This is a genomic window from Streptomyces sp. NPDC001137 (assembly GCF_040298885.1).
In the GTDB taxonomy this organism is placed as follows: Bacteria; Actinomycetota; Actinomycetes; order Streptomycetales; family Streptomycetaceae; genus Streptomyces.
The window spans coordinates 282,952-339,262 of the sequence record NZ_JBEPBA010000007.1; the positions used below are offsets into that span (position 1 = coordinate 282,952).

General features: G+C 70.0%; 56 protein-coding genes and 2 riboswitches (1 of these 58 cut by a window edge). Of the genes, 19 read left to right on the plus strand and 37 right to left on the minus strand.

The genetic code is table 11. The annotated features are described in order from the left end of the window. Window positions 1–1,130 carry the 3' portion of a phytoene desaturase family protein gene (locus tag ABT254_RS16785; protein ID WP_351469860.1) on the plus strand. 379 nt of this gene lie to the left of the window's left edge, so only the last 1,130 of its 1,509 coding nucleotides appear in the window; its start codon lies off the left edge, out of view; the stop codon is at window positions 1,128–1,130. Between the two features lie 60 nt (window positions 1,131–1,190). Here the strand turns inward: ABT254_RS16785 and ABT254_RS16790 are convergent, their stop codons facing one another. The 6 genes from ABT254_RS16790 to ABT254_RS16815 form a co-directional block, all read right to left on the minus strand. Continuing rightward, window positions 1,191–2,150, minus strand: a complete 960-nt coding sequence (locus tag ABT254_RS16790; protein WP_351469863.1) for an SCO2102 family sporulation regulator — start codon at window positions 2,148–2,150, stop codon at window positions 1,191–1,193. Window positions 2,151–2,206: 56 nt separating this feature from the next. Then, entirely contained in the window at window positions 2,207–3,130 is a 924-nt protein-coding gene (gene metF, locus ABT254_RS16795; protein WP_351469866.1) for a methylenetetrahydrofolate reductase [NAD(P)H], read from the minus strand. 265 nt (window positions 3,131–3,395) lie between these two features. Continuing rightward, window positions 3,396–4,052: a thiamine phosphate synthase gene (thiE, locus tag ABT254_RS16800; RefSeq protein ID WP_351469868.1), complete on the minus strand. Its 657-nt coding sequence runs from the start codon at window positions 4,050–4,052 to the stop codon at window positions 3,396–3,398. A 137-nt stretch (window positions 4,053–4,189) separates the two neighbouring features. Continuing rightward, complete coding sequence (locus ABT254_RS16805; protein WP_351469871.1) at window positions 4,190–4,561, minus strand: Rv2175c family DNA-binding protein; 372 nt, start codon at window positions 4,559–4,561, stop codon at window positions 4,190–4,192. 91 nt (window positions 4,562–4,652) lie between these two features. Beyond that, complete coding sequence (locus ABT254_RS16810; protein WP_351469874.1) at window positions 4,653–5,894, minus strand: NAD(P)/FAD-dependent oxidoreductase; 1,242 nt, start codon at window positions 5,892–5,894, stop codon at window positions 4,653–4,655. 32 nt (window positions 5,895–5,926) lie between these two features. Continuing rightward, window positions 5,927–6,277 carry an avidin-fold protein gene (locus ABT254_RS16815; RefSeq protein ID WP_351469877.1) on the minus strand — a complete coding sequence of 117 codons (351 nt, stop codon included), beginning with the start codon at window positions 6,275–6,277 and terminating at the stop codon, window positions 5,927–5,929. A gap of 53 nt (window positions 6,278–6,330) precedes the next feature. Beyond that, window positions 6,331–6,442, plus strand: a riboswitch (TPP riboswitch). On the opposite strand from ABT254_RS16815, the gene thiO reads away from it, so the two are divergent. From thiO to ABT254_RS16845, 6 genes are all read left to right on the plus strand, one after another. Then, window positions 6,440–7,594 (plus strand): glycine oxidase ThiO, encoded by a 1,155-nt coding sequence (thiO, locus tag ABT254_RS16820; protein WP_351469880.1) that lies wholly within the window; start codon window positions 6,440–6,442, stop codon window positions 7,592–7,594. Its footprint overlaps the riboswitch before it by 3 nt. Beyond that, window positions 7,591–7,791 (plus strand): sulfur carrier protein ThiS, encoded by a 201-nt coding sequence (gene thiS, locus ABT254_RS16825; protein ID WP_351469883.1) that lies wholly within the window; start codon window positions 7,591–7,593, stop codon window positions 7,789–7,791. The genes thiO and thiS overlap by 4 nt, the downstream gene beginning before the upstream one ends. A gap of 3 nt (window positions 7,792–7,794) precedes the next feature. Further along, window positions 7,795–8,589 carry a thiazole synthase gene (locus ABT254_RS16830; RefSeq protein WP_351469886.1) on the plus strand — a complete coding sequence of 265 codons (795 nt, stop codon included), beginning with the start codon at window positions 7,795–7,797 and terminating at the stop codon, window positions 8,587–8,589. A gap of 118 nt (window positions 8,590–8,707) precedes the next feature. Beyond that, complete coding sequence (gene pknB, locus ABT254_RS16835) at window positions 8,708–10,633, plus strand: Stk1 family PASTA domain-containing Ser/Thr kinase (RefSeq protein ID WP_351469889.1); 1,926 nt, start codon at window positions 8,708–8,710, stop codon at window positions 10,631–10,633. Window positions 10,634–10,667: 34 nt separating this feature from the next. Then, complete coding sequence (locus ABT254_RS16840; RefSeq protein WP_351469892.1) at window positions 10,668–11,537, plus strand: deoxyribonuclease IV; 870 nt, start codon at window positions 10,668–10,670, stop codon at window positions 11,535–11,537. Between the two features lie 76 nt (window positions 11,538–11,613). Next, window positions 11,614–12,111, plus strand: coding sequence for a DUF4396 domain-containing protein (locus ABT254_RS16845; protein WP_351469895.1), 498 nt, complete (start codon window positions 11,614–11,616; stop codon window positions 12,109–12,111). Between the two features lie 15 nt (window positions 12,112–12,126). Here ABT254_RS16845 and ABT254_RS16850 read toward each other — a convergent pair whose 3' ends face one another. After that, entirely contained in the window at window positions 12,127–12,774 is a 648-nt protein-coding gene (locus tag ABT254_RS16850) for a sulfite oxidase-like oxidoreductase (RefSeq protein WP_351469898.1), read from the minus strand. A gap of 174 nt (window positions 12,775–12,948) precedes the next feature. Between ABT254_RS16850 and bfr the strand changes: the two genes are divergently transcribed. Beyond that, window positions 12,949–13,428 (plus strand): bacterioferritin, encoded by a 480-nt coding sequence (gene bfr, locus ABT254_RS16855; protein ID WP_351469901.1) that lies wholly within the window; start codon window positions 12,949–12,951, stop codon window positions 13,426–13,428. Here the strand turns inward: bfr and ABT254_RS16860 are convergent. Continuing rightward, entirely contained in the window at window positions 13,425–13,658 is a 234-nt protein-coding gene (locus ABT254_RS16860) for a (2Fe-2S)-binding protein (RefSeq protein ID WP_351469904.1), read from the minus strand. The genes bfr and ABT254_RS16860 overlap by 4 nt on opposite strands. A gap of 136 nt (window positions 13,659–13,794) precedes the next feature. Continuing rightward, on the minus strand, window positions 13,795–15,147 hold the full coding sequence (locus ABT254_RS16865) for a class II 3-deoxy-7-phosphoheptulonate synthase (protein ID WP_351469907.1): 1,353 nt from the start codon (window positions 15,145–15,147) through the stop codon (window positions 13,795–13,797). Window positions 15,148–15,252: 105 nt separating this feature from the next. Here ABT254_RS16865 and ABT254_RS16870 point away from each other — a divergent pair, with 105 nt between their 5' ends. Next, a complete protein-coding gene (locus ABT254_RS16870) occupies window positions 15,253–15,309 on the plus strand; it encodes a trp operon leader peptide (RefSeq protein ID WP_078912442.1) in 57 nt (18 codons plus the stop codon). Window positions 15,310–15,428: 119 nt separating this feature from the next. Further along, entirely contained in the window at window positions 15,429–17,285 is a 1,857-nt protein-coding gene (locus tag ABT254_RS16875; RefSeq protein ID WP_351469910.1) for an anthranilate synthase family protein, read from the plus strand. Between the two features lie 17 nt (window positions 17,286–17,302). Here the strand turns inward: ABT254_RS16875 and ABT254_RS16880 are convergent, their stop codons facing one another. The 4 genes from ABT254_RS16880 to ABT254_RS16895 all read right to left on the minus strand — a co-directional run bounded on the left by ABT254_RS16880 (window position 17,303) and on the right by ABT254_RS16895 (window position 21,152). After that, on the minus strand, window positions 17,303–18,331 hold the full coding sequence (locus ABT254_RS16880) for a 6-phosphofructokinase (RefSeq protein WP_351469913.1): 1,029 nt from the start codon (window positions 18,329–18,331) through the stop codon (window positions 17,303–17,305). Between the two features lie 138 nt (window positions 18,332–18,469). Then, on the minus strand, window positions 18,470–19,159 hold the full coding sequence (locus ABT254_RS16885) for a response regulator (protein ID WP_351469916.1): 690 nt from the start codon (window positions 19,157–19,159) through the stop codon (window positions 18,470–18,472). Continuing rightward, complete coding sequence (gene macS / locus ABT254_RS16890; protein ID WP_351469919.1) at window positions 19,156–20,385, minus strand: MacS family sensor histidine kinase; 1,230 nt, start codon at window positions 20,383–20,385, stop codon at window positions 19,156–19,158. The genes ABT254_RS16885 and macS overlap by 4 nt, the downstream gene beginning before the upstream one ends. 26 nt (window positions 20,386–20,411) lie before the next feature. Next, complete coding sequence (locus tag ABT254_RS16895; RefSeq protein ID WP_351470173.1) at window positions 20,412–21,152, minus strand: lysophospholipid acyltransferase family protein; 741 nt, start codon at window positions 21,150–21,152, stop codon at window positions 20,412–20,414. Window positions 21,153–21,294: 142 nt separating this feature from the next. On the opposite strand from ABT254_RS16895, the gene ABT254_RS16900 reads away from it, so the two are divergent. Next, window positions 21,295–22,074, plus strand: a complete 780-nt coding sequence (locus ABT254_RS16900; RefSeq protein WP_351469922.1) for an alpha/beta hydrolase — start codon at window positions 21,295–21,297, stop codon at window positions 22,072–22,074. Then, window positions 22,067–22,633, plus strand: coding sequence for a hypothetical protein (locus ABT254_RS16905; protein WP_351469924.1), 567 nt, complete (start codon window positions 22,067–22,069; stop codon window positions 22,631–22,633). Before ABT254_RS16900 ends, ABT254_RS16905 begins: the two co-directional genes overlap by 8 nt. A 181-nt stretch (window positions 22,634–22,814) precedes the next feature. Here ABT254_RS16905 and ABT254_RS16910 read toward each other — a convergent pair whose 3' ends face one another. From ABT254_RS16910 to ABT254_RS16935, 6 genes are all read right to left on the minus strand, one after another. Continuing rightward, the gene (locus ABT254_RS16910; protein ID WP_351469927.1) at window positions 22,815–23,561 is read right to left on the minus strand and encodes an endonuclease/exonuclease/phosphatase family protein; all 747 of its coding nucleotides are present in this window, start codon (window positions 23,559–23,561) and stop codon (window positions 22,815–22,817) included. A 127-nt stretch (window positions 23,562–23,688) separates the two neighbouring features. Continuing rightward, complete coding sequence (locus ABT254_RS16915) at window positions 23,689–24,642, minus strand: ROK family glucokinase (RefSeq protein WP_099928218.1); 954 nt, start codon at window positions 24,640–24,642, stop codon at window positions 23,689–23,691. A gap of 132 nt (window positions 24,643–24,774) precedes the next feature. After that, window positions 24,775–25,272, minus strand: a complete 498-nt coding sequence (locus tag ABT254_RS16920; protein WP_351469931.1) for a DUF5304 domain-containing protein — start codon at window positions 25,270–25,272, stop codon at window positions 24,775–24,777. Window positions 25,273–25,329: 57 nt separating this feature from the next. Then, window positions 25,330–26,502: an ArsA family ATPase gene (locus ABT254_RS16925; protein WP_351469934.1), complete on the minus strand. Its 1,173-nt coding sequence runs from the start codon at window positions 26,500–26,502 to the stop codon at window positions 25,330–25,332. A gap of 56 nt (window positions 26,503–26,558) precedes the next feature. Beyond that, window positions 26,559–27,002: an SRPBCC family protein gene (locus ABT254_RS16930; protein ID WP_351469937.1), complete on the minus strand. Its 444-nt coding sequence runs from the start codon at window positions 27,000–27,002 to the stop codon at window positions 26,559–26,561. Between the two features lie 113 nt (window positions 27,003–27,115). Next, window positions 27,116–27,871 carry a metallophosphoesterase family protein gene (locus ABT254_RS16935; RefSeq protein ID WP_351470176.1) on the minus strand — a complete coding sequence of 252 codons (756 nt, stop codon included), beginning with the start codon at window positions 27,869–27,871 and terminating at the stop codon, window positions 27,116–27,118. 337 nt (window positions 27,872–28,208) lie between these two features. On the opposite strand from ABT254_RS16935, the gene ABT254_RS16940 reads away from it, so the two are divergent. Then, window positions 28,209–30,005, plus strand: coding sequence for an AMP-dependent synthetase/ligase (locus ABT254_RS16940; RefSeq protein WP_351469940.1), 1,797 nt, complete (start codon window positions 28,209–28,211; stop codon window positions 30,003–30,005). Between the two features lie 22 nt (window positions 30,006–30,027). Here ABT254_RS16940 and ABT254_RS16945 read toward each other — a convergent pair whose 3' ends face one another. Both ABT254_RS16945 and ABT254_RS16950 read right to left on the minus strand, forming a co-directional pair. Continuing rightward, on the minus strand, window positions 30,028–31,665 hold the full coding sequence (locus tag ABT254_RS16945) for a GMC oxidoreductase (RefSeq protein WP_450750569.1): 1,638 nt from the start codon (window positions 31,663–31,665) through the stop codon (window positions 30,028–30,030). Between the two features lie 145 nt (window positions 31,666–31,810). Continuing rightward, window positions 31,811–32,953, minus strand: a complete 1,143-nt coding sequence (locus ABT254_RS16950) for a glycosyltransferase family 4 protein (protein WP_351469945.1) — start codon at window positions 32,951–32,953, stop codon at window positions 31,811–31,813. Window positions 32,954–33,081: 128 nt separating this feature from the next. Between ABT254_RS16950 and ABT254_RS16955 the strand changes: the two genes are divergently transcribed. Next, window positions 33,082–34,317 carry a glycosyltransferase 87 family protein gene (locus ABT254_RS16955; RefSeq protein ID WP_351469948.1) on the plus strand — a complete coding sequence of 412 codons (1,236 nt, stop codon included), beginning with the start codon at window positions 33,082–33,084 and terminating at the stop codon, window positions 34,315–34,317. Between the two features lie 9 nt (window positions 34,318–34,326). On the opposite strand, the gene ABT254_RS16960 is transcribed toward ABT254_RS16955, so the two are convergent. From ABT254_RS16960 to ABT254_RS16980, 5 genes are all read right to left on the minus strand, one after another. Then, on the minus strand, window positions 34,327–35,517 hold the full coding sequence (locus tag ABT254_RS16960; protein WP_351469950.1) for a hypothetical protein: 1,191 nt from the start codon (window positions 35,515–35,517) through the stop codon (window positions 34,327–34,329). 32 nt (window positions 35,518–35,549) lie between these two features. Further along, window positions 35,550–36,566 carry a C40 family peptidase gene (locus ABT254_RS16965; RefSeq protein ID WP_351469953.1) on the minus strand — a complete coding sequence of 339 codons (1,017 nt, stop codon included), beginning with the start codon at window positions 36,564–36,566 and terminating at the stop codon, window positions 35,550–35,552. A 425-nt stretch (window positions 36,567–36,991) separates the two neighbouring features. After that, window positions 36,992–38,026 carry a C40 family peptidase gene (locus ABT254_RS16970; RefSeq protein WP_351469956.1) on the minus strand — a complete coding sequence of 345 codons (1,035 nt, stop codon included), beginning with the start codon at window positions 38,024–38,026 and terminating at the stop codon, window positions 36,992–36,994. 236 nt (window positions 38,027–38,262) lie between these two features. After that, entirely contained in the window at window positions 38,263–39,606 is a 1,344-nt protein-coding gene (locus ABT254_RS16975) for an NYN domain-containing protein (RefSeq protein ID WP_351469959.1), read from the minus strand. Between the two features lie 34 nt (window positions 39,607–39,640). After that, entirely contained in the window at window positions 39,641–39,880 is a 240-nt protein-coding gene (locus ABT254_RS16980) for a hypothetical protein (protein ID WP_009309707.1), read from the minus strand. A 164-nt stretch (window positions 39,881–40,044) separates the two neighbouring features. On the opposite strand from ABT254_RS16980, the gene ABT254_RS16985 reads away from it, so the two are divergent. Together ABT254_RS16985 and ABT254_RS16990 are read left to right on the plus strand one after the other, a co-directional pair. Next, on the plus strand, window positions 40,045–40,779 hold the full coding sequence (locus tag ABT254_RS16985; RefSeq protein ID WP_351469962.1) for a rhomboid family intramembrane serine protease: 735 nt from the start codon (window positions 40,045–40,047) through the stop codon (window positions 40,777–40,779). Further along, the gene (locus tag ABT254_RS16990) at window positions 40,776–41,057 is read left to right on the plus strand and encodes an Lrp/AsnC family transcriptional regulator (RefSeq protein WP_099928230.1); all 282 of its coding nucleotides are present in this window, start codon (window positions 40,776–40,778) and stop codon (window positions 41,055–41,057) included. Before ABT254_RS16985 ends, ABT254_RS16990 begins: the two co-directional genes overlap by 4 nt. 117 nt (window positions 41,058–41,174) lie before the next feature. Here the strand turns inward: ABT254_RS16990 and ABT254_RS16995 are convergent, their stop codons facing one another. From ABT254_RS16995 to ctaE, 6 genes are all read right to left on the minus strand, one after another. Then, window positions 41,175–42,536: an aminotransferase class V-fold PLP-dependent enzyme gene (locus ABT254_RS16995; RefSeq protein WP_351469965.1), complete on the minus strand. Its 1,362-nt coding sequence runs from the start codon at window positions 42,534–42,536 to the stop codon at window positions 41,175–41,177. A 163-nt stretch (window positions 42,537–42,699) separates the two neighbouring features. Further along, window positions 42,700–42,816: riboswitch (SAM riboswitch) on the minus strand. A 71-nt stretch (window positions 42,817–42,887) separates the two neighbouring features. Then, complete coding sequence (gene trpD / locus ABT254_RS17000) at window positions 42,888–43,952, minus strand: anthranilate phosphoribosyltransferase (protein ID WP_351469968.1); 1,065 nt, start codon at window positions 43,950–43,952, stop codon at window positions 42,888–42,890. Window positions 43,953–44,085: 133 nt separating this feature from the next. Continuing rightward, window positions 44,086–45,720, minus strand: coding sequence for a cytochrome bc1 complex cytochrome b subunit (qcrB, locus tag ABT254_RS17005; protein WP_351469971.1), 1,635 nt, complete (start codon window positions 45,718–45,720; stop codon window positions 44,086–44,088). Next, a complete protein-coding gene (gene qcrA / locus ABT254_RS17010; protein ID WP_351469974.1) occupies window positions 45,717–46,772 on the minus strand; it encodes a cytochrome bc1 complex Rieske iron-sulfur subunit in 1,056 nt (351 codons plus the stop codon). The genes qcrB and qcrA overlap by 4 nt, the downstream gene beginning before the upstream one ends. Further along, window positions 46,769–47,578: a cytochrome bc1 complex diheme cytochrome c subunit gene (gene qcrC, locus ABT254_RS17015; protein ID WP_351469977.1), complete on the minus strand. Its 810-nt coding sequence runs from the start codon at window positions 47,576–47,578 to the stop codon at window positions 46,769–46,771. The genes qcrA and qcrC overlap by 4 nt, the downstream gene beginning before the upstream one ends. Before the next feature lie 80 nt (window positions 47,579–47,658). Further along, complete coding sequence (gene ctaE, locus ABT254_RS17020) at window positions 47,659–48,279, minus strand: aa3-type cytochrome oxidase subunit III (RefSeq protein WP_019067823.1); 621 nt, start codon at window positions 48,277–48,279, stop codon at window positions 47,659–47,661. A 145-nt stretch (window positions 48,280–48,424) separates the two neighbouring features. Here ctaE and ABT254_RS17025 point away from each other — a divergent pair, with 145 nt between their 5' ends. Then, the gene (locus tag ABT254_RS17025) at window positions 48,425–48,829 is read left to right on the plus strand and encodes a response regulator (protein ID WP_099928237.1); all 405 of its coding nucleotides are present in this window, start codon (window positions 48,425–48,427) and stop codon (window positions 48,827–48,829) included. A 32-nt stretch (window positions 48,830–48,861) separates the two neighbouring features. On the opposite strand, the gene ABT254_RS17030 is transcribed toward ABT254_RS17025, so the two are convergent. From ABT254_RS17030 to ctaC, 4 genes are all read right to left on the minus strand, one after another. After that, entirely contained in the window at window positions 48,862–50,121 is a 1,260-nt protein-coding gene (locus ABT254_RS17030; protein ID WP_351469982.1) for a L,D-transpeptidase, read from the minus strand. Window positions 50,122–50,253: 132 nt separating this feature from the next. Beyond that, entirely contained in the window at window positions 50,254–50,652 is a 399-nt protein-coding gene (locus ABT254_RS17035) for an aa3-type cytochrome oxidase subunit IV (protein ID WP_115908610.1), read from the minus strand. Further along, on the minus strand, window positions 50,649–52,382 hold the full coding sequence (ctaD, locus tag ABT254_RS17040) for an aa3-type cytochrome oxidase subunit I (protein WP_351469986.1): 1,734 nt from the start codon (window positions 52,380–52,382) through the stop codon (window positions 50,649–50,651). The genes ABT254_RS17035 and ctaD overlap by 4 nt, the downstream gene beginning before the upstream one ends. After that, the gene (gene ctaC / locus ABT254_RS17045) at window positions 52,379–53,341 is read right to left on the minus strand and encodes an aa3-type cytochrome oxidase subunit II (RefSeq protein ID WP_351469989.1); all 963 of its coding nucleotides are present in this window, start codon (window positions 53,339–53,341) and stop codon (window positions 52,379–52,381) included. Before ctaC ends, ctaD begins: the two co-directional genes overlap by 4 nt. 264 nt (window positions 53,342–53,605) lie before the next feature. On the opposite strand from ctaC, the gene ABT254_RS17050 reads away from it, so the two are divergent. Beyond that, window positions 53,606–54,985 (plus strand): cysteine desulfurase/sulfurtransferase TusA family protein, encoded by a 1,380-nt coding sequence (locus tag ABT254_RS17050; protein WP_351469991.1) that lies wholly within the window; start codon window positions 53,606–53,608, stop codon window positions 54,983–54,985. Between the two features lies 1 nt (window position 54,986). Here ABT254_RS17050 and ABT254_RS17055 read toward each other — a convergent pair whose 3' ends face one another. Next, a complete protein-coding gene (locus tag ABT254_RS17055) occupies window positions 54,987–55,961 on the minus strand; it encodes a carbohydrate kinase family protein (RefSeq protein ID WP_351469994.1) in 975 nt (324 codons plus the stop codon). Between the two features lie 137 nt (window positions 55,962–56,098). Between ABT254_RS17055 and ABT254_RS17060 the strand changes: the two genes are divergently transcribed. Beyond that, window positions 56,099–56,308, plus strand: coding sequence for a hypothetical protein (locus ABT254_RS17060; RefSeq protein ID WP_351469997.1), 210 nt, complete (start codon window positions 56,099–56,101; stop codon window positions 56,306–56,308). Window positions 56,309–56,311: the final 3 nt, after the last annotated feature.

Genomic DNA, 56,311 nt, shown 5'->3' on the forward strand with positions numbered 1-56,311 from the left:
TCCTGGTGCGGGCCCGCGAGGCCTGGGACCGCACCCGCCGGCCGCTGCTGGAGGAGCCCCTGTGGCCCAACTGGCGGGTGCTGACCGACCGCGAGCCATACCCGGCGGTCCCGCACAAGCGGCTGCTGCGCACCCGCCGCGCCACCACCCTCGCCGAGGTCGGCGCCTGGGAGCTGCGCGACCCGCGCCTCGCGGCGCTGCTGGACGGCCACGCCCTCGCACACGGCGTCGCCCCCGGCACGGCTCCGGCCGCCGCGGCCGTGTTGCCGTACATGGAGCATGCCTTCGGCACTTGGTATGTGCGGGGCGGCATCCGGGAGTTGGCGCGGGCGGTGTACGAGCGGTGCCTGGCGCGGAAGGTCGAGTTCGTCTTCGGCGCGGAGGTCACCGGGGTCCTGGAGAAGGACGGTCGCGCGGCGGGCGTGGAACTGTCCGACGGCACGGTGGTGGAGGCGGACACGGTCGTCGGTGGTGGCCCCTGGCGGCTGGCCGCCCTCGTGCCGGGCCGGAAGCTCTACGGGGCTGAAGATGTCGAGCCCCGCGCCGAAGGCCCGCACCCGGGCAGGGTGGTGGTGTGCCTCGCGCTGCGCGGCGGGCGGGAGCCGGATGCCGTGCACCGCACGGTCGTGCACTCACCGGATGCGGCCGACGAGCTGTCCTTGTTCAGGCCGGGGACGACGCCCGAGCGGCCCACGGTGCGGGTCGACCGCCCGGACGACCCGGCCCTGCGTCCCACCGAGGAGCACGAGGCTGTGGTGCTGACGGCGACGGTGCCGTCCGGGACGGGGTACGACTGGTCCGCGCCGGGAGCCGCCGACGCCTTCGCGGACCGGATGGTCGCCGCCGCCGAGCGTGCCGTACCGGGGCTGCGTGAGCGGACGCTGTGGCGCGAGGTCCGCACACCCGTGCACACCGAGCGGGAGACGGGGGCCGAGGGCGGCGCCGTACCGCCGCCGTCCCTGGCGTCCGCACAGGGCACCCTGCACCCGTCCAACAGCACGGCGATACCGGGCCTGTTCACCGCCGGAGGCTGGTCGCACCCCGGTGGGGGGCTGCCGCACGCCGGCATGTCGGGGGCGCTGGTGGCGGGTCTGATCGTGGAGGGTCCGCAGTTCCGGGGCTCTCAGTGAGCGCCCCGGACTGAGGGGTCCTCAGAAGCGATACCGAGCTTCAGAAACGGTACTGCGCGGTCAGAAGCGGTACTGCTCGTCGTATCCGTTGCCCTGAGCCTGAGCCTGTCCCTGCCCCTGGCCGTTGTCCTGGTAGGGGTAGGGCTGCTCCTGCGGGAGCTCGCCGCCGTAGGCCTCGTCGGTGCGCTGCTGCGGGACCCACGCCCCGCCGGAGGGGGTCTGGCCCTCGTAGCCGCCGGTGGCGTACTGGTCCTGGCCGTAGCCCTGCTGGCCGTACTGACCGTAGGCGTCGTAGCCGCCGCCGTAGGTCTGGGTGCCGATGTACGGGTCGGAGTAGGCGGCGTACTGCTGCTGGCCGGTGGTGTCGTAGCCGTACTGCTGCTGGTTGTAGCCGGAGTAGTCGTACCCGTAGGACTGGTCGGCGCCCTGGGCGGCCGTCGCGTACTGGTCCTGGGACTGCCCCATGTTCGCGTAGGACGCGTCAGCGGCGGCGTACGCGGAGTCGCTGTATATGCCGTAGGAGCCGGTGTCCTCGGGCAGGGGCTGCGGCTCGTAGACCGCGGTGGTCTCGGCGGGGGCGGGGCGGGCGGGCGTGAAGACGTCGTCGCGGTCGTAGTCGTCCTCGTTGCCGTAGGACACGCCGTCGCGGTGGTAGACGTCCTGGTCGTCGTGGCCGCCGTCGCCCGGCTCGAGGTCGGAGACCTCCAGGGTCGGGTCCTGGTGGTCCGGTTCGCCGTGGCCGCGCTTGCCGACGCCCGGGATGCCGGTCCGGCTGACCGCCCAGCCCGACGCGAAGCCGCGGCGGAACGACAGCGTGACGTAGGTCTGGCCGACCGCGAACGCGGCAGCGCCCAGACCGATGACGATCACCGAGGGGATCAGCACCCCGAGCACCACGCCGAGGAACCCGGCGAAGGCGAGCAACCGCCAGCGCAGCCGCGCCTTGTACTGCAGCAGCACCTCGCCCAGCAGCCACAGCGCGACGATGCCGAACGCGATGTAGAGGACCGTCCAGCCCATGTACGCCCCTCTCCGAGTCGCCGCTACGCAGTGTGTCGTATACCCGTGCGGCCGGTCTAGGCCTGCGGGGGGTGGTGCAGGCCCAGGTTTTCGTAGATTTCCAGAGTCGCCGTGGAGTTGTTGAGCGTGATGAAGTGCAGTCCGGGCACTCCCTCGGCCAGCAGCCGTGCGCAGAACTCCGTGGCGAATTCGATGCCAATGGAGCGTACAGCGGTCGGATCGTCTTTTGCTGTGAGGATCCGCTCTTTCAGGGCGGAGGGGATGTGCGCGTTGCTGAGTTGAGGCAGCCGCTCCAGCATCTTCACGCTGGTCACGGGCATGACCTCGGGGATGACGGGGGTGTCGCAGCCGGCCTCGGCGACCCGGTCACGCAGCCGCAGATAGGACTCCGGCTGGAAGAACATCTGTGTGATGGCGTAGTCGGCGCCGGCCCGGCACTTGTCGACGAAGTGGGCGACGTCCGTGTCCCAGTCCTCGGAACGCGGGTGCATCTCCGGGAAGGCCGCGACGCCGACGCAGAAGTCGCCCGACTCCTTGATGAGCTGGACGAGTTCGGCGGCGTAGGTCAGTCCCGTCGGGTGCGGCACCCAGTCGCCCATGGGGTCGCCGGGCGGGTCGCCGCGCACGGCGAGCATGTTGCGGATCCCGGCGTCGGCGTACTGGCCGATGATGTTGCGCAGCTCGGCGATGGAATGGTTGACCGCGGTGAGGTGGGCGACCGGGGTGAGCGTGGTGTCGGCGGCGATCTGCTCGGTCGCCTTCACCGTGCCCGCGCGCGTGGAGCCGCCCGCCCCGTACGTGACGGAGACGAAGCTGGGGGCCACGGCCTCGACCCTGCGCAGTGCGTTCCAGAGGTTGCGTTCGCCCTTCTCCGTCTTGGGAGCCCAGAACTCGAACGAGAACGTCGTCTTGCCGGTCGCGAGCATGTCACGCACCGTGCGCGCGTGGTCAGTCCTGGTGGATGCGGTTCCGAGGGCCATACCCGCAGGTTAGTCAGGGGGCGGCGGCTCCCCAACCGGATGGGGGACATTTGCCGGATTTGTCTATTTGTTGTCCACCTATCGGACAACCTGGCGGACATTCTTCGGACAAGCAGCCGGACATTCCGTCCGACAAGCTGCCACGCATCCCGTCGGACAATCTGCCGGACTCCCATCCGACAATCCGCCTGACGCCCATCGGACAATACGTCGGACGGCGGGCCCCGGTCGGAGCTGCGCCACGACAGTCCCGGCCCGCGCCGCGCTACGCGCTCCGCAGCCGCTTGGCGAACTCCCGCGCCGCCGCTCCCGGATCGTCGGCCTCCGTGATCGCGCGGACGACCACGACGCGGCGGGCGCCTGCTTCCAGCACCTCGTCGAGGTTGCCGAGGTCGATGCCGCCGATGGCGAACCAGGGGCGCTCGGTGCCCAGGGAGGCGGTGTATCGGACCAGGTCGAGGCCGGGGGCGTGGCGGCCGGGCTTGGTGGGGGTCGGCCAGCAGGGCCCGGTGCAGAAGTAGTCGACACCCTCCTGGACGGCGGCCGCGGCGGCCTCGGACTCGGCATGGGTGGAGCGGCCGATGAGCACGCCCTCGCCGAGGATCGCTCGGGCCGCGGGGACCGGGAGGTCGCCCTGGCCGAGGTGGAGCACGTCGGCGCCGGCGGCATGCGCGACGTCCGCGCGGTCGTTGACGGCGAGGAGCCTGCCGTGGCGGGCGCAGGCCTCGGCGAAGACCTTCAGGTGCTCCAGCTCCTCGGCTGCCTCCATGCCCTTGTCGCGCAACTGCACGATGTCGACCCCGCCCGCCAGGACGGCGTCCAGGAACTCCGGCAGGTCGCCCTGGCGCCTGCGGGCGTCCGTGCAGAGGTAGACGCGGGCGTCGGCGAGCTCGGCGCGTGCGGCGGTGGCGGTGTCGGGCATACGAGGGTCCCCCGTGGGTGTCGTTCCAGGTCGGCGGCGTACGGGCGGCGGCCGGGCCGCGACGGACCGCGGCCGCGGCCTTGCCTGTGCGGACCTCGGCCCGTACGCCGGACGGTGTTCGGTTCAGTCTGTTCGGATCAGACGGCGAGCGCCTGGGCCCGGCGCTTCACCTCCGTACCGCGATTCTCGCTCAGCGCCTGCGCGGGGGTGCCGGGCAGGCTGTCGTCGGGGGTGAAGAGCCACTCGATCATCTCTTCGTCGGTGAAGCCGTCGTCCCTCAGGAGCGTCAGGGTGCCGGTCAGGCCCTTGACGACCTTCTGCTCGGCCTCGTCGATGAATGCGGCGGGGACGTGCAGTGCGCGGTTCTCACCTCGGCGTACGGCGATGAGCTGGCCCTCCTTGACCAGCTGCCGCACACGCGTCACCTCGACATCGAGCATCTCTGCGATGTCGGGCAGGGTGAGCCAGGCGGGGACGAGAGCATCGATCTTTGCGTCAATCTCGGTCACGCACTCAAGCCTGCCATCCCGCACTGACAGTCGGAAGCCAGAACCGCCCGACCTGGGGTTTCGCGTCCCTTCGTGGCGGCCGTCCTGCGTACTACGCCGTGGCCGTCTTCATGGGCCGCGCCGGGTCCGCGAGCAGCTCCGGGTCCATCGGGGTGCCCGCCTCGATCAGCCGTCTGCCCTGCGCGAGATCCCTCGGCCTGCCGACCGCCAGCAGGGCGATCAGGCGGCTCTCGCGCAGCCAGCAGACGGACCAGGCGGGGCCCGAGGGGTCGCCGCGCCACAGGGTCGTGTCGGCGGCGGTGTGGTGGCCGGCGTACTGGACGAAGCGGCCGAACTGCTCGGACCAGAAGTAGGGGACCGGATCGTAGACGGCGGGCGGCTCTCCGGTGGCCTCGCCGATGATGTTCGCGGCCACCGTGCGCGGGCCCTGGAGGGCGTTGTCCCAGTGGTGGACCAGCAGCCGTTCGCCGTACCGCCCCGAAGGGAAGGAGGCGCAGTCGCCGACCGCGTAGACGTCGGGTGCCGAGGTGCGCAGATGGGCGTCGGCCACGACCTCGCGGTGTGCGCCGAGCTCGATGCCGGCGCCGGCCAGCCAGGCCGTTGCCGGGCGCGCGCCGATGCCGACCACGACCGCGCCCGCGGGCAGCCGGGAGCCGTCGTCGAGGACGACCGCGCCGGGCTCGATGTGCTCCACGCGCGCGTGCGTACGCAGTTCGGCGCCCGCGTCGGCGTACCAGGCGGCCATCGGTGCGGCCACCTCGGCCGGCAGCGCGCCGGCGAGCGGCCGGTCCGCGGCCTCGACGACGGTCACCGAACAGCCCGTCTCGCGCGCGGCCGTGGCGAACTCCGCGCCGATCCAGCCCGCCCCGACGACCACGATGTCGTGCTGCCTGGCCAGCACGGGCCGCAGCCGCTCGGCGTCGTCCAGGGTGCGCAGCAGATGCACGCCGGGCACGCCCTCGGTGCCGGGCAGCGTGATCGGTTCGGCGCCGGTCGCAAGGACCAGGACGTCGTACGGCACGGTCCCGGTCTCGGTGTCCAGCTCGTGCTCGCCGGCGCGCAGGCCGAGCACCTCGCACCCCAGCCGCAGTTCGATGCCGAGCGCCTCGAAGTCGACGTCGAAGGCGGAGCCCTCGGACTTGCCGAGCAGGACGGCCTTGGACAGCGGCGGCCGGTCGTAGGGCTGATGGGGCTCGGCGCCAATCACCGTCACGGTCCCGGTGAAGCCCTGTTCCCGCAGGGCGACCGCGGTCTGGACACCGGCCATGCCCGCGCCGACGACGACCACGCGCCGCGCCGGTGACGTGCTCACTTTCCGCGTCTGCTCGCTCACCTGATCACCATAGACAACTGACTATTCGTCAGTCAGGAGTCGTGCTCAGTGACCTGCTCCACAACACTGCTCCCGCTGCCCGACTGCGACTCCCACTCCCAGGTCTCCTCCAGCCGTACCCGCCCGTCCGGCAGCTCCACGACAGCCGAGACGCAGTGCCCCGAGGAGGTCGTCCCGTCGCGCTTCAGCTGGACGTACCGGAAGTCCAGCCGGTCACCTGACCGAGTACCCACCAGATGCCCGCGCACGACGTCCCCGCCCGCGTACTCGGCCCAGATCTCGCCGCCCTGCTCGTGGTACCTGAACCGGGTCCGCGTACCCACCTGACCTGGGGCCTGGTCGGCGACGGGGGCGAGGACGAGGCCGTCCAGCGAACGCGGCATGACGGAAGGCTCCCTTACAGAGGCGCGGCGGGTCGGGCTAGGGTGGCCAACGTACAAGCACTCGCGGGAGCCCGGACGCACCGGGCTGAGAGGGAGGCTGGCGGCCTCCGACCGTACGAACCTGATCCGGGTCATGCCGGCGAAGGGAGGGGCTGGACGCCCATGTCGTCACGTACGTCAGACGTCCTCGTCATCGGGGGCGGAATCATCGGCCTGGTCACGGCCTGGCGGGCCGCGCAGCGCGGTTTCGCCACGGCTGTGGTGGACCCCGAGCCGGGTGGCGGGGCCGCCCAGGTGGCCGCCGGGATGCTGGCCGCGGTCACGGAGCTGCACTACGGCGAGCAGACCCTGCTCGGCCTCAATCTGGAGTCGGCCCGCCGCTACCCGGACTTCGCTGCCGAGCTCACCGACCTCACCGGCCAGGACCTCGGCTACCGCCAGTGCGGCACGCTCGCCGTCGCCCTCGACGCCGACGACCGCGCCCATCTGCGTGAACTGCACGCCCTGCAGCGGGAGTCGGGCCTGGAGTCGGAGTGGCTGTCGGGGCGCGAGTGCCGGCGCCTGGAGCCGATGCTCGCCCCGGGCGTGCGCGGCGGCCTCCGGGTGGACGGCGATCACCAGATCGACCCGCGGCGACTGGCACGCGCACTGGTCGTCGCGTGCGAGCGGGCCGGAGTGGTGTTCCACCGGGCGTGGGCCGAGCGGTTCCATGTCGTACGGGACCGGGCCGCCGGCATCACCACGACCGACGGCACCGAGCTGGGCGCGGGCCAGGTGGTGCTGGCCGCGGGCAGCCTCAGCGGGCGGCTGCCGGGCGTCCCGGACGACGTCCTGCCGCCCGTGCGGCCGGTGAAGGGGCAGGTGCTGCGGCTGACCGTGCCGAAGCGGTACGCGCCGTTCCTGAGCCGCACCGTGCGCGCCGTCGTCCGCGGCAGTCACGTCTACCTGGTGCCGCGCGAGAACGGCGAGCTGGTGATCGGCGCGACCAGCGAGGAGCTGGGCTGGGACACGACGGTGACCGCGGGCGGCGTGTACGAGCTGCTGCGCGACGCGCACGAGCTGGTCCCCGGGATCACCGAGCTGCCGCTGACGGAGACACGGGCCGGTCTGCGCCCCGGCTCCCCGGACAACGCGCCCTTGCTCGGTCCGACCGGGCTGCCCGGTCTGCTGCTGGCCACCGGCCACTACCGCAACGGCGTGCTGCTCACCCCGGTCACCGGCGACGCGATGGCGCACGCCCTGGCCACCGGTGAACTCCCCGACGAGGCACGCCCGTTCACCCCCAAGCGTTTCGCGCTCCTGGAGCAGCCCGCATGATCATCTCCGTCAACGGGGAGCCCAGGGAGTTCGCTTCCGGCACGGCTCTCGACACCGTCGTCCGCGCGCTCACCCCGGCTCCCTCCGGAGTGGCCGCCGCCCTGAACGAAACCGTCGTCCCGCGCGCGCAGTGGCCGTCGACGTCCCTGTCCGAAGGGGACCGCGTCGAGGTCCTCACCGCCGTCCAAGGAGGCTGACCCATGGCCGACGACCCCTTTGTCATCGGCGGTACGTCCTTCACGTCCCGCCTGATCATGGGCACTGGCGGTGCCCCCAGCCTCGATGTGCTGGAGCGGGCGCTGGTGGCGTCCGGCACGGAGCTGACGACGGTCGCGATGCGGCGCGTGAACCCCTCGGTGCACGGCTCGGTGCTGTCCGTCCTGGAGAAGCTCGGCATCCGGGTGCTGCCGAACACGGCGGGCTGCTTCACCGCCGGGGAGGCCGTGCTGACCGCCCGCCTCGCGCGCGAGGCGCTCGGCACCGAACTGATCAAACTTGAAGTGATCGCCGACGAGCGCACCCTGCTGCCGGACCCGATCGAGTTGCTGGACGCGGCCGAGACCCTGGTCGACGACGGCTTCACCGTGCTGCCGTACACCAACGACGACCCGGTCCTCGCCCGCAGGCTGGAGGACGTCGGCTGCGCGGCGATCATGCCGCTCGGCTCTCCCATCGGCTCCGGGCTCGGCATCCGCAACCCGCACAACTTCCAGCTGATCACCGAGCACGCGCGCGTGCCGGTGATCCTGGACGCGGGCGCCGGTACGGCCTCGGACGCGGCGCTCGCGATGGAGCTGGGGTGCGCCGGTGTGATGCTCGCCTCGGCGGTGACGCGGGCGCAGGAGCCGCAGCTGATGGCCGAGGCCATGAAGCACGCGGTGGAGGCGGGCCGCCTTGCGCACCGGGCGGGCCGTATCCCGCGCCGCCACTTCGCGGAGGCGTCCTCGCCCCAGGAGGGGCGTGCGCACCTGGATCCCGAGCGCCCGGCGTTCTGAACGCGCGTTCGACAGGATCCGGAAGCCGGTGCGACCTCCGTCACAGCTCGGCTGCAGTCCCGCTCCGATCTCACCCGAACCGGCAGCCCTGTCAGTCGCGGCTCGTACACTCACCTGCGTGGATACGACCCTTCAGGACCCTCTGGTCGGGCAGGTGCTCGACGGGCGCTATCGCGTGGACGCGCGGATCGCGGTCGGCGGGATGGCCACGGTCTACCGGGCCCTGGACACCCGCCTCGACCGCGTGCTCGCGCTCAAGGTGATGCACCCGACGCTCGCGGCCGACGGCACCTTCGTCGACCGGTTCATCCGCGAGGCGAAGTCGGTCGCAAGGCTCGCGCACCCGAACGTGGTGCAGGTCTTCGACCAGGGCACCGACGGGTCGTACGTCTACCTCGCCATGGAGTACGTCGCCGGGTGCACCCTGCGTGACGTGCTGCGCGAGCGCGGGGCGCTGCAGCCGCGCGCCGCCCTGGACATCCTGGAGCCGGTGCTCGCCGCGCTCGGCGCCGCGCACCGCGCCGGGTTCGTGCACCGGGACATGAAGCCGGAGAACGTGCTGATAGGGGACGACGGCCGGGTCAAGGTCGCCGACTTCGGGCTGGTGCGGTCCGTGGACACGGTCACCAACACCACAGGGACCGTCCTCGGCACGGTCTCCTACCTCGCTCCCGAGCAGATAGAACACGGCACGGCCGACCCCCGGGTCGACGTGTACGCGTGCGGTGTCGTCCTGTACGAGATGCTGACCGGCGACCGGCCGCACGGCGGGGACTCCCCGGCCACCGTCCTCTACAAGCACATCCACGAGGACGTCCCGCCGCCCTCGGCCGCCGTGCCGGGACTGGCGCACCGGCTGGACGAGCTGGTCGCCTCGGCGACCGCCCGCGCCCGTGACCTGCGCCCGCAGGACGCGGTGGCGCTGCTCGCGCAGGCCCGTGAGGTGCGCGCCGCGCTCAGCGCGGACCAGCTGGACGCGCTGCCGCCGCAGGCCTTCGCCTCGGACCACCGGAGCATCTCCGAGGACCGTACGAGCGTGATCCCGCGCGCGCTGACGGTGCCGCGCCCGCTGCCGGTGAACGAGGACGACGGCGGGATCCACCGCACCAGCCTGCTGGAGACTCCCCCGCCGCTGCCGCCGCGGCGCCGCGGCGCGCGCTCCCGGCGCGGTCCGCTCGCGGTCCTCGTCGCCGTACTGCTGATACTCGGGGTCGGCACGGGCGTGTGGTACATCAACTCCGGCCAGTTCACCAAGGTCCCGCCGGTGCTGGCGAAGACCCAGACCGAGGCGACCCGGCAACTGCAGAACGCGGGCCTCGACCTCGGCGCGGTCAGGCACGCGTACAGCGACACGGTGCAGCGGGGCACGGTCATCAGCTCGGACCCCGCGCCCGGCACCCGCATCCGCGACAACAGGTCGGTGGCGCTCACCATCTCCGACGGCCCGCAGACCGTGCGGGTGCCCGACGTGTCGGCGCGGACGCTGGCCGAGGCGAGGGCCCGGCTGAAGAAGAGCGGGCTCGAGCCGGGCATGGTCACCCGGGAGTTCAGCGAGGACGTCCCCAAGGGCTCGGTGATCTCCACGACTCCCGAGGCGGGCACCAAGCGGCACGCGGGTTCGGCGATCGCCCTGGTCGTCAGCAAGGGCAGCCCGGTGGACGTCCCGGACGTCACGGGTGAGGACCTTCAGGACGCGAAGGCCGATCTGGAGAGCGCGGGCCTGACGGTGAAGGTCGCCTCCGCACAGATCAACTCCGAGTACGACCAGGGTCAGGTCGCGGCGCAGACGCCCGCGGGCGACAGCCAGGCCGTCGAGGGCGACACGGTGACGCTGACGCTGTCCAAGGGCCCCGAGATGGTCGAGGTCCCGGACGTCACCGGCGACAGCGTGGACGACGCGCACAAGGCCCTGGAGGACGCCGGCTTCAAGGTCGACGAGGACCGCGGTCTGCTCGGCCTGTTCGGCGACACCGTCAAGAACCAGTCCGTGAAGGGCGGGGACACGGCACCCAAGGGGTCGACGATCACCATCAAGATCCGGTGACGGAGCAGGTCGCGGCGCATGACACCCTGAACGGGTGAAGAGTCAGCAGTCCCGCAACCCCGTCGGCGGCCACATCCCCGTGGCCGGTGGCCTCCACTCCGTCGGTCTGTCCTACGCCCACGACCTGAAGGCCGAGACCGTGCAGGTCTTCGTCGCCAACCCGCGCGGCTGGGCCACGCCCGCCGGCAATCCGCGGCAGGACGAGGAGTTCCGCGAGGTGTGCGCGGCCGAGTCGATCCCGGCGTACGTCCACGCCCCCTACCTGATCAACTTCGGCTCGCACACCGAGGCGACCGTGGAGAAGTCGGTGGAGTCGCTTCGGCACTCGCTGCGGCGCGGACGGGAGATCGGGGCGCTCGGCGTGGTCGTGCACACGGGCAGCGCGACGGGCGGCCGGGACCGGGCCGTGGCCCTGAAGCAGGTACGGGAGCATCTGCTGCCGCTGCTGGACGAGCTCACCCACGACGACGATCCGTTCCTGCTGCTGGAGTCGACGGCCGGGCAGGGCGCCTCGCTCTGCTCGCGGACCTGGGACTTCGGGCCGTACTTCGAGGCCCTGGACGCGCATCCGAAGCTGGGCGTCTGCCTGGACACCTGTCACATCTTCGCGGCCGGCCATGACCTGACCGGCCCGAGCGGTATGCACCAGACCCTCGATCTGCTGGTGGACACGGTCGGCGAGGGCCGACTGAAGCTGATCCACGCGAACGACTCCAAGGACGTGGTCGGCGCGCACAAGGATCGGCACGAGAACATCGGCGCAGGTCACATCGGCGAGGACCCGTTCCGGGCGCTGATGACCCACCCCGCCACCGAGGGCGTACCGCTGATCATCGAGACGCCCGGTGGCAAGGAGGGGCATGCGGCCGATGTGGAGCGGCTGAAGAAACTGCGCGATTCCTGACCCGTTCCGGAATACCCCTGGGGGGTATACGGTTCCTGCTCGGTACAGGAACCGTCACCTGATATTGGGGGCAGCCATGCAGCACGAGGCACACGCGCACACACCCGCCCACACGGAAGCGCACCATCACCCGGCGGCCGCCACCTGGAGCATGGCCGCGCAGGCCACCCTTCACTGCCTCACGGGCTGCGCCATCGGTGAGGTGCTGGGCATGGTGATCGGCACGGCCTTCGGCTGGGGCAACGTGGCGACGACGGTGCTGGCGATCGTGCTCGCGTTCCTCTTCGGCTACTCGCTCACGCTGCGCGGGGTGCTGCGGGCGGGCGTCGACTTCCGTACGGCCTTCCGGGTGGCGCTGGCCGCGGACACCCTGTCCATCGCCGTGATGGAGCTGATCGACAACGGCGTGATCGTGCTGTGGCCCGACGCCATGGACGCGGAACTGACCGACCTGCTCTTCTGGGGGTCGCTCGCGATCTCGCTGGCGCTCGCCTTCTTCGTGACGACGCCCGTCAACAAGTGGATGATCGGCCGCGGCAAGGGCCATGCCGTGGTGCACGGGTACCACCACTGACCGCCGAGGACCGCATCAGAGCTCGGGGCCCTCCCCGGGCTCCTCCTGGTAGGAGTAGCGCTGCTCCTTCCACGGGTCGCCGACGTTGTGGTAGCCGCGCTCCTCCCAGAAGCCCCGGCGGTCGGCGGTCATGTACTCCACGCCGCGCACCCACTTGGGGCCCTTCCAGGCATACAGATGGGGCACGACGAGGCGCAGCGGGAAGCCGTGTTCCGCGGTCAGCAGTTCGCCGTCCTTGTGGGTGGCGAAGATGGTCCGCTCGGAGGCGAAATCCGCCAGGCGGAGGTTGGAACTGAACCCGTATTCGGCCCACACCATCACATGGGTGACCGTGGGCGCGGGCGGTGCGATCTCAAGGATCGTACGAGCCGGAATGCCGCCCCATTCGGCGCCGAGCATGCTGAACTTCGTGACGCAGTGCAGGTCGCCCACGACGGTGGTGTAGGGCAGAGCCGTGAACTCCTCGTGGGTCCAGCAGTGCTTCTCGCCGTCCGCGGTGGCACCGAAGACCCTGAACTCCCAGCGCTCCGGGCGGAACTTGGGAACGGGCCCGTAATGCGTGACCGGCCAGCCGCGTTGCAGACGCTGGCCCGGGGGAAGCTCGGACTCTGCTGCTCCTCCTGAATCGCGTTCTCCCGATTCACGCTCCACCGGCTGACCCATGACTCCATCCTGACAGACCGCGGACGGTGCACTTGACCGCCCCCGCCAAACCGGGGCAATTAGCACTAAGCATGCACTTACTTACTAAGCGAACACTTACTGGACGATCTTCGTCGCCGGTGCAATCATGCGGCGCAACCTGCCAGTTCCCCCCGCTTGGAAGGAGCCCTAGCGATGCAGGGCGACCCCGAGGTCATCGAATTCCTCAATGAGCAGCTCACCGGCGAGCTGACCGCGATCAACCAGTACTTTCTGCACGCGAAGATGCAGGAGAACTTCGGCTGGACGAAGCTGGCCAAGTACACGCGGCACGAGTCGTTCGACGAGATGAAGCACGCGGAGGTGCTCACCGACCGGATCCTCTTCCTGGAGGGGCTGCCGAACTACCAGCGCCTTTTCCATGTGCGCGTGGGACAGACCGTCAGGGAGATGTTCGAGGCGGACCGGCAGATCGAGGTCGAGGCGATCGACCGCCTCAAGCGGGGCATCGAGGTGATGCGCAACAAGGGCGACATCACGTCCGCGAACATCTTCGAGTCGATCCTCGAGGACGAGGAGCACCACATCGACTACCTCGACACCCAGCTGGAACTGGTGGAGAAGCTCGGTGAGGCGCTGTACATCGCGCAGCTGATCGAGCAGCCGGAGAGCTAGGCCGCCTCGTCCAGCGCGCTCAGGGCCGGCTTGCCCTGGTCCGCGAGCTCACGGCGGGGCCACTCGCCCCGGCCCAGCAGCGCCTGGATGCGCCGTACGCACGAACCGCAGTCCGTGCCCGCCTTGCAGGCCGACGCTATCTGGCGTGGGGTGCAGGCACCGTCCTCCGCGTGCTTCTTGACCTGCTGTTCCGTGATGCCGAAGCAACTGCAGACGAACACGCGGTTCACCTCCCGCCGGGATCGAAGTGGTGCCGTCCCGATTGATCGGTGAGGCTAACCTAACCTTACCCGGCGCTGTGTTCCCGCAAAAGTGCAGAGGGGCGCGGATCGCATGTGATCCGCGCCCCATCGCTGTGACCAGCCGTTACTGGTCCCGGTACATCTCCGCGACGAGGAACGCCAGGTCGAGGGACTGGCTGCGGTTCAGACGCGGGTCGCAGGCCGTCTCGTAGCGCTGGTGCAGATCGTCGACGAAGATCTCGTCACCGCCGCCCACGCACTCGGTGACGTCGTCACCGGTGAGCTCGACGTGGATGCCGCCCGGGTGGGTGCCGAGGCCCTTGTGGACCTCGAAGAAGCCCTTGACCTCGTCCAGCACGTCGTCGAAGCGGCGGGTCTTGTGACCGGAGGCCGCCTCGAAGGTGTTGCCGTGCATCGGGTCGGTCACCCAGGCCACGGTGGCGCCGGAGGCGGTGACCTTCTCGACCAGCTCGGGGAGCTTGTCGCGGACCTTGTCGGCGCCCATGCGGACGATGAAGGTCAGCCGGCCCGGCTCGCGGTCGGGGTCGAGGCGGTCGATGTACTGCAGCGCGTCCTCGGCCGTGGTCGTCGGGCCCAGCTTGACGCCGATCGGGTTGCGGATCTTCGAGGCGAACTCGATGTGCGCGTGGTCCAGCTGCCGGGTGCGCTCGCCGATCCACACCATGTGCGCGGAGACGTCGTACAGCTGGCCGGTGCGCGAGTCGACGCGGGTCAGCGCCGACTCGTAGTCGAGTAGCAGCGCCTCGTGCGAGGAGTAGAACTCGACGGTCTTGAACTCCTCCGGGTCGGTGCCGCAGGCCCGCATGAAGTTCAGCGCGTTGTCGATCTCCCGGGCCAGCTGCTCGTAGCGCTGGCCGGAGGGGGACGACTTCACGAAGTCCTGGTTCCAGGCGTGCACCTGGCGCAGGTCCGCGTATCCGCCCGTGGTGAAGGCGCGCACCAGGTTCAGCGTGGAGGCGGACGCGTGGTACATCCGCTTCAGCCGCTCCGGGTCCGGGATCCGGGCGGCCTCGGTGAAGTCGAAGCCGTTGACGGAGTCGCCGCGGTAGGTCGGCAGCGTCACGCCGTCGCGGGTCTCGGTCGGCTTGGAGCGCGGCTTGGAGTACTGGCCGGCGATACGGCCGACCTTCACGACCGGCACCGAGGCGGCGTACGTCAGCACGGCGCCCATCTGCAGCAGCGTCTTGAGCTTGTTGCGGATGTGGTCGGCGGACACCGCGTCGAAGGCCTCGGCGCAGTCGCCGCCCTGGAGGAGGAACGCCTCTCCCTTGGCGACGGCCGCCATCCGGGCGCGCAGCTGGTCGCACTCGCCCGCGAAGACGAGCGGCGGATACGACTCGAGGTCCGCAACGACTGCGCGCAGAGCCTCGGTGTCGGGGTACTCGGGCTGCTGCGCCGCGGGCAGATCTCGCCAGGTGTTGCCAGCGCTCGCGCTGGTCTTAGCGTTCACGGTCACCCCGTAAACATTACGGGGTCGTGTCGAGTGCTTTTCCTCCCGCTCGACTGGTGAGACGGAGGGATCACCGTACGGACGGAGCGGTGGTGCGGTAGGGTGCACCGCATGTTCGCGCTTTCGACCCAGAACTGGTGGTGGACCGCTCATCCGGCGGCCCACTGACTGCGCGTACGCAAGACTTCGCGAAGGCCGCCCGAGGGGCGGCCTTCGGCGTTTCCGGGGTCGTTCCTCACCGACATCGCATCGACTCGACATCGCTCGACATCGACGGAAGAGGAACCATGGATCTCGTACGGCTCCTGCACGACCCCCGCCCCTTCGCCCTGCTCCGCCGTCGCGCCCCCGGCCACGACGAGCAGACGGTCGAGCTGTTCCTCGGGCCGGTCACCACGTACGACCGGCTGGCCGACCTCCCCGACGAGGGTCTCGCGCTCGTCCCCTTCCGCCAGATCCGCGAACGCGGCTTCGACGTCCGCGACGACGGGACGCCGCTGACCTTCCTCGCTCCCGAGGAGTCGTACGAGATCCCGCTCACCGATGCCCTCGCGCAGCTCCCGGCGCACGACGTGCGCGTGACGGGCGGCGGCTTCGACGTCGACGACGAGGAGTACGGCGAGATCGTCGGCCGGGTGCTGCGGGAGGAGATCGGACAGGGCGAGGGCGCCAACTTCGTGATCCGGCGGACGTACGAGGGTGACATCCCGGGGTTCTCCCGCACGGACGGGCTCGCTCTGTTCCGGCGGCTGCTGGAGGGCGAGCGGGGCGCGTACTGGACGTTCGTCGTGCACACCGGGGAGCGGACGCTGGTCGGGGCCAGTCCCGAGGTGCATGTGCGGATGTCCGGCGGCACGGTCGTGATGAACCCGATCAGCGGGACGTACCGATATCCCGCCGAGGGCCCGACGCCGGAGCATCTGCTGGACTTCCTCGCCGACGGCAAGGAGATCGAGGAGCTGTCGATGGTCGTCGACGAGGAGCTCAAGATGATGTGCACCGTCGGCGACATGGGCGGGGTCGTCGTCGGCCCGCGGCTGAAGGAGATGGCCCATCTCGCGCACACCGAGTACGAGTTGCGTGGGAAGTCCTCGCTGGATGTGCGCGAGGTGCTGAAGGAGACCATGTTCGCGGCGACCGTCACCGGCTCGCCGGTGCAGAACGCCTGCCGGGTCATCGAGCGGCACGAGGTCGGCGGGCGCGGGTACTACGCGGGCGCGCTGGCGCTTCTGGGCCGGGACTCCGGCGGCGCGCAGACCCTCGACTCCCCCATCCTGATCCGTACGGCGGACATCTCATCCGAAGGACACCTGCGGGTGCCGGTCGGCGCCACCCTCGTCCGCGGCTCGGACGCGGCGAGCGAGGTCGCCGAGACGCATGCGAAGGCGGCGGGCGTGCTGGCGGCCCTGGGCGTACGTCCGTCACGGCCGCGCGAGGAGCACGCGCGCGTGCGGCTCGCCGACGACCCACGCGTGCGTGCCGCGCTCGACGGGCGCCGGGCCTCGCTGGCTCCGTTCTGGCTGCGGATGCAGGAGCGGTCCCACGAGTTCGAGGGGCATGCCTTCGTGGTCGACGGCGAGGACACCTTCACCTCGATGCTCGCGCATGTGCTGCGCTCGGCCGGGCTGGAGGTGACCGTCCGGCGCTACGACGAGCCGGGGCTGCGGGAGGCGGTGCTCGCGCACGAGGGCCCGCTCGTGCTGGGTCCCGGCCCGGGTGACCCGTCCGATCTGGACGACCCCAAGATGCGGTTCCTGCGCGACCTCACCGCGCGGGTCATCCGTGAGCACCGGCACGGTGTGCTCGGTGTCTGCCTCGGGCACGAGCTGATCGCGGCCGAGCTGGGGCTGGAGATCGTACGGAAGGAAGTGCCCTACCAGGGGGCGCAGACGGCGATCGAGCTGTTCGGGCGGACGGAGACCGTCGGCTTCTACAACAGCTTCGTGGCGCGCTGCGACGAGGCGGCGGCGCGGGAGCTGGCCGCACACGCGGTGGAGGTGAGCCGGGCGGCGAACGGGGAGGTGCACGCGCTGCGCGGTCCACGGTTCGCGGGCGTCCAGTTCCACCCGGAGTCGGTGCTGACACTGAACGGGACGGCGATCGTGCGGGAGCTGATCGGCCAGCTGCACCGCACGACCGTGTAGCCGTCCGGGGACTGCCGTCAGCCGAAGAAGACCCCGACCTCCTCGTACAGCTTGGGGTCCACCGTCTTCAGCTTCGCCGTCGCCTCCGCGATCGGGACGCGGACGATGTCGGTGCCGCGCAGGGCGACCATCTTGCCGAAGTCGCCCTCGTGGACGGCTTCGATGGCGTGCAGGCCGAAGCGGGTGGCGAGCCAGCGGTCGAAGGCGCTCGGGGTGCCGCCGCGCTGGATGTGACCGAGGACGGTGGTGCGGGCTTCCTTGCCGGTGCGCTTCTCGATCTCCTTGGCGAGCCATTCGCCGACCCCGGACAGGCGGACATGCCCGAAGGAGTCCAGCGACTCGTCCTTGAGGACCACGTCGCCGTCCTTGGGCATGGCGCCCTCGGCGACGACCACGATGGGGGCGTAACTGGCCTTGAAGCGGGAGGTGATCCAGGCGCAGACCTGTTCGAGGTCGAAGCGCTGCTCGGGGATGAGGATGACGTTGGCGCCGCCGGCGAGGCCGGAGTGCAGGGCGATCCAGCCGGCGTGCCGGCCCATCACCTCGCAGACCAGGACGCGCATGTGGGACTCGGCGGTGGTGTGCAGACGGTCGATGGCCTCGGTGGCGATGCCGACCGCGGTGTCGAAGCCGAAGGTGTAGTCGGTGGCGGACAGGTCGTTGTCGATCGTCTTCGGCACGCCGACGACGGGGACGCCGAACTCGTCGGTGAGGCGCGCCGCGACGCCCAGGGTGTCCTCGCCGCCGATCGCGATGAGCGCCTCGACCTCCTGCTTGGCGAGGTTCTCCTTGATCCGGCGGATGCCGTTCTCCTGCTTCAGCGGATTCGTTCGAGAGGAGCCGAGGATGGTGCCGCCGCGGGGCAGGATGCCGCGCACGGCGGGGATGTCGAGGCGGACGGTGTCGCCTTCGAGGGGTCCGCGCCAGCCGTCCCGGTAGCCGACGAAGTCGTAGCCGTACTCCTGCACGCCCTTGCGGACGATGCCCCGGATGACGGCGTTGAGCCCGGGGCAGTCGCCGCCTCCGGTCAGTACTCCGACCCGCATGGAAATGTCCCTTCGCCGCAGTTGCCTGGTGACAGCCACGCTAATGGTGATCCAGGTCACAGAGGGATGGGCGGGAAGGGCAATTCCGGTGAATCGGTGGGCGGTTGGTTTACCCGCCGTCAAGCTCCCGTGGCGCTCTCACTCGTCGTCGAGTCCGCGCTCTATGGCGTACCGGACCAGCTCCACCCTGTTGTGCAGCTGGAGCTTGCCGAGGGTGTTCTGGACGTGGTTCTGGACCGTGCGGTGGGAGATGACCAGGCGTTCGGCGATCTGCTTGTAGCTCAGGCCCTTGGCGACCAGGCGCAGCACCTCGGTCTCGCGGTCGGTGAGCTGCGGGGCGCCCGGCTGGTCGGTGTCCGCGCCGGGCGCGGGCTCGGAGGCGAGCCGGCGGTACTCGCCGAGGACCAGCCCGGCCAGGCCCGGCGTGAACACCGGGTCGCCGACGGCCGTGCGGCGCACCGCGTCCAGCAGCTCGTCCGTGGACGCCGACTTCAGCAGATAGCCGGTCGCGCCGGACTTCACCGCCTCCAGGACGTCGGCGTGCTCACCGCTCGCCGACAGCACGAGGACGCGCAGCGCGGGATTGTGGCCGACGAGCTCCTTGCAGACCTGGACGCCGGGCTTGGCGGGCAGGTTCAGGTCGAGCACGAGCACGTCGGGGCCGGCGGCCTTGGCGCGGCGCACGGCCTGGTCGCCGTCGCCCGCAGTGGCGACCACGTCGAAGCCGGACTGGGTCAGGTCGCGGGCGACGGCGTCGCGCCACATGGGGTGGTCGTCGACCACCATGACCTTGATCGCGTCCTGCCGCTCGTCGGTCGAGTCCGTCATCGCCGCTCTGCCTTCCCCCGTGGGTCCTTCGCGTCCTTCGGTACTTTCAGTTCGACCTCGGTGCCCTGCCCGGGCACCGAGATCAGTTCGGCGCTCCCGCCGAGGTCGCGCAGCCGGCCGCGGATCGACAGGGCGACGCCGAGCCGCCCCTCCCCCTCGGCCTGCGCGAGCCGGCCCTCGGGGATGCCGGGTCCGTCGTCCCGTACGGTCACCACGACCTCACCGGGCTCGTCCTCGACGAGGATCCACGCGCGCGCGTCCTCGCCGGCGTGCCTGCGCACGTTGTCCAGGGCCGCGCCGACGGCCGCGGCCAGTTCCTTCGCCGCGGCCCTGGGCAGCAGAACGACCGCTCCAGGTTCGGCGAAGCTGACCTTCGCGGCGGCGTACGGGGCGAGCAGCGCCCGCAGATCGACCGGGCCGTCCTCGTCGTACGAGGGCTCCTCCACGGCCCGTACGACCGCGCCCTCGGCGGCGTCCTCCGACACCCGGGAGACGGGGACCAGCCCGCCGGAGACCAGGGTGCGCAGCGCGACCTCCTGCTCGCCCGCCATCCGGCCCAGCTCGGCCGCCTCGCCACCGAGGACGGCGCCCCGGCGCTGCACCATGGCCAGCACCTGCAGGACGCCGTCGTGGATGTCCCGGGCGAGCCGCTCCCGCTCCCGGGTCGCGGCCTCGATCTCCAGGGCCCGCGCGAGGGTGCGCTCGGAGGCGCGGGCGACCTCGACGACGTAGCCGATGGCGATGGAGGCGACCCAGACCAGGATCACGTTGTGGACGGTGTCGCGGGCGGGGGCGCCGCGCTCGATCAGATTGGCGGCGGCGACCGGCGTCGACGCGAACGCGGCCCAGCGCCAGCCGCCCTTGATGGCGTACGCGAGGACCGAGCCGGCGGTCCATATCGACGGCAGGGTGGGGCCGCCGTTCTGGATGTGCTGCTCGTTGACCGCGAGCGGGGTGAGGAGGATGCCGGTGAGCGCGATGGCGAGGTCGACCGCGAGGAAGCGCTTGGTGCAGGCGGCCGCGCTCTGGACGCGGGGCAGGGTGGCGAGCGTCCACACGAACAGGACGACGTAGTAGGCGATGGCGACGCCCGCGTGGTCGTACTCGTCGTAGGCGGTGGCGAACAGGCCGACCGCGTAGAGCATCGTGAGCACCCGGTAGGCGGTGAGCGCACGCCACAGCGGCTGCTCGACCGACATCCTCATGACACGCTCGCGCTTGGGCATGTCCCCCACCCCCCTCGACCGAGAGCCTAGGCCCCGGACTTCTCCTTCTTGGCCTGTTCCTTGGCCTGCTCCTTCTCGGCCTTCGCCGCCTCCGCGATCTGGCGCTTCGCCGCGGTCGCGTACATGTCGACGTACTCCTGGCCGGAGAGCTTCATGATCTCGTACATGACCTCGTCCGTGACCGCGCGCAGCACGAAGCGGTCGTGCTCCATGCCCTGGTAGCGGCTGAAGTCGAGGGGCTTGCCGATACGGATGCCGGGGCGCATCAGCTTGGGCATGACCTTCCCCGGCGGCTGGATCTTCTCCGTGTCGATCATCGCGACCGGGATGACCGGCGCGCCGGAGGCGAGCGCCACGCGTGCGAGGCCGCCGGGCTTGCCCCGGTAGAGACGGCCGTCGGGCGAGCGCGTGCCCTCGGGGTAGATGCCGAACAGCTCGCCGCGCTCCAGGACCTCCAGGCCGCTCCTGATGGCCGCCTCGCCCGCGCCGCGCGCGCCGGAGCGGTCCACCGGGAGCTGGCCGACGCCCTTGAAGAAGGCGGCCGTCAGCCGGCCCTTGACGCCCGGCGTGGTGAAGTACTCGGCCTTCGCGATGAAGGTGACCTTGCGGTCGAGGACCGCGGGCAGGAAGAACGAGTCGGAGAAGGAGAGATGGTTGCTCGCCAGGATGGCGGCGCCCTCCGCCGGAATGTTCTCCAGGCCTTCCACCCAGGGCCTGAAGGCGACCTTCAGCGGTCCCCCGATGGCAACCTTCATCGTGCCGTACAACACCCGTGTGCCTCCTGTTTCCGTCGGTCAGACCTTAACCCGGAGCACTGTCAAAGGATCCGACGACCCTGGTCGGTGTCAGTGCGGTCGCGTACGGTGAAGCACCTGGACTTCACGTCACTCTCATGAACAGGAGACCGAAGTGCCGGTCCTTCCTGGAGCCGAGCCGTACCGCCACGAGGGCGGGGAGGTCGGCGTCCTGCTCTGCCACGGCTTCACCGGTTCCCCCCAGTCGCTGCGCCCCTGGGCCGAGTATCTCGCCGAGCACGGCCTCACGGTCTCGCTGCCGCTGCTGCCCGGACACGGCACCCGCTGGGAGGACATGCAGCTCACCGGCTGGCAGGACTGGTACGCCGAGGTGGACCGCGAGCTGCGGTCCCTGCGCGAGCGCTGCGGCGAGGTGTTCCTGGCCGGCCTGTCCATGGGCGCCGCCCTGGCGCTGCGCCTGGCGGCGAAGCACGGGGAGGCGGTCGCCGGCGTGATGGTCGTCAACCCGGCGAACCGCATGCACGGCTTTTCCCCGTACGCCCTTCCCGTGGCCCGCCATTTCGTGCGCACCACGAAGGGGATCGTCAGCGACATCGCGAAGGAGGGCAGCGCCGAGCTGGGGTACGACCGAATTCCGCTGCACGCGGCGCACTCCCTGCGGAACTTCTTCCGGCTGGTCGACGGCGACCTGCCGCAGGTCACGCAACCGCTGCTGGTGCTGCGCAGCCCGCAGGACCATGTCGTGCCGCCGGCCGACTCGGCGCGGATCCTCGGCCGGGTCTCGTCGAGGGACGTGACGGAGATACTTCTGGAACAGAGCTACCACGTGGCGACGTTGGACCACGATGCGGACCGGATTTTCGAAGAGAGCCTCGCGTTCATCGGCCGGCTCGCACCCAGTGTCGGCAAGGAAGGGACGGCCGCAGGTGGCTGAGCACGACTCGGACCGCGAGGACCGCGAGCCGGAGGAGCAGGGCGTCCCCTTCGACGAGGATGCCGCGTGGGCCGCGATCGTCGCCGGGTACGGCGAGGAGCCGAAGGACCCGCCGGGCACCAAGCCGTTCAAGTCGATCGAGGACCTGGCGCTGCTGGAGCCGGAGACCAACGAGGACTCCGAGGGTGAGGCGCCGAAGCAGGAGAAGCCGAAGAAGCCCCTGGGCGGCTCGGTCTCCTTCGCGCCCGGCGTCGGCCCGCGCGACTACACGGCGGCCGAGTCGTCCGAGGACGACTTCGACGAGGACGACGAGGGCCACTTCGTCCCGCCGGAGCCGCCGCCGCTGCCCACCGCCGACGCGACCGCGAAGTTCGCCTGGCTGGGCGTGATCGGCGGTCCGATCCTGCTCCTGCTGGCGGTGCTGCTGAGCTGGGACATGACCTGGTGGCTGGCCACGCTCGGCATCGGCGGCTTCCTGGGCGGCTTCGCCACGCTGGTGATGCGGATGAAGACGGACGACGAGGACGACGACGATCCGGGGCGCGGAGCCGTCGTCTGACCAGCAGGGCTATCACCGGCGGGGATATCGCCGGCAGGGATCTTGAGGGCGGCCAGGACCGGAAGGTGGTCCGTGGCCGCCCTCAGGGCAGTACCTCTCAACGCCACCCTCGCACTGCTCGGCCCCAGGGGGCCTCACAGGCTTCGGGCGGCTGCGCCGGACTCCGTCCGGCGGGTGTGTTTCAGGCCGCGGGCACGCGAAGTGCGGCAAGCACGGGCAGGTGATCCGTCGCCCTGTTGAGGTCGGTCTCGGCCACCCCGGGATGGCCCAGCGGGACACCGCAGCCGAGCACCTCGATGCCCTTGGTGGCGAAGATCGCGTCGATGCGCTGGTACGGGGTCACGGGCGTCGAGGTGTACTCGCTGCCCCAGGGGGAGGTGGCCCAGCAGTCCTGCAGGCCGTCGGCGAGGCGGCGGAAGGTGCGGCCGGTGGGACGGTCGTTGAGGTCGCCGCCCGCGATCGCGTGCTCCACTCCGAGGCCGGCCAGACGGTCGAGGAGCATGCCGCCCTGGTCGTACCGCTCGTCCGCCTGCAGGGAGAGGTGGTAGCTGACCACACCGAGGCGGGCGCCGCCGAAGCGGACCACCGCGGTGGCGAAGCCGCGGCGGTGCAGGCCGGGGGTGAGCGGGAGGAGGACGTCCTCGGTGCGCTCGACGGTGGCGCGGAGCGTGCAGAGGATCGCCGGGCCGGAGGCGGTGGCGCCTCCGGTGAGGATGACTTGGCCTGCGGCCGAGGCGAGACGGGCCAGTTTCTTGCGCCAGCGGAAGAAGCGGGGGGCTTCCTGGATGAGGACCAGGTCGGGGGCGCAGGCGGTGATCACCCTGGCCAGGGCGTCCGTGTCATCGCGCATTGAGCGGATGTTGTAGCTGAGGACTCGGATGACGGCTGAACCGTCCGGTTCCGTGTGGGAGTTGGGCAGCAGCTCCATGTGATCAATCTACGCCCAACAGCTCGGGGCGCGAGGTTTGTGGGCGACTACCGGTTGTATGCGGCTGGTCGCGCAGTTCCCCGCGCCCCTTACGGAAGCGCAGTGGCCGTCTCGCGGGAAGTCGGCGTCACATGATGGGGTCGGGCTCGCGGGCCAGGTCAGCCGCGCCCACCAACCCCGCCTTGTTGCCCAGCTGGGCGGCGATGACCTCGGCCACCGGGCGCCAGTTGCCGCCGACCAGCCAGCGCTTGTAGGACTTGCGGATCGGGTCGAGGACCAGTTCGCCCTCGTCCGAGAGGCCGCCGCCGACGATGAAGGCGGAGGGGTCGAAGAGGGAGGCCAGGTCCGCGAGGCCGGCGCCGGCCCAGCGGGCGAGTTCGCGGTAGGAGTCGACGGCGACCGGGTCGCCCTGGCGGGCGGCCATGGAGATGTGCTTGCCCTCGATGCCGTCGGGGCTGCCGTCACCGAGGCCGAGCAGGATCTCGGCGTTCTCGGGGGTGGCGTTGGCGCGCTGCTTGGCGTATCTGACGAGGGCGCGCCCGGAGGCGTACTGCTCCCAGCAGCCCTGCGAGCCGCAGCCGCACAGCAGGCCGTCCGGCACCATGCGGATGTGGCCGAACTCGGCGGCCACGCCGTAGTGCCCGCGGCGCAGCTTGTTGCCGATGATGATGCCGCCGCCGAGGCCGGTGCCGAGGGTGATGCAGATGACGTTGCGGTGGCCCTTGCCCGCGCCGAACTTGTACTCGCCCCATGCGGCCGCGTTGGCGTCGTTCTCCACGACGACCGGCAGGCCCACGCGGGCCTCGACCTTGGCCTTCAGCGGCTCGTTGCGCCAGTCGATGTTGGGCGCGAAGTAGACCTCCGAGCGCTGGCGGTTGACGTAACCGGCCGCACCGATGCCCACGCCCACGATCTCGTGCCCGGCGTGCGCGCCCTCCACGGCGGAGGCGATGGCGTCCACGATCGCCTCGGGCGTGCCCGGGGTCGGCACCTTGTACGTGGAGAGGATGTTGCCTTCCTCATCGACCACGCCGGCCGCGATCTTGGTGCCGCCGATGTCGACGCCGATGGTGAGTCCCATGAATCCCTCAGTTTCGGTCGAGCCCCGCTACGGCCAACCGTACCCGAGGCCCTGGCGCCAAGGCCTCGACGTCCAATCGCTGGGCAGCCGGGAACCGGCCGGCGAGGCCCGGCGAGGGGTCCGAGGGAGGTGTCAGTCCAGGTCGATGCGTTGCCCGGGACCGGTGCCGCCCTCGTCGCCGTCCCGGCGTTCGTCCAGGTCCTTGTGCAGGTCCGTCGTACGGCTCGTCCAGCGCTGTTCCTGGGCCTGGACCGCGGAGCGGTAGGCGGCGAGCAGTTCGTTGCCCGCGGCGGCGAGGTGGTCGAAGATATCCGGATTGCGCTCGATGACGGGTTCGACCGCGGCCTTCGCCTGCTGGACGACCTGCTTCACCACCTGCTGGGCGGCCGGTCCGGCGACGGCTCCGAGCAGCGGCGACTGGATCGACGACAGCTTCTCCGAGACGGCGTCGACCAGCTTGCGCAGTTCCTCGCCGGCCGAGACCGGCGGCTGGCCGTACTCGGCGCGGCGGCGGGCCTTCTCCGCCGCGAGGTCCTCGGCGCACGCCTTCGCCCAGGCGTCGGCGTCGGTCGCCCGCTCCTCGTCGACCACGTCGTTGCCGGCGTCGGACGGGGGGAGCTCTTCGCTCATGACGACCTCCTGACTACGGTTCGTCTCTACGACGTTACCCGAATGGGCGTAGCTGGTTCACGGCCTCTGAGGCCACAGATCCGGGTCGGGCGCGAACCGGATGCGCAGTTCGCCCTCGCGCAGCGCGGCCCCGTCGACGGTGCAGCGGCGCAGGACGGACGGCAGCGGGACGATACGGCGGAACGGGCCTGCCGCGACGACGAGTTCGTCGCCGCGCCGGATGAGGTCCAGGTCGTCGCGTATGGCGCCGGGCAGCGGGAGGTGCCACACGAGCACGCCGTCGTCGGCGAGCCGGTCGGCGACGGGCCACTCGACGGTGGAGGTCGTGCCGTTGACGTCCAGGGTGCCGGTGGCGGCGAGCGCGGCGAGGTCGTCCGTGCCGCGCGGGTCTCGGCCGAGGTGGGCGACCGTCCGGACGTCGTACGGCTCCTGCCACTCGTCCAGGGCCTTGCGCTGCTGGGCGACGAGCCCGGCGAGCCAGCCGTTCGCCTCGGGCAGCACCCGGTTGGCGACCAGGACGTCGGTGCGCAGTCCGCGCAGGGCGAGGGCGAGGCCTGCGAAGTGTACGGCGTCGGCGCCGGCCGGCCCGGGTTCGGCGACCAGCCGTACGACGGTGTCCCGGTCGGCGAGGACCGCCTCGACGGCGCCGAGCTCCGTGTCCCAGCGGGCGGCCGTCTCGTAGAGCCACTCGGAGGGCATGGGGACCCCGGCCAGCCGCCCGAGGACGGGACGCAGGGCCCGGGCCGCCTGTCGCTCGGGCGGCAGCAGCCGGCGCAGATAGCGGCGCAGCTGTTCGGGCAGGGCGAGCAGGGCGAGCGCCTGCGGGGTCGGCGGCAGATCCACGACCAGCAGGTCATGGGCCTCCGCGAGAGCCGCGTCCCGCAGGGCCCGCAGCAGGTTCAGCTCCTCGGCGCCGGGAAGGGGCGTGACCTCCTCGGCATCCAGCCGGGAGGCCCCGAGCAGATCGAGGACGTTGGCCGCGCGTTCCTGAAAAGCGCTGAGATCATCCCGGAAACCGGCAGCGGCGTCGGGGCGCCAGGCGGTGAGGTTCGGGGCGACGGTGACCGGGGCCGGTCCCGTCGCCGCGCCGAGCACGGCACCCAGGGTGTCAGTGCGGTCGGCACTGAGGACGAGGGTGCGGGTGCCGTTGCCGGCGGCCCGCAGGGCGGTCGCGGCGGCAACGGTCGTACGCCCGGAACCGCCAGGGCCAGTGATCAGGATGGTGCGCATGAGGCTGAACGGTAACCGAGACCCCGCAAGCCGGACACACCCCTACGGCGGGACCCCTACTTCTCCCCCGACTCCACCCGCTTCTTGAGCCCGGCCAGGGCCCGGTCAATGATGACCTTCTCAGCCTTCCGCTTGATCATCCCGAGCATCGGGATCTTGACGTCCACCGTCAGCTGATAGGTGACCTCGGTCGCCCCGGCCCCCACTGCCTTCAAGGTGTACGACCCGTCGAGGGCCCGCAGCATCTGCGACTTGACCAGGGTCCAGGAAACCGAGTTCTCACCGGTCCAGGTGTACGCCAGCACCTGGTCGTCCTTGATCGCGCCGGCGTCCATGACGAGGCGGACCTGCTCGGCCCGGCCCTGGGCGTCCGTCTCGAGGACCTCCGCCTCCTTCACCTCACCGGTCCAGTCCGGGTAGCGGGCGAAGTCTGCGATCACCCCCATGACATCGGCCGGTGCCGCCTCGATCGTGATGCTCGAGCTGGTGTGTTCCGCCATCGCTGTGGCTCCTCCAGATGCGGGCCGGTAAAGAGGTCGTCGTGCGCACGGTGCGCGCAGCGTGAAGGCTACCGCGCACGTCGGCGCCCGCCTTCACCCCCACCTGCGTTCATTCACCATTCAAGCGCCCAGGGCTTCCCGGTCCCCGCGAAGTGCCCCACGTTCACGCACTCCGTGGCCCCGATGCGCATGCGCCGTGCCAGGGGCTGGTGGACGTGACCGAACAGCGCGTACCGGGGGCGGGTGCGGCGGATCGCGTCCAGGAGGGCCCGGCTGCCCCGCTCGAAGCGGCGCGCCACCGTGTCGTAGACCAGCTCGGGAACCTCCGGCGGGATGTGGGTGCACAGCACGTCCACCTCGCCGACGGCCTCGATCTTCGCCGCGTACTCCTCGTCGCTGATCTCGTACGGGGTGCGCATGGGGGACTTGAGGCCGCCGCCGACGAAGCCGAAGGTGCGGCCGCCGATCTCCACGCGCTCGCCGTCGAGCACGGTCGTGCCCGGGCCGGCGTACTCCGGCCACAACGGCGGCATGTCGACATTGCCGTAGGTGGCGTACGTCGGTGTCGGGAAGGCCGCGAACATCTCGGCGTATTGCTTGCGCACCGCCTGCTCGATCGCGACGGCCCGGTCCGTGCCGATGCCGCCCCACAGCCGGGCGCCGAACTCGCGCGCCTCCTGGAAGCGCCGGGCGGTGCGCAGCTCGACGATGCGGTCGGCGTTCTCCTCGCCGAACAGGTCGGGGAAGATCCCGCGCGAGTGGTCGGCGTAGTCGAGGAAGAGGACCAGGTCGCCCAGACAGATCAGGGCATCGGCGCCCTCGCCGGCTCGGGCCAGGTCACGGGCGTTGCCGTGCACGTCGCTGACCACGTGGACACGTGTCCTGCGGTTGCCGGCTGGTGTGGATGCCATGACGATCAAGGGTAAGCGTGTGCGGTGTACGTGAACAGTGGCGGCCGGTCCTGCCGTTACTGGCCAGTCAGTTAACGGGTGGACTACCGTACGCAAAGGAACACCAACCTGTGTGACGCAGCGAACATCTCGCCGGGACCCCCTGTCGAAGAAGCCATACCGGCGGGTAACGTCCGGGCAGTCCAGTCGTGCTCAGTATTTCAACCACTGAATCTCTGAGCACCTGCCCGAGCCTTGGACCCACCGTCGCATCACACAACGTCGTGGCGCCGGCGCCTTATTAGGAGCAGCAGTCTTGCGCGAGTTCAGCCTTCCGGCTTTGTACGAGGTCCCTGCGGACGGCAATCTCACCGACATCGTCCGCAGAAACGCCGCGCAGCATCCCGACGTGGCCGTGATCGCCCGCAAGGTGGGCGGTCAGTGGCAGGACGTGACGGCGACGGCCTTCCTGGCCGAGGTGCACGCGGCCGCCAAGGGTCTGATCGCCTCCGGTGTCCAGCCCGGCGACCGGGTCGGCCTGATGTCCCGCACCCGCTACGAGTGGACGCTGCTGGACTTCGCGATCTGGAGCGCGGGCGCGGTCACCGTGCCGGTGTACGAGACCAGCTCGCCGGAGCAGGTTCAGTGGATCCTGTCCGACTCGGGCGCGACCGCCATGATCGTCGAGCTGGACAACCACGCGGCAGCCGTCGAGTCGGTGCGCGAGTCGCTGCCCGCCCTCAAGCACGTCTGGCAGATCGAGGCCGGCGCGCTCGAGGAGCTCGGCAAGTCCGGCAAGGACGTCACCGACGCGATGGTCGAGGACCGCAGCTCGCTGGCGAAGGCCGACGACCCGGCGACGATCGTCTACACCTCGGGCACCACCGGCCGCCCCAAGGGCTGTGTGCTCACCCACCGCAGCTTCTTCGCCGAGTGCGGCAACATCGTGGAACGGCTGCGCCCGCTGTTCCGTACCGGTGAGTGTTCCGTCCTGCTGTTCCTGCCGCTCGCGCACGTCTTCGGCCGGCTGGTGCAGATCGCGCCGATGATGGCGCCGATCAAGCTGGGCCTGGTCCCGGACATCAAGAACCTCACCGACGAACTGGCCTCGTTCCGGCCGACGTTGATCCTCGGTGTGCCGCGCGTCTTCGAGAAGGTCTACAACTCGGCGCGCGCCAAGGCGCAGGCGGACGGCAAGGGCAAGATCTTCGACAAGGCGGCGGACACCGCGATCGCGTACAGCCGCGCGCTGGACACCCCGTCCGGCCCGTCGCTCGGCCTGAAGATCAAGTACAAGACGTTCGACAAGCTCGTCTACAGCAAGCTGCGTGCGGTGCTCGGCGGCCGCGGCGAGTACGCGATCTCCGGCGGCGCCCCGCTCGGCGAGCGCCTGGGCCACTTCTTCCGCGGTATCGGCTTCTCGGTCCTGGAGGGCTACGGCCTGACCGAGTCCTGTGCCGCCACCGCCTTCAACCCCTGGGACCGGCAGAAGATCGGCACGGTCGGCCAGCCGCTGCCCGGCTCGGTGATCCGGATAGCGGACGACGGCGAGGTGCTGCTGCACGGCGAGCACCTGTTCAAGGAGTACTGGAACAACCCGGGCGCGACCGCTGAGGCGCTCGCCGACGGCTGGTTCCACACGGGTGACATCGGCACCCTGGACGAGGACGGCTACCTCAGGATCACCGGCCGCAAGAAGGAGATCATCGTCACCGCGGGCGGCAAGAACGTGGCCCCGGCCGTGATCGAGGACCGGATCCGGGCGCACGCGCTGGTCGCGGAGTGCATGGTGGTGGGCGACGGGCGGCCGTTCGTGGGCGCGCTGGTCACCATCGACGAGGAGTTCCTGGGCCGTTGGGCCGAGGAGCACGGCAAGCCGGCGGGCTCCACCGCGGCGTCGCTGCGCGAGGACCCGGACCTCCAGGCGGCGGTCCAGGCGGCGGTCGACGACGGCAACGCCGCGGTGTCGAAGGCGGAATCGGTGCGGAAGTTCCGCATTCTGTCCTCCCAGTTCACGGAGGAGTCGGGCCACCTCACCCCGTCGCTGAAGCTCAAGCGGAACGTGGTGGCGAAGGACTACGCGGACGAGATCGAGGCGATCTACGCGAAGTAGCACACCCCGGTCCGACGACGGCTCATGGCGCGGTGTCCTCCACGAGGACCCGCGCCATCGTCCGTTCGGCGAGCGCGGTGATCGTCACGAACGGGTTCACGCCGATCGACCCCGGCACCAGCGAGCCGTCGGTGACGTACAGCTTCGAATACCCCTTCACCCGGCCGTAGTTGTCGGTCGCCCTGCCGAGGACGCAGCCGCCCAGGGGGTGGTAGCAGAAGTCGTCGGCGAAGACCTTGTTGGACGAGCCGAAGAGGTCGTAGCGGTAGATGGTCGCGTTGGCCGAGTTGATCCGGTCGAACAGCTTCTTGGCCATGGCCACCGAGACGGCGCTCTGCGCGGCGCTCCAGCCGAGCTTGACCCCGCCGGTCGAGGAGTCGTACGTGAAGCTCGCCCGCTCCGGGTTCTTGGTGATCGCCAGATAGAGGCTGACCCAGGTCTCGAACCCGATGGGCAGCGGGGCGATCTCCGCGAAGACCGGGTTGGCGGTGTTGGCCCAGTCGTCGATGCCCATGACCGGCATGGTCGACTGGTTGGCGCCGGTGGTGTCCCAGATGTGGTTGGCGCGGCCGAGCATGGTGTTGCCGTTGGTGCCCCAGCCGGCGCCGACGCTGGAGTTCAGCGCGGGCAGGGCGCCCGTGTCCCGGGCCCGGACGAGGAGTTCGGTGGTGCCGAGGCTGCCGCCGCCCAGGAAGAGGTACGTGCAGCTGTACTGCTTGGTCTCGACGACCGCGCCGGTGTTGTCGATCCGGTCCGCGGTCAGCGTCCAGCTCCCGTCGCCCGCCCGGCCGATGGCCTTCACCTTCTCCAGGGTGTTGATGGTGACGTTCCCGGTGCCGAGTGCCGAGGCCAGGTACGTCTTGTCGAGGCTGCGCTTGCCGTAGTTGTTGCCGTAGATGACCTCCTGCCCGAGCGCGGACCTGGTCGCCGTGCCGGCCGCCTCGCGCTGCATGTAGTCGAAGTCGTAGACGTTCGGGACGAAGGTGGTCTTCAGACCGGTCTTCGCCGCGGCCTTACGGGAGGTCCGGGTGAACTGGTACCACTCGGTGGACTCGAACCACGTGGGGTCGACGGTGTTGACGCCGAGCATGGAACGGGCCCGCGGGAAGTACGTGTTGTACATCTCGCTCGCGTCCACGGTCGGGAACTGCTCCGTGAAGTACGACTGGAGCGGGGTGACCGCCATGCCGCCGTTGACCAGGGAACCGCCGCCGACGCCGCGGCCGACGTAGACGGACATGTTGTCGTAGTGCACGCGGTCCAGGGCGCCGGGATACGGGGTGATGTCCTTGTTGACGACGTCCAGCCACAGGAAGCTGGCCAGCGGGGCCTCGGTGCGGGTGCGGAACCACATGGAGCGCTGGTCCGGGTTGGCGGTGTTGCAGAAGACCTTGCCGTCGGGGCCGGGGGTGTTCCAGAGGCGGCCCATCTCCAGGACGAGGGTGCGGATGCCGGCCTGGCCCAGGCGGAGGGCGGCTACGGCGCCGCCGTAGCCGGAGCCGATCACTATGGCGGGGGCGTTGTCGACTGCGTCGGGCTGGGCTGCGTGGGCGGACTGGAGGCCTATGCGGGTGAGGCCGGCCGTGGCCGCCGTCTGCAGGGCAACCATGCCCAGGATTTGACGTCTCGTCAGCTGATGCTGTATCAGTTTTGCTGTCATGTGCGCAGCATGGGCGGATTTTTCGGTTCCGCCTAGTGGGGTGCCACATATTCGTTGGTGGCGTCTGCGGGTTGTTTGTGGCTTGTCGCGACCACGCGGCGGAGCCGCATATCGATACAGCCCCGCGCCCCCTACCGGGGCTGCCCTACAGCAAAGCCTTGAGTCGCTCCGCCAGCAGGTCCCAACGCCACTTCTCCTCGACCCACTCCCTGCCCCGCTCCCCCATCCGGCGGCGGAGTTCCGCGTCGCCGAGGAGCGCCGTGATGCGGTCGGCGGTCTCTTCGGCGGAGCCGCCCCTCACCACCCAGCCCGTCTCGCCGTCGAGCACGGCGTCGGGGGCGCCGCCCGAGTCGCCCGCCACGACCGGCAGGCCGGTGGCCGACGCCTCCAGGTACACGATCCCCAGCCCCTCCACATCCAGCCCGCCCCGCCGCGTCCGGCACGGCATGGCGAAGACGTCGCCGGCGCCGTAGTGGGCGGGCAGCTCGGACCAGGGCACGGCGCCCGTGAAGTGCACGGAGTCGGTCACACCGGTCTCGTGGGCCAGTCGCCGCAGGTCCTTCTCGTACGGGCCGCCGCCGACGATCAGCAGCACCGCCTCCGGCTCCGCGGCCAGGATCCGGGGCATGGCGAGGATCAGGGTGTCCTGGCCCTTGCGCGGCACCAGCCGGGACACGCACACGACCACCGGCCGGTCGGTGAGGCCGAGCCGCGCCCGGATCGCGTCGCCGCCCGACTCCGGGTGGAAGGTCTTCTCGTCGACGCCCGGCGGCAGCTGCACCATCCTCCCGGCCGCCGCGGGGGTCAGGGCGGTGGCGATCCGTGAGCGCGTGTACTCGCCGAGGTAGGTGATCGTGTCCGTCGACTCCCCGATCCGGCGCAGCAGCTGCCGGGCGGCGGGCAGCTGTGCCCACCCCGCCTCGTGACCGTGGGTCGTGGCCACCAGCCGCTCGGCGCCCGCCCTGCGCAGCGCCGGCGCCATCAGACCGAGCGGCGCCGCCGCCCCGAACCACACCGACGTACAGCGGTGCTCCCGCAGCAGCCCGACCGCCCGCCGGGTGGCGCCCGGCGTGGGCAGCAGCATCGTCGTGGCGTCGCGTACGACGGTGAAGGGCTGCTCGGCGTCGAAGGCGGCCGTGGCCTCGATCCCCTCCCGGCTGCGCTTCCAGGTGGACGCGTAGACGACAAGGCGGTCCGGGTCGAGCCGTAGCGCCATGTTGTGCAGGAACGCCTGGATACCGCCCGGCCGGGGCGGGAAGTCGTTCGTCACGATCAGGGTCTTGTGCATCGCCGCCGACCTTATCCAACGGGTCGCACACAGCTCGGCACGGCCACGTTTATGGCCAGCACACAGCTGCACAGGACATCATGTTCCCCTCAAGACCGGAACGGGAAGCAGACGGAAACGGGGCTCCGGTGGACATTGCGGGCGGAAGGCGGCCCCTCGCGGGACTGCTGGTGACCTGGGGCCTGACCAGGCTGGTGCTGCTGCTGTTCGTCCTCAAGGTGTTCGTCTTCCCCGGTCCGGACGTCACGACCGACGTGTCCGTGATCTACCAGGGCTGGTACGAGACCCTGCGCCACGGCACCTTCCCGCTGGACGACGTCACCTGGCAGTACCCGCCCGCCGCCGCCCTCCCGATCCTCTCCCCCGCGCTGCTGGGCTTCCTCGACTACGCGACGGCCTTCTTCGTCCTCGCCTTCCTGGCGGACCTGGTCGTCCTGTCGCTGCTGCTGTACGCGGGGCTGCGGCCCGGCAAGACCGTGCGCGGCGCCTGGGTGTGGGTGGTGGGGGTGCCGCTGCTCGGTCCGACGGTGTACGCACGCTACGACGTGATGGTCACCGCGGTGGCCGTGGCCGGGCTGCTCGCGGGCGCCCGGCATCCGCGCGTGATGGGCCTGCTCGTGGGCTTCGGGGCGATGCTGAAGGTGTGGCCGGCGCTGCTGCTGGTCGGCGCCCGCAAGCGCGGCACCTGGGCCTGGGCGGCAGCGACCGTGGCCGCGCTGGCGGCGCTGTTCGCGGTGACCATGCCCGGCGCGTTCGCCTTTCTGACCTTCCAGCGCGGCCGGGGCACCGAGGTGGAGTCGCTGGGCTCCCTCGTCTTCCACATCGCCCGGCAGTTCGGCTGGAACGGGCAGGTGCTGCTGAACTACGGCTCGATCGAGTTCCTCGGCCCGTACGTCGGCCTCGTCAGCTCCGCGGCCCTGTGCCTGACCGGCGTCGTCTTCGGCTGGCTGCTGCTGTGGCGGCTGATGGCGACGCGGTTCCTGCCGAACACGCTCGCGGACGCGGCCTTCGTGGCGGTGCTGATGTTCACGGTCACCAGCCGGGTGATCAGCCCGCAGTACATGGTGTGGCTGGTCGGTCTCGCGGCCGTCTGCCTGTGCTTCCGCAGCAGCCGGATGCGGGTGCCGGTGGCTCTGGTGCTCGCGGCCGCCTTCGTGACGGTGCTGGAGTTCCCCCTCTGGTTCCAGCACGTCGTCATGAGCGACACCCTCGGCGTCGCCCTGCTCGTCGTCCGCAACGGCCTGCTGGTCGTCGCCGCCGTGCTCGGGGCCGTGGAGCTGTGGCAGTCGACGGTCTCCCGGGAGCCCGTACCGCCCCTGCCCACGCAGGCCACCCGCACCAGAGAGGCCTCGACCTCCTCCTGACCGACCCGGTCAGCCGAGTCGGGCCCGGAGGTAGGCCCGCCACTGCCGGGTGAACTTCTCCGGGGTCGTCCCCAGCACCTTCCGCATCGCGCCCGCCACCGAGCCCGCCCGCTGCCGGTGGTCGCCGACCGCGCGGTAGAACTGCCCGAGCCGCTCAAGACCCCACTGCTGGGCGATCAGCCGGCAGGCCATCCAGCCGCCCTCGTAGGCCTGGGCCAGCTTCGTCGCGTCGCCGCTGAAGCCGAAGTCCTTGTCGGTGGGCAGATGTTCCGGCACCCGCCCGTCGCTCACCGCCCGCGCCAGCTCGGGCGCGGCCTCGGGCGGGGTGCGGCCGGTGCCCAGGTAGCCGATCCAGTCGGCGTACCCCTCGGACAGCCACAGCGGGGTGGCGGCGTTGGTGTGGGCACGGGTCGCGACATGGGTCGTCTCATGGGTGAGCACGACCTGCTTGCCCAGCGGGCCGAGGAGGGCGTACGCGTCCGGGTTGACGATGATGCGGTCCGCGGGGGCGGTCGGCGGGCCGCCCACCTCGCCCGTGGTGACCGCCGCGATCCCGCGGTACTGGGAGGCGGGCGAACCGAGCAGCCCCGCCATGCCCTCCACCGACCCCGGCACGAGCACCACCACATGCCCCGCCCAGTCGCTGCCCCAGGCCCCGGACACGGCGGGCACCGCACGGTCCGCGAGGTCCGCGTACGCGTGCAGCGCCTCGCTGGACTGCCCGGTGCCGAGAACGATGCTGTGGCTGCCGCGTACGACGGTCACCGCGCCCTGGTCCCACAGCTGCTGGGCGGACTTCCTGGCGGGCCTGTCCGCGTCCACGTACCACCGCCCGTCGCTCTCCCGGGAGAGGCTCAGGGTGCGGCCGACGGTGACGGGCGCGTTGTCGTATCCCTCGATGCGGTAGCGCAGTTCGGCGTCGGCGGTCGCCTCGTCGCCGGTGCGGTGCAGGGCGGTCACGCGGTACGACCAGGACGCCAGCGGCACCCCGCGCAGGTTCTCGAACCAGCCCGGCGCGCCCGTCTTCAGGAAGGCCGCCCGGTCGCGGTCGAGGACGGCGGTGGAGCGCCGGTCGAGGACCCGCTGCAGATCGGCCCCGGCACTGCCGCCGGCCGGCCGTCCGCCGCACGCCACCAAAGAGACGAGCAGCAGCACGAGCGCCACCACGGAGAACTTCGACGCCCGCCCACGACCAGCCACTTTCCGATCGTAAGGCCGACAGGGCCGGTTGGTCAGACCCTGGTGACCGAGGACACCGGCAGCATGTCCACCGGGTCGTAGCGCACGGGCGCGCCCGGGTAGGGCGCGTGGATCACCTGGCCGTTGCCCATGTACATCCCGACATGGCTGGCATCGGAGCGGTAGACGACCAGGTCGCCGGGGCGTGCCTCGGAGAGCGGGATCTGCCGGCCGGCGTACGCCTGCTCCTGCGAGGTGCGCGGCAGCTGGACCCCGGCCTGCGCGTACGACCACTGCATCAACCCCGAACAGTCGAAGCCGTAGGGGCCGGTGGCGCCCCAGACGTACGGCATGCCGAGCGCGGAGCGGGCGGCGGCCATGGCGGCGGCCGCGCGGGCCGAGGCCGGCACGGCGCTGCCCAAGTCGGGGAAGAGTTCGCCGCGGTCGCCCCGGGAGGCGCGGCCGTAGGCGGCACGCTCCCCGTACGGCAGGGAGTTGAGCAGCCGACGGGCCTCGGCGAGTTTCCTCTCCACGATCCTCTTGTGGAAGGCGACGGCCTTGCGGCTCTTCTCCAGCTCGGCCAGCTTGCCGACCGCTTCGGCACGCTCCTGGGCGACGTCGCGCATCGAGGACTGGAGGTCTCTGAGCTCGCCCGCCTGATGGGCGTTGATCCGGTCCAGGGCGGAGGCCTTGTCGAGGTAGTCGGACGGGTTGTCGGAGAAGAGCAGGGCGAGGGTCGGGTCGATGCCGCCGGAGCGGTACTGGGCCACGGCCAGCGAACCGAGCGACTCCCGCACGGAGTTGATGCGCTCCTGCTGCCGGGCGATCAGGTCCTGCGCGTCGTGCACCTGCTTCTGCAGCCTGCCCGCGGTTTCGTCGGCCTTGTTGTAGGCCTCGGTCGCCTTCTCGGCCTCCGCGTAGAGGCGGTCCACCTCGGCCCGGGTGTGGTCGTACGGAACGGCGTCGGCCGGGACGGCCCCGAGGGCGGAGGCCGCGGCGGACAGCACGCACAGGGCGGTGCCGGCGCCCCGGTTGAACCCGGACGGTGCAGGGCGGCGGTGGGACCTCACGAGTAGCGACGCTCCTTCCATTGCCGGACGCCACCGGCCTCCCCCGGGCTCCGGGGGAAAAACGGCGGACATTGACGCCCTCTCCGGCCCCGGGGGGCAGGAGATTCCGGTCCGCACCGCTTCGCGATGCCACCACGGGTTCCTGCTTCACAGGCCTGAGCCGGCCCATGTGGGCAGGTTCTCTGCGGCCTGAGCAGGCGTGACTTTCCGCCCGTCCGGCGGTAGGTCCGACAACTTCCGTCGAGGGACGCGGTGATGCTAGCCACGCGAGTGCGCGGCGGCCAGCGACCTCTGCGGGCACACAACGCGACGCCCCGCCTCTGACGCAGGTCATGGGCGGGGCGTGGGGTCTGTGCGGGTTCAGGTAATTCGCCCGTTCGGGCGGACCGGGTCCTGATCTTGGAACGGATCCTCAGGGGAGCGTGTCAGATCCGGACGCCGAACTGGAACGGCATGTTGTTGATCGACTCGTAGCGCACGGTCGTGCCGGTGCGCGGGGCGTGCAGCACCATGCCGTTGCCCGCGTAGAGGGCGACGTGGTGCAGGTCGCCGTAGAAGAGCACGAGGTCGCCGACCTGGAGCTGGCTCTCGGAGTAGATCCGCGTGCCGGCGTTGGCCTGCGCCTGCGAGGTGCGCGGTATCGAGACGCCGGCCTGGGCGTAGGCCCAGGAGGTCAGACCCGAGCAGTCGTAGGAGGCGGTGCCGGTGGCGCCGTAGACGTACGGCTTGCCGATCTGGGTCTTGGCGGCGTCGAAGGCCGCCTGGGCCCGGGCGGAGGCGGCGGTCGAGTTGCCGAGGTCCACCCGCTCGCTGGCGGAGCGGCTGGCGCGGGCGTCGGCGGCGGCGAGCGAGGCGCGCTCCGCGGCCGTCAGCGAGTTGAGCAGCTTCTGCGCCTCGGCCAGCTTGCCCTGGATGTCCTTCTTCTTGTTGCCCAGCTCGGTACGGGTGGCCGCGAGGTCCTTGAGCTTGTCGGAGGCCTCGGCGCGCTCCTGGGCGAGTTCGCGCTGCTTCTCCTGGATCTTCTTCAGCGCCTCGACCTGCTGGGCGCTGAGCTGGTCGGCGGTGGACGCCTTGTCCAGGTAGTCGTTCGGGTTCGACGACAGGAAGAGCTGGAGGGACGAGTCGATGGTGCCGGTGCGGTACTGCGCGGCCGCCGCCAGACCGATGGAGTCACGCAGCTGGTTGAGCTCCTCCTGGCCACGGGCGACGTTGTCCTGGATGGTGGAGATCTCCTTCTGGAGCTTCTCCTGCTTCTCCTTGGCGCCGTTGAACTTCTCGGTGGCCTGCTCGGCCTGCTCGTACAGCTTGTCGACCTTGGCCTTGACCTCGTCCTTGGAGGGCTTCTCGCTCGGCGCGGCATTCGCGGCCTGGGCGCTGATGGCAACAGCGGCAGCAGCTGCGGTGGTGAGCACAGTCACGCGAGCCCGGCTCGGCTGCTTCGGTCGACGATGGGACGCCACGGAAGAGGGCTCCTTCTTGTGAGTGATCACCCGCTCGGAGGTTCGAGGCCAGACCTTAGTGACCTTCCTGTGATCACTTCAAATCCTCGCGTGAAAAATCTTAGTGACGCAATGCATTCTTTGCACATAACCCACGTGCGGTGACGCCAGGTTGACGCTACGTTGCGTGACGATTGCGCCAATTCGGTCATTAAACCTAGAAGTTCGACCTACGGGACAGCGGCCCGGGAAGCGGGTCAGGACAGCCGCTTCAGGAGCATCGCCGAGGCGACCGGACGCGCCCCCGCACGGGCCACCCCGTCGGCCACCTCGCGGTCCGTGGAAGCCACGATGACGGGCCTCCCGGGGGGCTCCGCGCGTACCAGCTGGCGGATCAACTCGTCCGCGGTGACGCCCGGCTTGGAGAACAGCACCCGCACTCCGCGCGGCGGCGCGAGCAGCACCGGAGCGGCCAGCTCGGCCCCGTCGAAGACACAGGTGACCTCGGCGCCGGTCTGTGCAGCGAGTTGCGAAAGCTGCCCGAGGAGCCTCAACCGCTGCTTCTCCAGAGGCATTTGGGGATAACCCGTTTTGGTGACGTTGTAACCGTCGACGACCAGGTGCGCCTGCGGAAGCTCGAGCAGCTGGTCCAGGATCGCGGGGTCGTTCTCGGACAAAGCGCGCGCAGCGATGTCTTTCGGGGTCATTCGTCCCGGCTCGACCGCATCGACGGTCTCCGCCGGCCGTACGGACACCGGCGGCAGCGCCAGCTCCCTGCGCAGCCCCTGGGCCGCGTCCAGGACGGTGTCCAGAAGCAGGCGCACGCGCATGTCCTCGACGCTGCGCCCCTCGCGCGCTGCTTTGCGCGTGGCCTCCAGCGCGGCCTCCGCCTCCCCGAGCCGCGACTTCAGCCGCCGGGACTCGCTCTCGGCGGCGGACACCTGGGCCTGCGCCTCGGCGCGTACGGCCTCCACCTCGCCCTGGATCTTGCGCAGGGCGGCCTCGCCCCGCTTGACGTCGCTGAGGGCCGCCCGCAGCTTGCGGTGCAGCGAGTCGGCCTCCTTCTTGGCGGCGTCCAGTTCGGCACGGAGCCGCTCGGTGTCGGCCCGGGTCTGCTCCCGGGCCCGGTCGAGTTCCTCGCGCAGCCGCTCCAGCTCGGCCCGGCTCTCCTCGTCGGCGCGCTCGGCATCGGCCCGCTGGGCCTCCTCGCCGGCCGCGGTCACCAGCTTCACCCAGCCGGTGGGCCGCAGAACATAGGCCGCGGCCGCCACGTCGAGCGGATCCGCGGCCGGGGGCGGCGAGCCGGAGTCGAGAGCGCCGGTGAGTTCCGGCTGGGCCTCTCTCAGCTTCTCCCCGATGCGCTGCCGGAACAGCGGATCGGTCTCCAGGGCGGCCGCCATCGCGTTGCCGGCGAACTTGGCCCGACGGTTCGGCGCGAAACGGGCGTACTGCCTCAGCTGTGCGGGCAGTTCGCCGACGGTCAGCCCGCCGAAGCCGTCCGAGACGATCTGGACGACCCTGCGGCGCACTCCGTCGGGCAGCGGACGGTCAAGCACCTCGGCGGTGCCGTCGCCCGGCCCCCCGCCTGTGGTCTCCACCATCCGTCACACCCCATTACCTGTGGGGCCGCTCCGCTCAGGAGTCGGCGCCCGGCCTGTCCACGAGTTCCACCTGATCCACCGCGTTGCACCAGCGACAGCGCACCGACTCGATGGTCTCACTGACCACCTCGCGCTCCTCGACCTTGGGCTCACCGGCCAGATCGAGGTGGACGTACTCGACGACCTTCGACGAGCGGGTCACGTCGAAACGCGTGAGGTTGCCGCAGAGGGTGCAGCGCCACCGCGTCGTGGCGGTCGGGAGGGGAACCGTCATCGTGCCTGTGCTCTTTCCTTCTAGGCCTTCTATTGTCAGTGACGCCCGAGCTTCCCCGGGCGTGTGGCTCGTACCCTACGGCCTGGCACGGACTCACCGCCCGTCCGTCCACGGCGGCGAGGCGCTCTGTGCGACTGCGTCCCGTTACGTCATGCTCTGTGTTCATGATCGGCAAGTGGAGCGCGACCCTCGGCAGAGCGATCCGGCGCCCCTCGGCGCCCATCACGTACACGCTGATCACCCTGTGCTGTCTGCTCTTCGTGACCGGCCCGGCGGCCGGCCTCAATCCGGCCTACGGTTCCGGCGACGCGCTGCTCGCCGCCCAGCGCGCCTATTTCCACCACTGGGGCGTCGTCCCGGCCGAGCTGTTCCAGGGTTCCCCCAGGGCCGCCCTGACCCCCGCCACGGCCCTGTTCGTGCACGGCAGCTGGGTGCACCTGCTCGGCAACATGCTCTTCCTCTACGTCTTCGGGGCGATGACCGAGGAACGGATGGGCCGCGTCCAGTTCACGCTCTTCTACGTCGGCTGCGGCTACCTCGCCCTGCTGGGGTACGCGGCGGCGAATTCCACGTCCCAGCAGTCCCTGGTCGGCGCGTCCGGGGCGATCTCAGCGGTCCTGGGCGCGTTTCTGTACCTGTTCCCCGGGGCACGGGTGACCAGTCTTCTGCCGTTCCTGTTCTTCCTGCCGCTGCGCTTCCCCGCCTGGGTCGTGCTGCCCTTCTGGGCGGCCCTGCAGTGGCTGGCGGCCGGGCGTGCGGCGACGGGACCGGGGGTGGCCTATCTGGCCCACCTGGTGGGCTTCGGCCTGGGCTTCGTCTACGCCTGGGTGCGGTTCGGCCGTACCACTAGAGTGAGGTCCACCCCAGCTCCGGCCCCCGAGGGAGAGAACCAGCCGTGATCACCGCGATCGTCCTCATCAAGACCAGCGTGGACCGGATCCCCGAGATCGCGGAGCGGATCGCTTCGCTGGAGAGCGTGAGTGAAGTTTTCTCCGTGACCGGGACGTATGACCTGATCGCGATGGTTCGGGTGAAGCAGCATGAGGATCTTGCCGATGTGATCCCTGGCAGCATCAGCAAGATCCCTGGCGTCGAGGCCACCGATACGCACGTCGCGTTTCGTACGTACTCGCAGCATGACCTTGAGGCCGCGTTTGCCATCGGGTTGGATTCGTGATCGACGCCTAGGCGTCTGCGGGGCGCGGTTCGTGTGCGACTGCCAGTCCGTTGTGGCTGGTCGCGCAGTTCCCCGCGCCCCTGAAAACGAAAAGCCGCTGCCCCTGAGGGGGCTGGATCACACCGCCGGGACGCAGCGGCCGTCCTCTGTGCGGTACTGCCACTTCGCGCCGTCCGTCACCAGCTCCTTGACGGCGGTGACGAAGCGCTCGACGTGTTCGTCGGGGGTGCCGGCGCCGAAGCTGACTCGGATGGCGTTGAGGGACTTCTCGCCGGGGGCGGCCTCGGGGGCGCCGCACTCGCCCTGGGTCTGGGGGTCGGTGCCGAGGAGGGTGCGCACCAGCGGGTGGGCGCAGAAGAGGCCGTCGCGGACGCCGATGCCGTACTCGGCGGAGAGCGCGGCGGCGAAGTGCGAGCTGTTCCAGCCCTCGACGACGAAGGAGAGCACGCCGACCCGGGGCGCGTCGTCGCCGAACAGGGACAGCACCTTGACCTGCGGGACCTCTGCCAGGCCCGCGCGGACCTTCTCGATCAGGTGCTGCTCGCGGGCGACCAGGGTGTCGAAGCCGGCCTCGGTGAGCGCCTTGCAGGCGGAGGCGATGGAGTAGGCGCCGATCACGTTCGGGGAGCCGGCCTCGTGGCGGGCGGCGCTGTCGTGCCACTCCACGTCGACGCCGCCGTCCTCGCGCCGGGTGACCTTGCGGCTGGCGCCGCCGCCCGCGAGGTAGGGGTCGGCGGCCTGGAGCCAGTCCGCGCGGCCGGCCAGTACGCCGGAGCCGAAGGGCGCGTACAGCTTGTGGCCGGAGAAGGCGACCCAGTCGACGTCGAGGTCCTGCACGGAGACGGGGTGGTGCGGGGCGAGCTGGGCGGCGTCCAGGACGGTACGGGCGCCGTGCGCGTGGGCCGCGGTCGCCAGCTCGCGCACCGGCCACAGCTCGCCGGTGACGTTGGAGGCACCGGTGACGCAGACCAGGGCGGGACCGTAGGGGTCTCGGTCGGCGAGGGCGCGCTCCAGGGTCTCGACGGCCTGCCGCGGGGTGCGCGGGGCGTTGAGGTAGGTGACCCGGGCGTCCTTCCAGGGCAGCAGGCTGGCGTGGTGCTCGGTCTCGAAGACGAAGACCTGGCAGTCGGCCGGAAGGGCCCGCGCCAGCAGATTGAGGGAGTCCGTGGTCGAGCGGGTGAAGATCAGCTGGTCGTCGGCGCGGCAGTCGAGGAACTCGGCGACCGTCCTGCGGGCGTTCTCGAACAGGTCGGTGGAGAGCTGCGAGAGGTAGCCGGCGCCGCGGTGGACGCTGCCGTAGTAGGGGGCGTAGGCCGCGACGTCGTCCCACACCCGCTGGAGGGCCGGGGCGCTGGCCGCGTAGTCGAGTGCCGCATAGGTGACTTCGCCGCCCGTGACGAGCGGGACGGTGACATCCCGGCCCAGAACGGGCAGCGGGGCACAGACGGAGGTGGCGGCGGCAGCGGTGGAGACAGACATGGCGGAACTCCCGTGTAAGCAGGTGGAATTCGCCCCGCGAGCGGCATGGCTCAAGCAGGGGCGTGAGGGGAAAAGGGGATGCGGAGGCGGGGCTCTGCGGCCCTATCGCATTCGCTTGCTCACGGAAGGCTCCTCGACGACCAGGACCCCTGGTTGCTCGAGGGGTCCGCGCTTGCCGTAGACCTCGCTGCCTACGGCCTGGTCTTCACCCGGGGCACCCCGCCACGGACGGAGGGTTGCCGGACAGTCGGCCGGGGCCTCATGACTGTCACTCATGACCTGGACAGGAACGTACGTGAAGTGATCGCGGTCCCGCAACTCCTGTCCGGATTGCGGGACCGCGGTCCTCTGCTAGGCGTTGCTGACAGCCACCCAGCGCTCCAGCGCCCGCTTGGCCGCGCCGGAGTCGATCGACTCCGCCGCCTTGTCCATGCCGGCCCGGATCTGCTCGGCCAGCGTCCCGGGACCCGGGTCGAGGGCCACGAGGGCCGCCGCCGAGTTCAGGAGTACGGCATCCCGTACGGGGCCCTTCTCGCCGTCGAGGAGCCTGCGGGCGACCTCCGCGTTGTACGACGGGTCGCCGCCGCGCAGGGCCTGAACCGGGACCAGTTCGAGACCGACGTCACGGGGGTCGAAGGTCTCCTCGGTGACCTTGCCCTCGCGGACGACCCAGACGCGTGAGGTGGCCGTCGTCGTCAGCTCGTCGAAGCCGTCGTCGCCGCGGAAGACGAGGGAGGAGTTGCCGCGCTCGGCGAGGACGCCGGCGATGAGCGGCGCCAGGCGCGGGTCGGCGACACCGACCGCCTGTGCCCTCACCTTCGCCGGGTTGGTCAGCGGACCGAGGGCGTTGAAGGTCGTCCGGATGCCCAACTGCCCTCGGGCGGCGGCCACATGACGCAGCGCCGGGTGGAACTTGATGGCGAAGCAGAAGGTGATGCCGGCTTCCTCCGCGACCTCCGCCACCCGCTTCGGCGTCAGTTCCAGATTGACGCCCAGCTTCTCCAGCACGTCCGAGGCGCCGGAGGCCGAGGAGGCGGCCCGGTTGCCGTGCTTGACGACCTTCGCGCCCGTGCCCGCGATGACGATCGCCGACATGGTGGAGATGTTCACCGTCTTCGCGCCGTCACCGCCCGTTCCGACGATGTCGACGGTCCGCCCCGGCACCTCGATCACGTTCGCGTGCTCGTACATCGTCCGGACGAGCCCGGTGATCTCCTCGACGGTCTCGCCCTTCGCGCGCAGCGCCACCGCGAACCCGGCGATCTGGGCGTCGGTCGCCTCACCGCGCATGATCAGGTCCATCGCCCAGGCGGTGTCGTCGGCGCTGAGGTCGTGGCCGTCCAGCAGGCCGTTCAGCAGCAGGGGCCAGGAACGGCCCGCCGCGGTGTCGCCTCCAGCGGGGGTCACAGCGCTCATAAGGCCGCTCCTGGTCGTCGTAGTGGAAGAGAACGAGTGTGAGGCCACCCTATCCAGCTCAGGGCATGGAAAAGGGCCCCCGTCCGAAGACCGGACGGGGGCCCTTCTGCCGTGGCGTGGCGAGCCGCAGCGATCAGTGGTGGCCGTGGCCGCTCGTGATCTCCCTGTACTCCTCGACGGTCGGCTTCGGAATCTGGGACTCCTCGCCGTAGTACGCCTCGCTGAGCTTGGCGCGCAGTCGCTCGGAGCCCTTGACCTTGCGCTCGACGCCGTTCTCGTCGACCGTCGGGCCGATCTGGGCCGGCTTGTACTGCTCGTGCGCCGTGAGGGTGTGCAGGGCGTCCTGGCTGAGCGGCTCGTGCACCTCGATGAACTCACCGTGCGGCAGGCGCTTGATGATGCCCGACTCGCGGCCGTGCAGCACCTTGTCCTTGTCGCGGCGCTGGAGGCCGAGGCAGATCCGCTTGGTGGCGATGAACGTGAGCACCGGCACGACGAAGAAGCTGACGCGCACGAACCAGGTGATCGCGTTGATCGACAGGTGGAAGTGCGTGGCCCACAGGTCGTTGCCGCCACCGATCATCAGCACGAAGTACCAGGAGACCCACGCGGCACCGAACGCGGTACGCGTCGGGGCGTTGCGCGGACGGTCCAGGATGTGGTGCTCGCGCCGGTCGCCGGTGACCCAGGACTCGATGAACGGGTAGACCGCGATCGCGACCAGGACCAGCGGGAAGACCACCAGCGGGATGAACACGCCCAGGACGAGCGTGTGGCCCCAGAGGTTGATCTCCCAGCCCGGCATCACACGGATCAGGCCCTCGGAGAAGCCCATGTACCAGTCGGGCTGGGCGCCGGTGGACACCTGGTCCGGACGGTAGGGGCCCATGGCCCAGATCGGGTTGATCGAGGCGATCGCCGCGATGGCCGTGATGACGCCGAAGACCAGGAAGAAGAAGCCGCCGGCCTTCGCCATGTACACCGGCAGCAGCGGCATGCCGACGACGTTGTTGTTCGTCTTTCCGGGGCCCGCGAACTGCGTGTGCTTGTGGTAGAAGACCAGGATCAGGTGGCCCACCATCAGGCCGAGCATGATGCCCGGCAGCAGCAGGATGTGGACCGAGTAGAACCGGGCCACGAAGTCGCCGCCCGGGAACTCGCCGCCGAAGAGGAACATCGACAGGTACGTGCCGACGATCGGCACGGACAGGATCGCGCCCTCCATGAAGCGGACACCGGTGCCGGAGAGCAGGTCGTCCGGGAGCGAGTAGCCGGTGAAGCCGGTGAACATGCCCAGGACGAGCAGCAGGAAGCCGAACACCCAGTTGACCTCACGCGGCTTGCGGAACGCGCCGGTGAAGAACACACGCATCATGTGCACGAACATGCCCGCGAGGAAGATCAGCGCGGCCCAGTGGTGGATCTGCCGGATCAGCAGACCACCGCGCACATCGAAGGAGATGTGCAGGGTCGAGTTGAACGCCTCGGACATCATCTGACCCTGCAGCGGGATGTAGCTGCCGTGGTACTCCACCTCGTTCATCGACGGGTGGAAGAACAGCGTCAGATACACACCCGTGAGGATGAGGATGATGAAGCTGTACATGCACACTTCGCCCAACATGAACGACCAGTGGTCGGGGAAGATCTTGCGCATGTTGGTCTTGGCCAGGGAGTAGATCCCCAGCCGGCCGTCGGCCCAGTCGGCGACGCGCTCGCCGGCCGGCGCCTTGCCGCGGCGTGCCGCGGCGCTGTCGTTGGTGCTCATCCGCGCTCCCAGAATGCAGGACCGACGGGCTCTTCGAAGTCGCCGAGCGCCTCGAGGTAGCCCTGGTCGTTCACGCCGATGCGCAGCTGCGGCAGGGCGTGACCGGCGGGGCCGAAGATCACCCGGGCACCGTCGGACAGGTCGAAGGTGGACTGGTGGCAGGGGCACAGCACGTGGTGCGTCTGCTGCTCGTACAGCGAGATCGGGCAACCGACGTGGGTGCAGATCTTCGAGTAGGCGACGATTCCCTCGTGCGACCACTCGAGCTCGCGCTTGTCCTTGATGTTGTCCGGCTGGATCCGGACGATCATCAGGGCCGCCTTGGCGATCTCGGTCTGGAAGTTCTCGTCGTGCTCCTCCAGGCCCTCGGGCTTGGCGAAGGTGAGCGAGCCGACCGCGACGTCGGAGGCGCGCAGCGGCTCGTTGGTGTTCATGTTGACGAGCAGCTTGCCCTTGGACCACAGCGTGTGGCGCAGCTTGGTCCCCGGCAGCGGTCCGAGGTCGCGCAGCAGCATGACGCCGGAGAGCGGGAACAGGGCCAGCGCACCGAACATCGTGTTGCGGATGAGCTTGCGGCGGCCGAGCGCGGACTCCTTGGCGCCCTGCTTGAAGTCGGCCATGACCTTGGCCTTGACCTCGGGGGACGCCTCGATCGGGTGCCGCTCGTCGGCGATCTCCACGTCGGACATCAGGGTGCGGGCCCAGTGGACCGCGCCCGCGCCGATGGCGAACAGCGCGAGACCCAGGGTCAGGCCCAGCGCGAAGTTCAGCGCGTTGATGTGGCCGATCGGGAAGACGTAGATCGCCTTGTCGTGCGGGATCGCCACGTACGAGGCGATGAAGCCGACCGTGGCCAGCATCGAGACCGTGAACAGCATGGCCACCACACGCTCGGACCGCTTGGCGGCCCGCTCGTCGATGTCCTGCACCCGGTGCTCGTGGGGCGGCAGACCGGGGTCCGCGAACGGGTTCTTCTCGTCCGCGAGGCTTACGGTGCCGTGCGCGTCCTGCTCAGCGGGCAGGTTCTCTTCTGGAATGTCTTGGCTACTCATGACTTCTTGGCCTTTGCGGTCCGAGCGGCGACCCAGACGGCGACCGCGATCAGCGCGCCGAGTCCGAAGATCCAGGCGAACAGGCCCTCGGAGACCGGGCCGAGTCCGCCCAGCTCCAGGCCGCCGGGGCTCTCGGTGTCGTCACCGTTGACCGCGTTCAGGTACGCGATGATGTCCTTCTTGTTCTGCTCCGACAGCGTGGTGTCGGGGAACGACGGCATGTTCTGCGGGCCGGTCTGCATGGCCTCGTAGATGTGCTTCGGGGCGACGCCCTCGAGGCTCGGGGCGAACTTGCCGTGCGTCAGCGCACCGCCCTTGCCGGTGAAGTTGTGGCACTGCGCGCAGTTGGTGCGGAACAGCTCGCCACCCTTGGCGATGTCGGCACCGTCCGGGCCGTAGTCCGCCTTCGTCGGGATGGACGGGCCGGCGCCGAAGGAGGAGATGTACGCGGCGAGCTGGTCGATCTCGGCCTGCGAGTAGATGACCTTCTTCTTCGGGACCTGAGCGCCCGGCTGCTGGGCCGGCATACGGCCGGTGCCGACCTGGAAGTCGACGGCCGCGGCGCCCACGCCGACGAGGCTCGGACCGTCGGTGGTTCCCTGACCGCCGGTGCCGTGGCAGCTGGCGCAGCCCACGGAGTAGAGCTTCTTGCCCTCGTCGATGGCAAGGGACTGGGCGGTGTCATCGGCCTGCGCCTTGCTCGCGGGTGCGAACGCGGCGTACAGCCCCCCGGTGCATGCCAGCGCGAGGAGTAGGACGACGAGCGCCGCCATGGGATGGCGTCGTCGTGCGGAGAGCTTTTTCACGGATTACCCCGGTGTCAGGATCTTCTGCGTCGATGCTTGTGGGTTGTGCGCCGCGCGGGCGCACGCGGGAACGGGCCCGGCTACTTGATCAGGTAGATCGTGGCGAAGAGGCCGATCCACACGACATCGACGAAGTGCCAGTAGTAGGACACGACGATGGCCGCGGTCGCCTGCTCGTGGGTGAACCTCTTGGCCGCGTAGGTGCGGCCGAGAACGAACAGGAAGGCGATGAGGCCGCCCGTCACGTGCATGCCGTGGAACCCGGTGGTCAGGTAGAACACCGAGCCGTAGGGGTCGGAGGACAGGGAGAGCCCGTCCTTCTTCACCAGCTCCGTGTACTCGAAGATCTGACCGCCGATGAAGATCGCACCCATCACGAACGTGATGATGAACCAGCCCCGGAGCTTCTTCACATCCCCGCGCTCGGCGGCGAACACGCCGAGCTGGCAGGTGAGGGAGGAGAGCACCAGGATCGTGGTGTTGGTCGCGGAGAACGGAAGGTTGAGATGGCTCGCCATCTCCTTCCAGTGATCCGGACCGGTCACCGATCGCAGGGTGAAGTACATCGCGAAGAGGGCCGCGAAGAACATCAGCTCGGAACTCAGCCAGATGATGGTTCCGACGCTGGTGAGGTTCGGCCGGTTGACCGACGGGTGCGCGTGCCCGGTTTCTACTGTCGTTGCTGTCGCCACGACCGACATTATGTCGGTCGCTTATCCCGCCCTCACTCCGGGGGGTGCCGTTCGGAGTGTTGCTGCCGTCCATACCGGTGTTGACGTGGTGTTGAACGGAGTAACATCCGCCCCATCGGGCCTTTCCGTACGACGCCGACGTCTCGGAGGAACTATGCAGCCGACCGCCACGGTGCTGGTCTACAGCGACGACTCCAACACCCGCGAACAGGTGCGGCTCGCGACCGGGCGCAGGCCCGCTCCCGACGTTCCCGTCGTCGAGTTCCTGGAGTGTGCGACGCCGGCCGCCGTCATCAAGGAGCTGGACCGGGGCGGCATCGACGTGTGCGTCCTGGACGGTGAGGCCGTGCCCATGGGGGGCATGGGGGTGTGCCGGCAGATCAAGGACGAGGTGTTCAACTGCCCGCCGGTGCTGCTGCTCATCGGTCGGCCTCAGGATGCGTGGCTGGCCACGTGGAGCCGGGCGGATGCCGCTGTGACCTTGCCTGTGGAGCCTGTGGAGTTCGCTGCGGCGTTGGCTTCGCTGTTGCGGCAGAAGGCGCTTCAGCAGAGCGCCTAGGAGCTCGGGGGTGCGGGTCTTTCGGCCCCAAGTCAGACGTTCTGCGGCCTCAACCGTGCCGCGTCCTTGGGGCTCGGGCCGTCAGGTGTGCCGCCCACCAGGGCGCTGCCCGTGCGCCACTTTTTCCAGGTGAGGTTCCAGTCGCCGAAGCCGTTGCCGAAGGGTTCCATGGTGTCGCCGTTGGAGTTGATGACCTTCACCACGTCGCCCTCGTGGACGGTGTTGAAGAACCACTCGGCGTTGGCGGTGCTCATGCCGGTGCAGCCGTGGCTGACGTTGGCGTAGCCCTGGGAGCCCACTGACCAGGGGGCGGCGTGGACGTACTCGCCGCTCCAGGTCAGGCGGGTGGCCCAGTAGACGGGTAGGTCGTAGGAGTCGGAGCTGCCTTCGGCGATGCCCACGGTGGCGCTGCGCATGCGTACGAAGGACTGCTTGCCCAGTACGACCTTGACGCCGTTGCGGGTCTCGAAGCCGGGCTTGCCGGTGGTGACGGGGACTTCCTTGATGTCCTCGCCGTTCTTGTACACCGTCATGGAGTGTGCCGAGGCGTCGGTGACGGCGATGATGCTGTCGCCGATGGTGAGCTTCAGCGGCTTGCTCCTGGCGCCCCACAGGCGGTCGCCGACCTTGATGCCGTCCAGATTGCTGTGCACCTGGACGGTGGCGTGGGCGGGCCAGTAGTCCTTGGGGCGGTAGTGGAGTTCCTTGTCGTCGACCCAGTGCCAGGCGCCCTGCACGGCGGGGACCGAGTCCACCCGCAGTGCCCGTTCGACGATGGCGCGTTGTGTCCTGTCCTTGACGGGCTGGTTCAGTTGGGCGGTGACGGGCTGGCCGACGCCGTAGGCGCCGGAGTCGGGGCCGAACTTCACGTCCAGGCGCTTCTTGGTGGTGGGGGTGCTGGTGTCGAAGGTGAGAACCTTGCGGCCCGGCGCCCCGTCCCCGTCCTCCGTGCTCACCCGCACCGTGTAATGGGCGTTGGCGGCGAGCGGGGAGGTGCTGTGCCAGCGGGTGCCGTCGGCGGAGAGTTCGCCCGCCACGAAGCGGCCTGCGGCGTCCGTGGCCGTGACGTCCGTGATGCGGCCGCCGTCCTCGGCGGTGACCTCGAGGGGCTTGTCCGGGTCGGCCTTCTTCGCGCCGCCCTTGAGGCCGTTGAAGGAGAGCTGGTCCGTCGCGTCGTACGGCTTGCCGGCCAGCGGGTTGCCCCCGCTGCTGCAAGCGGTGCCGCCCGCGCCGAGGGCGATCACCAGCAGAGTGCAGCTGACGACGGTGCGGGTGCGCGGAGAGTGGTTCATGTCCCTCACGCTATGGACGTTCGTCAAGGACGGCGCGCGCAGTAATCCGTACGAGGGAACAGTTTTGCGGCAAAAGCGGGAGCCCGGACGCTCCTTTCGGAGTGTCCGGGCTCCCTGTGCGCCCTGCTCGTGCTACTGGGTGCGGTTCTCACCGCGGTAGTACTCGAAGACCCAGCCGTACAGGCCGATCATGATGATCGGCGCCGAGAAGTACAGCAGCCACCAGCCGATCGCGATCGACAGGAAGGCGAGCGCACCACCGACCCCGAGGGCCAGCGGCTGCCAGCTGTGCGGGCTGAAGAACCCGACCTCGCCGGCGTCGTCCGCGACGTCCGCCTCCTTGTTGTCCATCGCACCCGCGTCGACCCGCTTGGCCGTGAAGCCGAGGTAGAAGCCGACCATGATGCACAGACCGAAGGCCAGGAAGAGCGCCGTGGTACCGGCCGGCTCCTTCGACCACACGCCATAGACCACCGCCATGGCGAGGACGAAGACGCTCAGCCACATGAACATCTTGCCCTGAACCTTCACTTGCCGGCCTCCTTGCCACCAGCCAGAGCCTTCTCACCGTGAGGCGCGTTCTCGAGCTGGTCGAGAGCGGCGATCTCAGGGTGGTGCAGGTCGAACGCCGGGGATTCACTGCGGATCCGCGGCAGGGTGAGGAAGTTGTGCCGCGGCGGCGGGCAGGACGTCGCCCACTCGAGCGAGCGGCCGTAGCCCCACGGGTCGTCGACGCCGACCGGCTTGCCGTACTTGGCCGTCTTCCACACGTTGTAGAGGAACGGCAGGATCGACATGCCGAGCAGGAACGAGCTGATCGTCGAGATCGTGTTCAGGGCGGTGAAGCCGTCGGCCGCGAGGTAGTCCGCGTAACGACGGGGCATGCCCTCGGCACCCAGCCAGTGCTGGACCAGGAAGGTGCCGTGGAAGCCGATGAACAGCGTCCAGAAGGTGATCTTGCCGAGGCGCTCGTCGAGCATCTTGCCGGTCATCTTCGGCCACCAGAAGTGGAATCCGGAGAACATCGCGAAGACGACGGTGCCGAAGACCACGTAGTGGAAGTGCGCCACCACGAAGTACGAGTCCGAGACGTGGAAGTCCATCGGCGGCGAGGCCAGGATGACACCGGTCAGACCACCGAAGGTGAAGGTGACCAGGAAGCCGGTCGCCCAGAGCATCGGGGTCTCGAAGGACAGGGACCCCTTCCACATCGTTCCGATCCAGTTGAAGAACTTCACGCCGGTCGGTACGGCGATGAGGAACGTCATGAAGGAGAAGAACGGGAGCAGCACACCGCCGGTGACGTACATGTGGTGGGCCCACACGGTCACGGACAGACCCGCGATGGCGATCGTCGCGCCGATCAGGCCCATGTAGCCGAACATCGGCTTACGGGAGAAGACCGGGATGACCTCGGAGATGATGCCGAAGAACGGCAGCGCGATGATGTACACCTCTGGATGGCCGAAGAACCAGAAGAGGTGTTGCCACAGCAGGGCGCCGCCATTGGCCGCGTCGAAGACATGCGCACCGAACTTCCGATCCGCCTCCAGCGCGAACAGCGCGGCGGCGAGGACCGGGAAGGCGAGCAGGACCAGCACCGCGGTCAGCAGCACGTTCCACACGAAGATCGGCATGCGGAACATGGTCATGCCCGGCGCACGCATGCAGATGATGGTGGTGATGAAGTTGACCGCACCGAGGATGGTGCCGAAGCCGGAGAAGGCCAGACCCATGATCCACAGGTCGGCGCCGACGCCCGGCGAGCGGACCGCGTCCGACAGCGGGGAGTAGGCGAACCAGCCGAAGTCGGCCGCACCCTGCGGGGTGAGGAAGCCGCCCACCGCGATCGTCGAGCCGAACAGATAGAGCCAGTAGGCGAACATGTTCAGCCGCGGGAACGCCACGTCGGGCGCGCCGATCTGCAGCGGCATGATCCAGTTGGTGAAGCCCGCGAACAGCGGCGTCGCGAACATCAGCAGCATGATCGTGCCGTGCATCGTGAACGCCTGGTTGAACTGCTCGTTCGACATGATCTGCAGACCAGGTCGAGCCAGCTCGGCGCGCATCAGCAGCGCCATCACGCCGCCGATCAGGAAGAACGCGAACGACGTGACGAGGTACAGCGTCCCGATCGTCTTGTGGTCAGTGGTGGTGAGCCACTTGATGACCACGTTGCCGGGCTGCTTGCGCCGGACCGGCAGCTCGTCCGTGTAGTGGGACTCCGCCGCGGCGCCCTGGGGTTCGTTGACGATGCTCACAGGTTGTTCGTCTCCCGGTTCTTCTCGTGGCTCGTCTGCGCGATGCCGGCGGGAACGTAACCGGTCTGGCCCTTCTTGGCGAGGTCCTGGAGGTGCTTCTCGTAGACGTCCGGGGAGACGACCTTCACGTTGAACAGCATCCGGGAGTGGTCGACACCGCAGAGCTCGGCGCACTTGCCGAGGAAGGTGCCCTTCTTGTTGGGGGTCACCTGGAAGGCGTTGGTGTGACCCGGGATGACGTCCATCTTCATCAGGAACGGCACCACCCAGAAGGAGTGGATGACGTCACGCGAGGTGAGGACGAAGCGGACCGTCTTGCCCTCGGGGAGCCAGAGGGTCGGGCCGGGGTTGTGGGTCTTCGGGTCCTTCGAGGCCGGCGTACCGACGTCGTAGACACCGCCGGCGTTCGCCGGGAACTCGTTCTTGAACCGGTCCGGAATGGCGGCCAGGTTCTTGTCGGTCTTCGCGTCACCGGTGACACCGGGCACAGGCTCGATGTAGTTGAAGCCCCAGCTCCACTGGAAGCCGACGACGTTCACGGTGACGTCGGGCTTCTTGTCGGAGAGGCTGAGCAGCTTCGACTCGTCGCGGGCCGTGAAGTAGAACAGCACCGAGACGATGACGAGCGGAACCACCGTGTACAGCGCCTCGATCGGCATGTTGTACCGGGTCTGCGGAGGAACTTCGACCTTCGTGCGGCTGCGCCGGTGGAAGAAAGCACTCCACAGGATCAGGCCCCACACCAGCACGCCGGTGGCGAGCGCGGCTGCCCAGGAGCCCTGCCACAGGGAGAGGATCCGCGGAGCCTCTTCCGTGGTCGGGGTGGGCATACCAAGGCGGGGGAAGTCCTTGTATGTGCAACCGGTGGCGGTCGCCAGGACCAGGCCCGCGGTCATTGCCTGCAGCAGCTTCCGCCGCATCGGGCGCCGCGGCGAGCGGTCGGAGCCGTTGGGACTCACGTAGCGCCTTCCCGAGAGTCTCGCCCGCGCGGTTGGCTGCGGCCTGCCTTCTTCGGTGGTCGGTCGCCGCCCTGCGTCGGGCAGGGGTTTGGATGTTTATGCGGACCAAACCCTAGCCGACGCCCTCCGGGGGTTCAGCGGGAGGGGTGCCTAGTCACTCCGTGGGTTCGCTGGATTGGCGGGTGCGGGTTGTTTGTGGCTGGTCGCGCAGTTCCCCGCGCCCCTAAACGGCGGCTGCCCTACCCCAAGTTTTACGGTTGCCGTATGTCCTATTTCGACGCCGCTTCCTCCGCGCCTCTTCATCCGGTCGCTCGTCAGGCGCTGTTGGCCACCCTGGATGAAGGATGGGCCGACCCCGCACGGCTTTACCGAGAAGGGCGGCGGGCTCGGATGTTGCTCGATGCGGCGCGGGAAGCCGCCGCTGAGGCTGTGGGATGTCGGGCCGACGAGCTGGTTTTCACGTCTTCCGGGACCCGGGCCGTGCACGCGGGAATCGCGGGGGCGCTGGCCGGGCGTCACCGGGTTGGGCGTCACCTGATCGTGTCCGCGGTCGAACACTCCTCGGTGCTCCATGCGGCTGACACGCACGAGGCCGGCGGCGGGAGCGTCACGCAGGTCGAGGTGGACCGGCAGGGCAGGGTGACGCCTGCGTCGTACGCGGAGGCCCTCCGCCCGGACACCGCGCTGGCCTGCCTTCAGTCCGCCAACCACGAGGTGGGCACCGAGCAGCCGGTGGCCGAAGTGGCTGCCGTGTGCCGGGAGTCCGGCGTGCCCTTGCTGGTGGATGCGGCGCAGTCGCTGGGGTGGGGCCCGGTCGAGGGCGACTGGTCGCTGCTCGCGGCCAGTGCGCACAAGTGGGGCGGGCCCTCGGGGGTGGGGCTGCTCGTCGTACGAAAAGGTGTGCGGTTCGCGTCGCAAGGGCCTGCGGACGAGCGGGAGTCGGGGCGGGCCGCCGGCTTCGAGAATCTGCCGGCGATCGTGGCGGCGGCCGCCTCGCTGCGGGCGGTGCGCGCGGAGGCGGAGCAAGAGGCGGTACGGCTGCGGGAGCTGACGGAGCGGATCCGGGTGCGGGTGCCGCGGTCGGTGCCGGACGTGGAGGTGGTGGGGGATCCGGAGCGGCGGCTGCCGGGGATCGTCACCTTCTCCTGTCTCTATGTCGACGGGGAGACATTGCTGCACGAGCTGGATCGGGAGGGTTTCTCCGTTTCCTCCGGGTCGTCCTGCACCAGCAGCACGCTGACGCCCAGCCATGTGCTGAAGGCGATGGGGGTGCTGAGTGAGGGGAATGTGCGGGTTTCGCTGCCGATGGGGACGCCGGAGGAAGACGTCGAGCGGTTCCTGGAGGTGCTGCCGGGGGCGGTGGCGGGGGTGCGGGAGAAGCTGGGGGCGCCGGCTGCGGCGGCGGCCGTGCGGCAGGACGACGCCCTGGTCGTCGACGCGCTCGGCAAGCGCTGCCCGATCCCCGTCATCGAGCTCGCCAAGGTCATCGGGGACGTGCCGGTGGGCGGCACGGTGCGTGTCCTGTCCGACGACGAGGCGGCGCGGCTGGACATCCCGGCCTGGTGCGAGATGCGGGGCCAGGAGTACGTGGGTGAGGAACCGGCGGACCGCGGTGCCGCGTACGTGGTCCGCCGGGTCTCGTAGATCAGGCCAGGTGCTTCTGGACCTCGGCGGCGGCCTCGTCGCCGTAGGCCTTGGTGAAGCGCTCCATGAAGTGGGCGCGCCGCAGCGTGTACTCCTGGGTGCCGACCGTCTCGATGACGAGCGTGGCGAGCATGCAGCCGACCTGGGCGGCACGCTCCAGGGAGACGCCCCAGGCGAGGCCGGAGAGGAAGCCGGCGCGGAAGGCGTCGCCGACGCCCGTGGGGTCGGCCTTGCGCTCCTCCTCCGCGCAGCCGACCTCGATCGGGTCCTCGCCGGCCCGCTCGATGCGGACGCCGCGGGAGCCGAGGGTGGTGACGCGGTGGCCGACCTTGGCGAGGATCTCGGCGTCGCTCCAGCCGGTCTTGGACTCGATCAGGCCCTTCTCGTACTCGTTCGAGAACAGGTAGGTGGCGCCCTCCAGCAGTATCCGGATCTCGTCGCCGTTCATCCGGGCGATCTGCTGGGAGAAGTCGGCGGCGAAGGGGATGGACCGGGAGCGGCACTCCTCGGTGTGGCGGAGCATCGCCTCCGGGTCGTCGGCGCCGATCAGGACGAGGTCGAGACCGCCGACGCGGTCCGCGACGGTCTTCAGCTCGATCTGGCGGGCCTCGCTCATGGCGCCCGTGTAGAACGAGCCGATCTGGTTGTGGTCCGAGTCCGTGGTGCACACGAAGCGGGCGGTGTGCAGGGTCTCGGAGATACGGACCGAGTCGGTGTCGACGCCGTGCCGGTCCAGCCAGGCGCGGTACTCGTCGAAGTCGAAGCCGGCGGCGCCGACCAGGATCGGGGTCGTGCCGAGCTGACCCATGCCGAAGGCGATGTTGGCGCCGACGCCGCCCCGGCGTACGTCGAGGTTGTCGACCAGGAAGGAGAGCGAGACCGTGTGCAGCTGGTCCGCGACGAGCTGGTCGGCGAAGCGGCCGGGGAAGGTCATGAGGTGGTCGGTGGCGATGGAGCCGGTGACTGCGATGCGCACGGCGGGGACTCTCCTGTGAGAGACGGGAGGGTGGATTGACAGTTCACGCTACCGGGTCGTAGCCGGGCTCTGAAGTGGCCGAAACTACCCGATAGTAGATCTTTCTTCACCGGCTTCGACGTGCATACGGTTCCGCTATGACGAACCTGAAGGTCCATGCCCCGGTCCCGGTCGACCTCGAAGGCGACCTCGCGTCGCTGCGCGGCGACTGCGCCCGGATGGTCCCCCACTGGGCCGCCCCCGACCGCATCACTTCCCGCCCGGTCTCCCCGTCACTCATCCACGGTGTGGTCGTGCCGCCGAAGTCGGCCCGTCTGCTGGACTCCATGTCGGACTACGGCGACTGAGTA

Coding starts and splice junctions, on each gene's coding strand:
- ABT254_RS16790 (WP_351469863.1), bottom strand. CDS start 2,150: ATGGGCTGGACGGTCCTCTACATCGCGTTCGGCATCGTCGCGCTGTGG.
- metF (WP_351469866.1), bottom strand. CDS start 3,130: ATGGCCCTCGGAACCGCATCCACCAGGACTGACCACGCGCGCACGGTG.
- thiE (WP_351469868.1), bottom strand. CDS start 4,052: ATGCCCGACACCGCCACCGCCGCACGCGCCGAGCTCGCCGACGCCCGC.
- ABT254_RS16815 (WP_351469877.1), bottom strand. CDS start 6,277: ATGCCGCGTTCGCTGGACGGCCTCGTCCTCGCCCCCGTCGCCGACCAG.
- thiO (WP_351469880.1), top strand. CDS start 6,440: ATGTCGTCACGTACGTCAGACGTCCTCGTCATCGGGGGCGGAATCATC.
- thiS (WP_351469883.1), top strand. CDS start 7,591: ATGATCATCTCCGTCAACGGGGAGCCCAGGGAGTTCGCTTCCGGCACG.
- ABT254_RS16830 (WP_351469886.1), top strand. CDS start 7,795: ATGGCCGACGACCCCTTTGTCATCGGCGGTACGTCCTTCACGTCCCGC.
- ABT254_RS16845 (WP_351469895.1), top strand. CDS start 11,614: ATGCAGCACGAGGCACACGCGCACACACCCGCCCACACGGAAGCGCAC.
- ABT254_RS16850 (WP_351469898.1), bottom strand. CDS start 12,774: ATGGGTCAGCCGGTGGAGCGTGAATCGGGAGAACGCGATTCAGGAGGA.
- bfr (WP_351469901.1), top strand. CDS start 12,949: ATGCAGGGCGACCCCGAGGTCATCGAATTCCTCAATGAGCAGCTCACC.
- ABT254_RS16875 (WP_351469910.1), top strand. CDS start 15,429: ATGGATCTCGTACGGCTCCTGCACGACCCCCGCCCCTTCGCCCTGCTC.
- ABT254_RS16880 (WP_351469913.1), bottom strand. CDS start 18,331: ATGCGGGTCGGAGTACTGACCGGAGGCGGCGACTGCCCCGGGCTCAAC.
- ABT254_RS16885 (WP_351469916.1), bottom strand. CDS start 19,159: ATGACGGACTCGACCGACGAGCGGCAGGACGCGATCAAGGTCATGGTG.
- macS (WP_351469919.1), bottom strand. CDS start 20,385: ATGCCCAAGCGCGAGCGTGTCATGAGGATGTCGGTCGAGCAGCCGCTG.
- ABT254_RS16910 (WP_351469927.1), bottom strand. CDS start 23,561: ATGGAGCTGCTGCCCAACTCCCACACGGAACCGGACGGTTCAGCCGTC.
- ABT254_RS16915 (WP_099928218.1), bottom strand. CDS start 24,642: ATGGGACTCACCATCGGCGTCGACATCGGCGGCACCAAGATCGCGGCC.
- ABT254_RS16920 (WP_351469931.1), bottom strand. CDS start 25,272: ATGAGCGAAGAGCTCCCCCCGTCCGACGCCGGCAACGACGTGGTCGAC.
- ABT254_RS16925 (WP_351469934.1), bottom strand. CDS start 26,502: ATGCGCACCATCCTGATCACTGGCCCTGGCGGTTCCGGGCGTACGACC.
- ABT254_RS16930 (WP_351469937.1), bottom strand. CDS start 27,002: ATGGCGGAACACACCAGCTCGAGCATCACGATCGAGGCGGCACCGGCC.
- ABT254_RS16945 (WP_450750569.1), bottom strand. CDS start 31,665: ATGACAGCAAAACTGATACAGCATCAGCTGACGAGACGTCAAATCCTG.
- ABT254_RS16950 (WP_351469945.1), bottom strand. CDS start 32,953: ATGCACAAGACCCTGATCGTGACGAACGACTTCCCGCCCCGGCCGGGC.
- ABT254_RS16975 (WP_351469959.1), bottom strand. CDS start 39,606: ATGGTGGAGACCACAGGCGGGGGGCCGGGCGACGGCACCGCCGAGGTG.
- ABT254_RS16980 (WP_009309707.1), bottom strand. CDS start 39,880: ATGACGGTTCCCCTCCCGACCGCCACGACGCGGTGGCGCTGCACCCTC.
- ABT254_RS16985 (WP_351469962.1), top strand. CDS start 40,045: ATGATCGGCAAGTGGAGCGCGACCCTCGGCAGAGCGATCCGGCGCCCC.
- ABT254_RS16995 (WP_351469965.1), bottom strand. CDS start 42,536: ATGTCTGTCTCCACCGCTGCCGCCGCCACCTCCGTCTGTGCCCCGCTG.
- trpD (WP_351469968.1), bottom strand. CDS start 43,952: ATGAGCGCTGTGACCCCCGCTGGAGGCGACACCGCGGCGGGCCGTTCC.
- qcrB (WP_351469971.1), bottom strand. CDS start 45,720: ATGAGCACCAACGACAGCGCCGCGGCACGCCGCGGCAAGGCGCCGGCC.
- qcrA (WP_351469974.1), bottom strand. CDS start 46,772: ATGAGTAGCCAAGACATTCCAGAAGAGAACCTGCCCGCTGAGCAGGAC.
- ctaE (WP_019067823.1), bottom strand. CDS start 48,279: ATGTCGGTCGTGGCGACAGCAACGACAGTAGAAACCGGGCACGCGCAC.
- ABT254_RS17025 (WP_099928237.1), top strand. CDS start 48,425: ATGCAGCCGACCGCCACGGTGCTGGTCTACAGCGACGACTCCAACACC.
- ABT254_RS17030 (WP_351469982.1), bottom strand. CDS start 50,121: ATGAACCACTCTCCGCGCACCCGCACCGTCGTCAGCTGCACTCTGCTG.
- ABT254_RS17050 (WP_351469991.1), top strand. CDS start 53,606: ATGTCCTATTTCGACGCCGCTTCCTCCGCGCCTCTTCATCCGGTCGCT.
- ABT254_RS17060 (WP_351469997.1), top strand. CDS start 56,099: ATGACGAACCTGAAGGTCCATGCCCCGGTCCCGGTCGACCTCGAAGGC.